Consider the following 55,860-nt stretch of genomic DNA (forward strand, 5'->3'; position numbering starts at 1 on the left):
GAACGCCGCCGGCTCGTGCAGCCGCACGACCGCGCCGTCGATGTCGTAGTCCAGACCGTCGCGGCGGCCGCCGATCTCCTCGATCGCCCCCACCACCTCCTCGGCGGTGGTGCACACGTACTGGGCGACCGGCTCGAATCCCGCGGGGATGTCCAGCGCGACGCCTTCGCGGTCGGCGCCGAACGCGAAGAACCGCAGCAGCCGCTTGGCCTTCGCGGCCGCCTCTGGGTCCTTCAACACCAGCGTCCCGGCGGCGCCCGACCGCGGGTTGGTCAGCGTCTTGTCCGGGTGCGCCTCGTTGTAGGCGGCCCACACCGACCGCAGCATCACCGCCTCGCCACGGACCTCGACGCGTCCGGGCGCCTCGATCTCGGTCGGCAATCCCGGAATCACGTGCCGCACCTTCTCGGTCACCAGCTCGCCGACCGCGCCGGTGCCGCGCGTGGCCACGTAGTCGAGCCTTCCGTCGGTGTAGACGATGCTGAGCGAAAGTCCGTCGAGCTTCTCCGACACGCGGAAGACCTGGCCGCCGAAGCGCTCGCAGAACGTGCGGACCTGCTCCTCGCTCGTCGCCTTCGCCAGCGAGAGCATCGGGCGCGCGTGCCGCACGGTCGGGCCGGTCAGCTCCGCCGGCGCGTTGACCCTGCCGAGCGGGCTGTCGGCCGGTTCGAGCTCGGGATGCTCGGCGACGAGCGCCGCCAGCTCGTCCTTCAGCGCGTCGTAGTCGGCGTCCGGCAGCGGGCTGTCGCCGGTGCCGTAGTACAGGTCGTTCAGCCGCTTGACCTCGGCGGTCAGCTCCGCGATGCGCTCTTCAACGTCCACTCCTCGATTAAAGGCGATGCCACCGACAATGTCCGCCCCGCCCGGCGGCTGGTGGAGGGGGAGGTCGGGAGGGGGAGGTCGGGAGGGGGTGGCCGGTGGAGGAGGCTTGCGTCTCCTTGGGCCGGTTACCGGCGCCAATGCCTTTGCACAGTGCAATGGTTGCCCTATCTTTGGGCCTCATGAGACAGGGCGGCAGGTCACCGTCTGCTCGGCGTGCGGATGCTCGGCGGGTGAGCGCACCGGCACGCTGGACGGCCGCGTGCCGTTCGGCGGCACCGGCACATCGGCGGCCGGGCCGGGCCGGCGCCCGGCCGGCGGCATCTCCACCCCAAGCGAAGGCGCATCGCTCATGAGCCTGTCCATCCGTGAACGCCTCATCCTGCGCAGGATCGAACGGGAGCTGCGGTCCCGCGATCCCGGGCTGGCCGCACTGCTCGAGGGGCATGGAGCCGGGGCACCGGCCGTGGTCGCGTCGCCGCAGGAGCTGCCCGCTTGGTGGCTGATGGGGTTCGCGCTCTGCGTCATCGCGGCGGTCGTGCTGCTCGGCCGCTACTCACCGGTGCCGCCGGGCACCTGGTACCCGCCGTCGGCGCCGGACAGCCCCGCCGCCCCGGTCGGCCCGGCCGGGCAGCGGCAGGCGCCGACGCTGCAGCTCCATCCCGGCTGACACCGGCCCGCAGCGGGACGTCAGCTGACCGCCTGGAGGCAACTGGCGAACACTCCGTGGCAGGGCTCGATGGCGCACAGCAGGAGCCCGAACGCCGGATAGCCCGCGGACGGGCCGCTCGGCCCTTCGAGCGCCCGCTGCGCGTTGAAGAACAGCTGTTCGGGCACCAGCGGCGCCCACGCCACCCGCTCATCCTCGTCCACGTTGGGTTTGCCGATGTAGGCCGGATTGCGGGCGATGTCGTTCACGACGGACCACGACCAGCGGGGGCCGCCGCGGGGCGCCGGCACGCCGCGCCCCTCCAGCTCGCGGATGATCTGCGGGATCGCCTGCCCCTGGGCGACCCGGCTGATGATCTCGCGCACGACGCCGGCCTGCGGTTCCATCGGCAGCTGTGTCACGTACCGCCCCTGCGCATCGCGGATGCGGCGGTACCCGTACGGCACCTGCCGGCCTCTTCTACGCGCCAACGCGTCCCCCCTCGCTGCGTGTAGACGCGGTTGCGTCGCAGCCAGCGTTTCCCAATCCATTGCATAGTGCAACAGAGCACCGCGAAGGCGATCGGCACGGGTCCGGCGCTCCGGCCGTGGCCGGTCTCAGTTCCAGCCGAGCGGGACGGCGTCGGAGACCGGCGGTTCTCCCCCGGCCTCGGCGAACGCGCGCAGGGCCGCGACCAGGGCGCGGCGCTCGCCCGAGGGCATGCGGGAGACGATGCCGGCGATGTCGGAGCGCCGCCGGGCGGTCACCTGGTCGACCACGGCGCGACCGGCGCCGGTGAGCTCGATGCGGATCTCGCGGCCGCTCTCGGCGCTGGCCCGCCGGGCGACGAGGCCCGCGGCGACCAGCCGGTCGACCATGCGCAGGGCGGTCGAGGGATTGACGTCGAGGCGTCCGGCGAGGGTCACCAGCTTCGCCGGCCCCTGCGAGGCCAGCACCACCAGCAGCCGGAACTGCGGCAGCGTCACCTTGTCCTCCACCGCCGCCAGTGACCGCGCCGAGACCGCGACCAGCAGCCGCGAGGCGGTGAGCATCGCCGAGGTCAGCTCGTCGACGTCGCCGGCGCCCGCCCCACTGCCCTCGATCACGACCACTTTCTACCCCGCCTCAAGCGGCCACGCCAAACCCCGCCGATCTCCTGTCTTCGCCCTGCACGCCGGGCATCTCTCCCACCTCGAGGCGCCCTGCTCCGTGCCCCCGCGCGACCGCCGGGAAACCCCGCACCACCGGCCCGGCGGCCCGGTAAAGGGAGGGTGAATCATGCGCGCCCGAGAGGGGAAGGAGTGCTACGCCTCATCCCCTACAAGAGACCCGAGAGATGCAGCTGATCAAGTCCGGTAAGGATCGGACGGTGACCGGCCGCCCCGGGCCGGCCGGCTGGCGCCGCCGGCTCAGGATCCTCCTCAACGCGGTGGTCTTCCTGTTCCTCTGCGGCCTGTCCCTCTGGCTGGCCGTGCTCGTCACCCCCATGCAGACGGTCGACGCGGCCGGGCAGACCGTCCAGGTCGGCGCCGCGTCCCCCCGCCTGTCCGGTTCCGGCCCGGGGGAGGTGGACCTGTTCGGGCAGACGATCTCGACGCGCCCGCAGTTCAGCGGCCCCATCCGGCCCCGGCTCAAACTCACCCACATCACCCTCAACGCGCAGGTCAACCAGTTCGCCCGGGACGGTGACCACGGCACCCTGAAACTCAGCGCCCGCCTGACCGGCGGATGGCGCCGGTACCTGCTCTGGGAGACGCTGATCGCGGCCGGCTTCTCGGCGCTGCTGCTGGCGGCGGCGACGGGCTGGCAGCGCTGGCCGAGCGGGACGAAGGTCAAGGTGCTGGCGGCGGGCGTGGTGTGCGTGCTCGGCGCGAACTCCCTCTGCGTGTACCTGCTGGCGTCCAGCACGCCGAAGGTCCTGAAGAACGTCGACTCGGTCGAGGACCTCGTGGGGCGGGCGCCGTCCTCCCCCGTCCGCCCGGCGCGAGGCCCGGCCCTCGACGACGTGAACGCCGTCGTCATCGGCGACTCCACGGCCGCCGCCATCGGCAACCCCCTCGTGGACGACCCGAACGCGCTCGACCGGGCGTGCAAGCGCAGCCGCGACTCCTACGCCGTCTACCTCGCGCAGACCAACCGGTGGAACGTGCTGAACCTGGCCTGCAGCGGCGCCACCGTCACGGCCGGCGTCCTCGACGTCCAGAACGTCGGCGACCAGGTCGCTCCGCCGCAGCTGGCGGTCGCCCAGCGGGCGATGAAGGCCTCCGTGGTCATCGTCAGCATCGGCGCCAACGATGTGCGCTGGGCCGAGATGACCAAGCTCTGCCTCGCCGCGAAGGCCTGCGACGACCGGGCCTCCACCGCCTACTACCAGCAGCAGCTGGACGCCTTCGCCAAGGACTACTACGACCTGCTCGGGCAGTTGAAGCAGCTGCCGCAGCAACCGACCGTCCTGATCAACCAGTACTACGACCCGTTCGGCCAGGACGTCGGCTGCCTGAAGTCGCAGGGCGTCAACCAGAGGATGGCCGACGCGCTCCGGAGCCGCCTGGCGGACATGAACACCCTGCTGGACAAGGGCGCCCGCGCCTTCGGATACCGCTCGGTACCGCAGCACTTCTCCGGTCACGGCCTCTGCTCGCAGCGCCCGTTCGTCCAGGGCACGGGCGCCGAGGCGCCGCTGCATCCCACGGCCGCCGGGGAGCTGGCCATCGCGCTCGCCGACCAGCAGGCCCTGGCCTCGCCCGCCCCGCAGGCCGCACCGGCCTCGCCCAACCCCTGACCGGCCTGCGCGCGGGCGCGGAGTCAGATGGTGAAGGCCAGGTTGTCCACGACGCGGCGGCCGAGTTCCCGGTCCCCGCCGACGTCGACGGAGCCGGACGGGGCGGGACGGCCGCCGCACAACCGCAGGAACAGCGTCGACGGCAGGCGCAGCGTCGTGGTCGCCGGTTCGGTCGGGGCGGGGACCAGCCGTGCGCGGCCGTCGACCTTGACGGCCACCGTCCGCCGGACGGGTCCGGTGAGGTCGATGACGACGGTGCTGCCGTCGGGGGCCGCGGCGCGCTTGCCGACCACGTACCCCATGACGCGGCCCGCCTCGTCGAGCGCCGCCTCGGCGGCCGGGCCGTCCTCGTTGCCGGGCCTGCCGACGGCGGCGCGGACGTCCTGCTCGTGCATGTAGCAGTCGTAGATCCGGATCTGCATGAACCTGCCGTAGGTCGCCTGGCCGGCGGGAGTCCAGCTCGGCGCGGCGAAGTCCGCGTCGGTCATCCGGGCGAGCTTCCCGGCCCGGCGGGCGGTGACGTCGCGGAACCGCGCCAGCATCGCGGCGGGCTTCTCCTCGCGCAGCGCCGCGACCCACTGCTCGTTGAAGGCCGCGACGTCGTTGCGGACGTGGGGCAGCGCCGCGACGTCGACACCGGGGTCGGGCGTCGGGTCGCCGGCGAGCATCGCCTCGGTCCCGATCAGGTGGGCGACGACGTCGGTCACCCGCCAGCCGGGCAGGCAGGTCGGGCTCTCCCATTCCTCGTCGGACAGGCCGGCCAGCAGCCGGTCGAGGGCCTCCCACTCGCCGACGAGGACATCGGTCACCTGCTTCCTGCCGGGATCCTGCGTCATGCCTGGCCGCCTTTCCGGGGGGTCGTCGGGGAACTCGATCGCTTCGCCGCGGTCATGCCGGCTCCCGGAGATGAGCGGCGATCACCTGGTGGAGCGCCCGGGGGATCTGCGCCGCGTCCGACCGGCCGGTCTTGGCGAGCAGGATCATGCCCTGGAACTGGGCCACGAGGATCTTGGCCAGGAGGTCGGGGTCGGTTCCGTCCCGCAGCGCGCCCTGGCCGGCCGCCGCGCGGCACAGCGCCGCGAGGCGCCGCTCCCATTCGGCGAAGACCGCGGCGAGGTGCCCGCGCAGGACGTCGTCGGTGGTGGCCAGCTCGGCGGCGAGGTTCCCGAACGGGCAGCCGACGACCCGCCCGAACCGGGCCTCGAACCCGGCCTGGATCTCCCCCACCGCGTCGGCCATCGCGTGCAGCCGCGCGGCCACGTTCTCCGCGCCGTCGCGCGCCGTCCCGGCGGCTTCGTCGAGCCGCGCCCACAGGGCGGCGGCGTGCAGGTCGACGACCGCCTTGGCCAGGTCGGACTTGCCGGGGAAGAAGTGGTAGAAGCTGCCCCGTCGCACGTCGGCGGCCGAGCACAGCTCCTCCACTCCCACCGACTGGTAGCTGCGGGTCAGGAACAGCCGCGCGGCGCTCCTGACCAACCGCCCGCGCGCGTCACTCGTCCGGGGCACGGCCTCACGGTCCCCGATAGTTGACCGGTCTGTCAAGTATCCGGGGACGCCGGAGGGTACCGGCCCGGAGGCCCGGCTTGCCGAGTTACATCAAACTTCGATATAAATCGAGGGTGGCGTCGACTCCTCCGCCGGACGGCGGGCTGGACGTCGATGAGCTGGCCTCCGCGATCGTGGACTTCAACGGCCACTTCATCCGGCTTCCGGCCGTCCGCAGGCTCAACTTCTCGGCCCTGTCCGTCCTGCACACGCTGGCGCGGAGCGGTCCGCTGCGGCTGACCGACCTGCTCGCCACCGAGCAGCTCAAGCAGCCCGCGCTCACCAGCCTGGTGGGGAGGCTGGCGGCGGACGGGCTGGTGGCGCGCCGCGCCGATCCGAGCGACGGGCGCGCCGTCCTGCTCTCGCTCACCGAGGAGGGCGAGCGGATCGTCCGGGCGCGGCACGCGGACCGGGTCGCGCGGCTCGCGCGCCTCGTGGCGCACCTGGACGAGCGCGAACGCCGCGCGCTCGCCGACGTCGTGCCGGTGCTGGTGCGGCTGGCCGAGATCGCGGCGAACGAAGACTAGGAGAAACGTGTTCCCTCTCGAACCGACCCCGATCCACGTCCCCGACGACGTGCTCGACGACCTGCGCCGCAGGCTGGAGGCGACCAGGTGGCCGCTGGACGAGGGCAACGACGACGGCCGCTACGGCGTCCGCCGCGCCTATCTCCAGGAACTCGTCGAGTACTGGGCCGGCGGCTACGACTGGCGCGCCGCCGAGCGCGCGATCAACGCCTACGAGCACTACCGCGTCGAGATCGACGGGGTGCCCGTCCACTTCATGCGCAGGCCCGGAGCGGGACCCGACCCGACGCCGCTGATCCTCAGCCACGGCTGGCCGTGGACGTTCTGGCACTGGTCGAAGGTCGTCGACGCGCTCGCCGACCCGGCCGCGCACGGCGGCGACCCGGCCGACGCGTTCGAGGTGATCGTCCCGTCGCTGCCCGGGTTCGGCTTCTCGACCCCGCTGACCCGGCCGGACATGAACTTCTGGAAGATCGCCGAGGTCTGGCACGAGCTGATGACCGGCGTGCTCGGCCACCGCAGGTACGCCGCCGGAGGCTGCGACGTCGGCGCCCTCGTCACCGGCCAGCTCGGCCACAGGTACGCCGGCGAGCTGTACGGGATCCACATCGGCTCCGCGTTAAAGCTCGACTTCTTCGAGGGCGACCGCGCCTGGGACTTCACCGGCGGACGGCCCCTGCCCGACGGCCTGCCGCCCGACGTCCGCGAGCGGGTCCTGGAACTGGAGCGGCGGTTCGCCGTCCACCTCGCGGCGCACGTCCTCGCCCCGTCCACGCTGAGCTACGGCCTGGCCGACTCCCCGGTCGGCATGCTCGCCTGGATCCTGGAGCGCTGGATGAAATGGTCCGACAACGGCGGCGACATCGAGCGGGTCTTCAGCAAGGACGACCTGCTCACCCACGCCACGATCTACTGGGCGGGCGGCGGGATCGACACCTCGATCCGCACCTACGCCAACAACAACCGCTATCCGTGGAAGCCGTCGCACGACCGGTGGCCGGTCGTCGAGGCCCCGACCGGCATCACCTTCGTCGGCTACGAGAACCCGCCCGGCGTCACCACGAGCGAGGAGCGGGTCGCGAACTTCCTCGAAAGCGACCGCGCGGCCTGGTACGAGCACGTGAACATCACCGCCCACGACCACGGCGGCCATTTCATCCCGTGGGAGGTGCCGGACGCGTGGGTCGACGACCTGCGCCGCACCTTCCGCGGCCGCCGCTGACCGCCCGCGTCCGGCGGCGGCTCACGCCCGGCGGACCGGGGGCAGGCCGAGGGCGGGGGCGATCACGTGGTCGACGTAGCCGTGCAGGAAGTCCAGGTCGATGGTGTCGCCGAGGTGGATCTCGCTGCCCAGCGTCCCGATCAGCATGTACTTGACGTAAGGGAGGGCCGGGCAGCCGGCGGCGACCTCGCCTCGGTCGACGGCCCGCGCCAGGAGGGCGTCCAGGGCCGCGAGGCCGGGTTCGACGACGGCCTCGCGGACGGCCTCCATCAGCCGGGGGTCCCGGTGGACGGCATGGGCCACCGCCCGGTTCATCCCGCGGTCCATCGCGGCCATGAGGTGGTACTGGGCGACGTACGCCTTGAGGTCGTCGCGCAGGTTGCCGGTGTCGATGCCGTCGACGTCCAGGGGGCCGAGGGACCGCACCGCCGCGATGACCAGCTCGGGCTTGCCGCCCCACTGCCGGTAGATGGTGGCCTTGCTCATCCGGGCCCGGGCGGCGACCGCCTCGACGCTCAGCGCCTCGTATCCGACCTCCCGCAACCGGTCGAGCACGAGCGCGAACAATTCGGCCGCACGCTCGGGCGAGATACGGCTCCGCCGCGTTACCGGGCGGTTGGCATCCAGGCTCACATTCTCTCCGGCGGATCACTCACTTCGGCCAGTAAACACGGCGCGCTCCGCTCCCTACCATGAGCACACCTTAAGAGAACGGTGGCGTTTCGCTAAGGACCGGCACCGCTCGCACCTCCCCCGGGGCCGGCACGCGGCGACGAGGCCGCCGCCGTCCCGGTCCCCCTTCCGCGGCCGACGACGGAGCGTACGCCACGGGAGGCCGGCCCGTGACCCCCCCCCGCCCCCTCCGCTCGACCGAATGGAGTGACCATGCCCGAGATCAGCCGCCGCTCGCTGCTGGCCGGCGCCGCCGCCACCGTGGGGCTCGCCGCCGCCGGGACGCCCGCGGCCCGGGCCGCCGCGCCCCGCCGCGCCCCGGTGACGCGCGAGGAGCACCGCGCCGTCATCATCGGATCCGGGTTCGGCGGAGGCGTGGCGGCCCTCCGGCTCGCGCGGGCGGGCGTGGAGTGCCTGGTGCTGGAGCGCGGGATCTGGTGGCCGACGGGGCCGAACGCCGAGACGTTCCCGCACCCCTCCTCCCCCGACAAGCGGATGTTCTGGCTCGGCTCCACCCCGACCATCTTCGGCATCCCGGCGGACCCGTTCCCGCACTACACCGGGCTGCTGGAGCAGGTGCCCGGCAACGGCATGGACATGATCGTGGCCGCCGGCGTCGGCGGCGGGTCGCTGGTCTACCAGGGCATGACCCTCCAGCCGGCCGAGCACGTGTTCAACGCCAACCTGCCCGAACAGCTCGACTACGCCAAAATGGACTCGGTCTACTACAAGCGCGTCGCGCAGATGCTGCAGATCGAGACGGCGCCGGACGAGCTGGTCAACAGCACCACCTACAAGCCCGCGCGGGTCTTCGCCGACAACGTCCGCAAGGCCGGCTACGACGTCACGAAGATCCCGATGCCGATCGACTGGACGTACGCGCTGCGCGAGCTGAAGGGCGAGATGAAGCCGTCCTACACCAACGGCGACTGCGCGCTCGGGGTGAACAACGGCGGCAAGCACTCGGTCGACGTCACCTACATCGCCGCCGCGCGGGCCACCGGCCGCGTGACCGTCGCGACGCAGCACAACGTCACCGACGTCGCGATGTCCAAGGACGGCCGATGGCAGGTCATGGTCGACCGGATCGCCACCGACGGGACCGTGCTGGAGAAGAAGATCATCACCACCAGGGCGCTCGTCATGGCGGCCGGGACCGCCGGCACCACCAAGCTGCTGATGCGCGCGTCGGCGAAGGGCCAGATCCCCGACATGCCCGACGGTCTCGGCACCGGCTGGGGGTCCAACGGCGACCGCATCTACCTGTGGACCGACCTCGCGGACGACTTCGGCGCGCCGCAGGGCGGCCCGGTCGTCTACGGCACCTTCGAGTGGGACGACCCGGACAACGCCAACACCAACACCATCATCCAGGCGTCGCTGCCGCCGATCGGCGGCGACATCCGGTCCACGATGATGGTCGGCTACGGCGTCAGCAAGGGGCGTGGCACGTTCGCCTACGACTCCGGCAAGGACGACGCCGTCCTGCAGTGGCCCAAGGGCGCCGACGACACGCTCTACAAGCGCATCAACGACCGCGCCAACAAGATCGCCGGCCAGGGGTCGGTCCTCACCGACACCACCGGCGTCTACCCCTCCACCTGGCACCCGCTGGGCGGCGCGTCCATGGGCACCGTCTGCGACCTCTCCGGCCGCGTCAAGGGCCACCGCGGCCTCTACGTGCTCGACGGCGCGCTGCTGCCCGGCACCGCCGCCGCCTGCAACCCGTCCATGACGATCGCCGCGGTCGCCGAGCGCGCCACCGACGACCTGATCGCCAAGGACGTCGGCACCGTGTTCTGACGCGCGCTCGATCTTTCCCAATCCGTGAACGCCGCTGGAACTGTTGCGGGCCTTCCCCGGGAATCACCCCGCGGTGGCCACACCTATGTACACGACCGACCGGATTCCCGACGACCAGAAGGGCGTCACCACCCTCGCCGTCCGGGCCGGCCGCCCCGGCGCGGATCCGGCCGCCGCGCTGGACAACCTCGAGCGCGCGGCCGCCGAACTGCGCTCGGACGCCGTGCTCGGGGTGCGGCTCCTGGTCGTCCCGGAGGTGACGGGCCGCACCGATTTCACCGCGGAGGACGTCATGCGGGTGAACACCCAGGTCTGCTACGTCGCCTACGGGACGTGCGTCCGGCTCGAAAGCGAGTGAGCCCGTCCGGGCCGCGGCGGCACCGCGCGCCCGGGCGGCGGGACGGTCAGGCCGGGCGGACGTGCAGGACGAGCGGGCTCGCGTCGGGGCCGGTCGGGCGCTCGACGCGCATTCCCGCCGCCGTCAGCGCGGTGACGTAGGAGGCCGCCTCGGCCGCCGGGCTGAGCTTGCGGCGGCGTGCGCGCGAGGCGCAGGCGACCAGGAACGGCCCGCCGTCGAAGCCGCCGTCGACGAAGAAGCCGTCGCCGGGGTGCTGGAACTCCGGGCATCCGGCCTTGCGCAGCACGGCGCGGATGGCCTCGGCCTCGTGGTCGCGTCGGGTGACCGGCTTGCGCCGGCGTCCGCGTCCGGACGCGGGGACGTCACCTGCCTGATCGGTGGGGATGGACAACTCGGACTCTCCTGCGCATGCCAGGGCCGCGGGGGGCGCGCCTTCGGAACCGGGGCCATCGATATGCCCCGCCGAGGGCACTTCAACCGGATTCCCGACCGCTCGCCGGACGGCGCTGCCACGCGGCGCGCCGGCCTCCGCCGACTCGCCGCTAGGACACGATGTCGCCGGCGAGCGGCAGCACCACGGCGGTGATCGCGGCGATGGTCTCCGGCGGGACGCCGGCCGCCGCGAGCGAGGAGACCAGGTGTTCGGCGACCCGGTCGAAGTGGACGCGCTCGATCCCGAGCCCGAGGTGGACGTCCTTCATCGCGCGGCCCTGGTAGACCATCGGCCCGCCGAGGACCTCCCCGAAGAACTCGACTTGGCGGCCCTTCAGCTTGTTGAGGTTGATGCCGGCGAAGAAGGGGTTCAGCAGGTCGTCGGCGATGACCCGCTCGTAGAAATCGTCCACCACCGCCACCAGGGCCTCTTCGCCGCCGATCGTCTCGTAGATGCTCATTCCGTCCTCCCTGGAATCGCGTCAGCCGCCGGGCGAGGGCGACGGCGCGGGCTGCACGGGCGCCGTCTGCTGCTTGCCGTCGGGGTCGGTCATGCTCTCGTTGGCGGCGCCGATCGAGGTGACCTCGGTGACCTTCCAGGCGCCGCGGCTGCGGGTCAGCTTCATGTCGAGGTAGGAGCCGAGAACGCTGCGGGTGCCGGCGGTGCTGTGCACCTCGCTGTCCATCACGACCACGGCGCGGGCGTTGCCGCCGTCGACGTCGCCGACGTAGACGGTGCGGACGGTGGCGGAGGCGTCGGCCTTGAGCTTGGTGATGATGCCTTCGAGCCCGCCGGTGAAGGCCTGGTCGTAGGTCTTGGCGAAGTCGTCGGACGCCAGGGACAGCACCCGGTTCCGCGCGGCCTGCAGCTTCGTGTGGTCGTAGCTGAGCAGCGCCCGCCCGAACCGGCCCGCGCTGTCGCCGACCCGCCGGCGTTCGTCCTCGCGGGCGTCGGCCTTGTCCGCCCGGTGCCATTGCAGGACGGCGGTGACGACGGAGGCGAGCAGGACCGCGACGACGAGGACCTTGGCGGCGGTCTGACCGGTCAGGACCCGGACCGCCCTCCTCCCCCATGGCGGTCTGGTCTCGGTCTCCGTCTGGTCCTTCTCGTCCTTCTCGTCCTTCTCGTCTGCCGACTCGCCGTTCTCCGCAGCGTCCTCAGGCTCTACGGCGTCTTGTTCGGGGACGGTCTCTTCCTTCGCGTTGTCGGTGTCGCCGTCCTCGGCAGGCGAGCGCGTCTTCGATTCGGTCTCGGTCTTCACAGGTCCTCCGTTCATCGGCGCGCGCCGGATCGGCGGCGCACCAGCGTCCTGGCGACGTTCGCGGCGACGGCCAGCACCACCACGACCGCGAGGGCGGGCGGCAGCAGGGGCAGCGAGCGCGACAGGGGTGAGCGGCGCTCGCCTTCCGCGCTGACAGGGCGGGTCGCGACCGGCGCGGGCGTCCGGGCCTGCGCGCCTGCTCGCGAGTCCGCGGCGGCGGAGGCCGTGCTCCCGCCGGACTTGGCGGTGCCCTTCCCCTTGCTGGCGGGGCAGAGCGTGAGGGCGGGCGCGGTCGGTTTGGTCGCCGGGGCGGCGTACTCGGCGGCCTGCGGCGGGCCCGCCACGGTGATCACCGGGGTGACGCGCAGCGCGCTTCCCGTGCCCTCCTTCACCCGCACGTCCGACACCAGGGCCTGGAGGGTCGGGACCATCCGGAGGACGTGCTCGATCCGCGCCCGGTTCGCGGAGTCGAAGACGGGGACGGTCGGTACCGCCGCGGCCGACAGCAGGCAGTCCAGCCCGGGCCTCGCGGTCCGCAGCAGGTCGTTGAGGTCGCCGAGGGTGCCGGGGCCCTGCGCGAGGACGGTGTCGAGGTCGCGGCGCGCCTGCCGCATCGTCGCGGTGAAGGCGGCGAGGTCGTTGACGCCGGACACCAGCTGGTAGCGGTGCTCGGTGAGGGTCGCGGTGAGCCGGGTGAGCTGGGTGGCGAGGGCGTCCAGCGCCGGGGCGTTCGCGGCGAGCGTCGCGGTGAGCCGGTCGGTGTCGCCGATCATGTCGTGCAGGGCGGTGCCGCGGCCCTGGAGCCCGGTCGCCGCCTCGTGGAACAGGGTCCGCGCGTCGCGGGGGTCGACGGCCTTGAGGGTGTTGCTGAGCCCGGTGAACAGCTGCTTGTAGTCGGTGGTGCCGGCGGTCCGGGCGAGGGGGATGCGGTCGCCGGCCGCGAGGTAGCCGCCGCCGGGAGTCTTCGGTGAGGTCAGCTCGATGTAGGGCTCGCCGATCGCGGACTTGCGGAGCACCCGCGCGCCCGCGTCCTTCGGGACGTGCACGCCGCGGTCCATCTCGATGCGGACCTCGACGTGGCCGTCGCGGAGCCGCACGCCGCCGACGCGTCCGACCTTGACGCCGAGGTGCGTCACCTCCAGGTCGCGGTGCAGGCCGGGCGAGGTGGCGAAGTCGGCGGTCACCGGGAACGGGCGCTCGAGGGCGTCGATCGTGATGATGTTGCGGACGGCCCAGACCGCGAGGACGGCGCCGAGCAGCGCGAAGAAGATCAGGTTGATGACGATCCGCGGCTGCTTCACCTGCGGGAACTTCAGCGACGGTGTCTTCATGGGCGCGGTCCGAGGAGTCCGGTCAGCGACCGCGACTGCGGCCGGGCGTCGGCGGGCGCCTTGCCCTGCTGGGGCAGGAAGCCCTTGATCCAGAGGAACAGCAGCGCCTGGCCGCTGTAGGAGACCGACGGGCCGCGCAGGAACGTCAGGACGTTGGCGGCGAGGGCCTTGAGGTCGTCGCGTCCCCGCAGCGCCGCGGCCAGCAGCTGGTCGGCGCGTCCCAGCAGGACGCCCAGGCGCTTGGCGTGCCGCTGCTGCACCTTCGCGTTGACCGAGCGGGCGAGCTGTTCGAGCCGCCGGATGGAGGTCTTGATGCGGTGGCGTTCGTCCTGGAGCCGCTGCGTGGCGAGGGCGATGTCGCCGGGGAGCCGTCCGATGCCGCCCTTGCCCTTCTCCAGGGAGTCGCCGAGTTTCGCCAGGGAGTCGAGGGCGTGGCCGAGGTCGGCGCTGGCGGCGGCGTAGCCGTCGGTGACGTCGGCGGCCCGCTTGATCAGGGTGTTGAGCTTGCGGCCCCGGCCGTCGAGCGCGGTCGCCGACTCGCCGGCGATGGTCGCGAGGTCCTGCCCGCCGAGCGCGGCGATCAGCGGCCCCACCTTCTCGCTGACCTGTTCGAGGTCGGGCTGAACGGACGTCTGGACGATCGCGGCGCCGCCGGGCAGGAACGGCCCGGTGCGCAGGTCGCGGCCGGGCGGCAGGTCGAGGCGGACGTAGTTCTCGCCGAGCAGCGACGACTTGGCGATCGTGGCGGTCGTGCCGACCGGGATGCGCCGGCCGTCCCGCAGCGACATGGTGACCCTGGCGCGGTACCCGGACAGCCCGATCGCGGTCACGGTGCCGACCCGCACGTCCGACACCTGGACGCTGTGGCCGACGACGAGGCTCTGCACGTCGTCGAACGTCGCCGAAAGGGTCGTGCCGCCGCGGGGAGCGCCGATCGTCCGGAGCGAGCAGCCGCTCGCGGTGCCGACGGTCACCGCGACCGCGACAGCGCAGCAGGTGACGGCGGGGCGTCTCATCGGCCCGCCTTTCCGTTCGGCACGCAGTTGCCGAGTGCCGGATTGTCCGGAATGCAGGGCACGGTCCCCCAGCCCATCGCGGTGAACAGCGGCTGGAGCCAGGTGCGGAGGGTGGCGTGGACGAGGACGCGGATGGTGGCGACGTGCTGCTTGCGGTCCCATGCCTTCACCGCGACGTCGGCGAACTGCCCGAGCCCCTGGATCGCCTGGTTGAGCCCCTGGGCGTTGCCCTTGAGGGTCAGGACGATGTTGGACAGGTCGGCGACGGCGCCCGGCAGCGTCTCGCGGTAGCCGGTGATGAGGACGTCGCTCTTGCGGATGGCGGCGGCCAGGCCGGCGACGAAGTCCCGCAGCTTCGTCCGCTCTCCGGCCAGCGTGCTGCTCGTGGTGGAGAACGAGGCGAGCAGCCGGGACAGCTGCTCGTCGCGTCCGTTCAGGCTCGCCGCGACCGACCGCAGGTTCTTCGCCAGCGAGACGATCCGCTGGTCCTGGCCGGCGAGTTCGCTGGTCAGCCGGGACGTGGCGCCCAGCGCGACGTTGACGTCGCCGCCGTGGCCGCGCAGCCCGTCCGCGCCGCGGTGGAAGGCCGACCCGAGCTCCTTCGGGTCGATGGAGCGGTTGAGCTTGGCGAAGGCGGCGAGCGCGTCGTCGATCTCGACGGGCAGCTCGGTGCGCGACTGCGGGACGACGGCGCCGGACGCCGCCCTCGGCATGCCGGGCTTCCACACCGGGTGCAGCAGCACGTACCGCTCGCCGAGCGCGTCGTCGGAGGCGATGGCGGCGTGGACGTCCGCCGGCACCGGGACGGAGCGCTTGACGGCCAGCTCCACGCGCACGCGCGTCTGCTGGTCCTCGATGGAGGTGATCGTGCCGGAGTCGGCGCCCATGACCTTCACGCGGGACCGCTCGTACAGCGACGGCGTCTTGGCGAAGTAGACGGTCAGCTTGTAGGTGCCGCCGCCACTGGTCACCGTGCATCCGCCAGTGGCCGCGGCCAGGGCCAGGGCCGCGGTCACGGCGGCCGTGCGTCGCATCATCGTTCTCCCTTGGGGGCCAGGCGCGCGAGCTGGGCGAGGTCCTGCGGGGACAGCGGGCCGAGGCCGGTCGCGACGACCTCCAGCCACGGCCCGTAGCCGCCGGTTCCGGCGAGGCCGCTGAGGGTGGGGCCCGCCCAGGCGAGCAGGTCGTTGAACGCGCCGGTCTGCGGGCGCAGCGTGCCGAGCGTGCCGCGCAGGTCCGCCATGACCGACAGCAGCTGCGCCTGGTGGTCGTCGATCAGCCTGGTGAGGCTGGAGACGGTGCGGCTGCCGCTGCCCAGGAACGCCGCGAGCTCCTGCTTGCGGCGCTGGAGTTCGTCCAGCATCGCCTGGACGTTGCCGAGCAGCCGGTTCAGCTGCTCGTCCTTGGCGCGGGCGAGGGACAGGATGCGGTCGCCGTCGGCGAGCAACTGCTTGATCCGCGGGCTGGAGTCGTTGACCGTCTCCGCCAGCTCCGACAGGTTGACCAGGGTGCGGGACAGGCGTCCGCGGTGCGCGGCGTCCACGCCCTGCAGCTCGGAGACGATCTTGTTGATCGCCCGGGTGTCCAGCCGCGCGACCGTGCGGGTCGAGGTGTTGAGGACGTCGTTGACCGTGGTCGGCACCTGGGTCCGCTCGATGGGGATGCGCCGCCTGGCGGGCGGCAGGTCGGCCAGGTGCGGGCTGGTGACGGCGCCGGACAGCCGCAGGTAGCGGCCGCCGAGGATGTTCGACACCTCGATCTGCGCGCGGGTCGCCGGGCCGAGGTCGACGCCCGAGTCGACCTTCCAGGTGATCAGCACCCGGCCGTGCCGGAAGTCGGGGTGGACGCCGCCGACCTCGCCGACCCGGACGCCCGCCACCCGGACGTCGTCGCCGGAGCGCAGACCGCCGGTGTCGGCGAAGACGCCGGTGACGGTGTAGCGGTCCTGCAGCAGGCCCTTCGTCCCGACCAGGAACACCGTCACGAGCAGCAGCACCAGGACCGTCGCCGACACGAGCCCGACGACGATCTTGTTGCGGTCGCGGAAGGACTTCAGCGCCACGGGCGGCCTCCGACCATGAGGTTCTGCAGGGCGTCCGGAGAGTCGATCGGCCTGCCGCTCCCGTCCTCGCGGGGGCCGGGGAGCCGCGTCGGGTACGGGCAGGGCGGGGCGGCGAGGCTGAGGCAGGGGATGGCCGTCTCGATGAAGCGGCCGTTGTCCACGGCGGCGAAGATGTGCCGGAGCTTCGGCGTCGCCGACTCCAGCACGTTCGCGACGGTCTCGTCGTTGCGGTGCACTCCGGCGGTGAACGTCGACAGCTTGTCGATGACGTCGGCGAGCCTGTCGGCGTTGCCCGCCAGGACGGCGTCGGACGTGCGCGCCAGAGCGGCGAGCTGCACCAGCGTGTCGTCGATCAGCCTGCGGTTGTCGGCGAACGCGCCGCTGAGGCTGACCAGGTCGTCGGTAGCGGCGCCGATCTGCTTGTCGCGGCGGGCGATGAGCTCGGTGACGGTGGCGTAGTCGGCGAGCATCCGCTTGAGCGTGCCGCGGCGCTCGGCGATCGTGGACGACAGCCGGTCGACGTTTCCGATCAGCCGGTCGATGTCGCCGGCGTTGCCGTCCAGTGCCTGGGCGAGCGACACCAGCACCGTATTCACCTGTTTCGGGTCCAGGCTCTTGGTAAGGGGCGCGAGCTCGTCCAGCAGCGCGCTGCCGTCCACGACGGACCGGGTGCGGGTGATGTGGGCGCCGGGCCGCATCATGGTCGGGCTCGTGCCGGGGATGAGGTAGACGACGCGGCGGCCCATGGCGTCGCGCCAGCGGACGGCGGCCTCGCTGTCGGACGGCACCTCGACCGACTCGCGGACGGTCATGTCGACCCTCGCGCGGCCGTCCACCACCTTCACCCCGTCGACCCGGCCGACCGGCGCGCCGGCGATCTTCACCTGGTCGCCCTCGGACAGGCCGCTCGCGTCGTCGAACGTCGCCGACACGTGCCAGCCGCCGCCGAACCCCACCCGGGCGATCTGCGCGCCGATGACCACGGTGAGGAACCCGGTCACCAGCAGGAACGCGACCAGCCTGACGATGACACCGGCGCGGAACCGCGCCTGGTCGCTCATCCGCGCCGCGCTCGGGACGCGCATGTCACCGGCCTCCCTTCGTTCCGCCGCCCGGGCCGCACAGGCCGAGGATCAGCGCGCACGGGTCGGTCGGCAGGAACGCCTCGGACCGCAGGTAGTGCTTGCCGCCGGGACCCGGCGCCGAGGCCAGTTCCTGGTAGAGCGGCAGGATGCGGTTGCCGGTGCGGACCGCGTCCCCGAGCAGGCCGAGCTGGGAGTAGATGACCGCGGCGGCGCGCTCCCCGCTGCGGAACGCCTCGCCGAGCTGCCCGCCGCGCTTGTCGAAGCCGTGGGCGACCAGCGCCGACAGCGCGGAGATCTGGTCGGCGAAGTCGCCGAGCCGTCCCTTGCGGCCGCTCGCCGCGGCGGTGATGAGCGCGTCGGCGTCCCCACTGATCCCCGCGATCTCGTCGCCCGATCCGGACAGCGCGCCGCTCAGCTTCGCGCCGTCGGAGACGAACCGGCGGGCGTCTCCCCGGTGCTTGTAGGCGACGTTCAGCAGGACGCCGCTCTGGTCGATGACGGCGGCCAGCTTCGCGCCCTGCCCGTCCAGGCCCTGTGCGGCCGTGTGGACGATCGTGTAGACGTCCTCGGGAGCGATCGCGCCCAGCTGCCTGTCGGCGTCGGCGAGCAGATCGGACAGGTCCTGCGGATCGGACGTGCGCGCGATCCTCGCGCCCGAGGCGAGATACGGGCCGGCGCCTTCGTGCGTGCCCGGGATCAGGTCGACGAACTTGGGGCCGAACGCCGAGGCGGGCTCGATGGAGGCGGTCACCGTGTCCGGGACGCGCATGCCGGAGTCGAGCCGCAGCGTCAGCCGCGCCTTGCCGTCCTCGGCCAACCGCACCCGCTGCACCGAGCCGACCTGGACACCGCGGACCTTCACCGGCGCGCCCTTGCCGAGCCCCTGCCCGGCGCGGCCGAACTCGGCGGTCAGCACCGTCCCGCCGTCCTGGAACGGCTTGGCGACCAGCGCCCACAGGACCGCCGCGACCACGGCCAGCGTGAGCGCCGTGATCAGCAGCCGGCGCGGCAGGGAGAGCTCCTCGTTGATCATCCGCTCAGCCTCACCGTCGCGCCGCCGCCCCAGAACACGTACGACAGCAGCAGGTTCAGGGTCACGATCGTCACGATCGACAGCCGGATCGCCCGGCCCGCCGCGCGCCCCACCCCGGCCGGCCCGCCGGTGGCGTAGTAGCCGTAGAAGCAGTGGATGGTGATGACGGCGAAGGCGAACACCGCGACCTTGACCGAGCTGTAGACCAGGTCGATCGTCGGCAGGTACAGCCGGAAGTAGTAGTCGTACACGCCCGGCGCGAGGTCGAAGAACTCCGTGCTGATCAGCCGGGTCGCGAAGAAGCTGGCGAACAGCGCGATCAGGTACAGCGGGACGAGCGCGACCAGCGCGGCCACCACCCGCGTGCACACCAGGTAGGCGAACGACCCGATGCCCATGACCTCCAGCGCGTCGATCTCCTCGGAGATCCGCATCGCGCCCAGCTCGGCGGTGAACGCCGACCCGCACTGCGCCGCCAGCGCGGTCGCCGCGATCACCGGGGTGATCTCCCGGACGTTGGCGAACGAGCCGACCAGCCCCATGAACGACTGCGCGCCGATCGACTCCAGGCCGGTGTAGCCCTGCAGCCCCACCTCGGTGCCGACGAAGAACGCCATCGTGAAGATCACGAAGATCATGCCGCCGCCGACCACGGTCGCCCCCGCGCCCACGACGACGTCGCTGACGTGCCGGGCGACCGTCCGCGCGTACTTGCGGTGCCACACCAGGTCGCGGGCGGAGTACAGCAGCACCCGGTACACGAACACCGGCCACTGCGCGAGGTCGCCGGTCCGCTCGGCGAGCCGCCCCGCCGCCCGCAGCCCGGACCGTCCGGCCCGTCCGGCCGCCATCGGACCCGCCATCAGATCTTCGGCGGGAACGCGACGAAGTACACCGTCGTGATCACGTAGTTGAGGGCGAACACCAGCATGAAGGCGACCACGATCGCCCGGTTCACCGCGCGGCCGACCCCGACCGGGCTCTGCGCGCAGGTCATCCCCATGTGGCAGGCCACGACCGCGGCGACCAGCCCGAACAGCCACGCCTTCAGCAGCGTCACGACCAGGTCGGACACCTGCAGCAGCGAGACCGCGCCGTCGAAGTACGCGCCCGGGGTGACGTCCTGCAGCAGCACGTTGAACACGAACCCGCCGGCGGCGCCGGAGACGATGACCAGCGAGGCCAGCAGCGTCGAGATCAGGCTGGACGCCCACAGCCGCGGGGTGACCAGCCGGTGCACCGGGTTGACCGCCATCGTCTCCATCGCGGCCAGCTCGTCGCGGATCCTGCGTGCGCCCATGTCGGCGGTCATCGCCGAGCCGCCCGCGCCCGCGATGATGAGCGCGGCGGCGATCGGGGCGACCTCGCGCACCAGGCCGACGACGACCGCTCCCCCGGTCGCCGACTGCGCGCCGAGCTGGGCCGCCAGCTGCCCCACCTGCAACGCCACGGTCGCGCCGAGCGGCAGCGACACCAGGATCACCGGCAGGCTCGTCACCCGCGCGAGGAACCACGCCTGCTCGGCGAACTCCCAGAACCACCGGCGCACGTCCCAGGTGCGCCGCAGCCCCTCCAGCGCGATGACGAACAGCTCACCGACCTCGCCGAGCAGCCCGTGGACGCGGCCCGGCAGATGGGCGACGGCCACGATGATCACCTCCCCGGATCCGGACGCCGTCGAGCACGGGACACCCTAGGGCAACTATTGGCGATGCGCCAATAGCAACTGTCGATCCGTCAGCAGGTCGGGCGGTGCTACCCTAACGGACTAGTTCGTCCATAAAGAGGGGACTATCGCGGCATGCGCAGGTCAATCGCGACCGTGTCGCTCAGCGGCTCGCTGGCGGACAAGCTGACGGCGATCGGCGGCGCCGGGTTCGACGGCGTCGAGATCTTCGAGAACGACCTGCTCGCCGCCGACCTGAGCCCCGAGGACGTGCGGCGCCGCGCAGCCGATCTCGGCCTGGCCGTCGAGCTGTACCAGCCGTTCCGCGACTTCGAGGCGGTGCCGCCGGACGTGCTGGCGGCCGGGCTGCGGCGGGCGGAGCACAAGTTCGCGGTGATGGAGCGCCTCGGCGTCACGCGGCTGCTGGTGTGCTCGAGCGTGTCCCCGGCCGCGATCGACGACGACGCGCTCGCCGCCGAGCAGCTCCGGCTGCTCGCCGAGCGCGCGGCCGAGCACGGGATCCGGATCGCCTACGAGGCGCTCGCGTGGGGGCGGCACGTCAGCGACTATTTCCACGCCTGGCGGATCGTGCGCATGGCCGACCATCCCAATCTGGGACTGTGCCTGGACAGCTTCCACATATTGGCGCGGGACGTCGATCCGTACGCGATCCGCACGATTCCCGGCGACAAGATCTTCTTCTTGCAGCTCGCCGACGCTCCGTCCCTGCCGATGGACGTGCTCTATTGGAGCCGCCATTACCGGTGTTTCCCGGGGCAGGGGGATCTGGACGTGGCGGGGCTCGTCGCCCATGTCCTCCACACGGGATATGACGGGCCATTGTCGCTGGAGGTGTTCAACGACATCTTCCGGCAGGCGGCCTCCATGCGCACCGCGCAGGACGCCATGCGCTCGCTCATCGCGCTGGAGGAGCAGGTCCGGCGGCTCACCGGCGACGCGGTCCCGGGGCTGACGGCTCCGCCTCCCCCGGTCGTGCCGACCGGGTTCGCGTTCGCCGAGCTGGCGGCGCCGCCCGCCGGCCCGCTCGGGACCCTCCTGGACGCCCTGGGGTTCGTCCGCACCGGACGGCACGCCGGCAAGCCGGTGGAGCTGTGGGAGCAGGGCGCGGCCCGCGTGCTGGTGAACAGCGGCAGCGCGGAGAGCCCGGACGGTCCCGCGCTCGGCGCGATCGGGCTGGAGTCGCTGGACCCGGCCGCGGCGGTCAAGCGCGCCGAGGCGCTGCTGTCCCCCGTCCTGCCGCGGCTGCGCGGGCCGCACGACGCCCCGCTGGACGCCGTCGCCGCGCCCGACGGGACCGAGGTCTTCTTCTGCCGGACGGCGCGTCCCGACCACCCCGACTGGACCGACGACTTCTCGGCGGACCGGCGGAGCGCCGACCCTGCCGCCGCCGAGATCACGCATATCGATCACGTGGCGCTCACCCAGCCGTGGCATCACTTCGACGAGGCGTCGCTGTTCTACCGGAGCGTTCTCGGGCTCCGCCCGCACGAGAGCCTGGAATTGCCCGATCCCCATGGCCTCATGCGCAGCCGCGCGGTGTCCACCGAGGACGGCCGGGTGCGGGTGGCGCTCAATGTCGCCTATGTCGGCGCGCACGACGGATCGCACAGCACGGCGTGGCAGCACGTCGCACTGGCGAGCAGGGACATCGCCGCGACGGCCCGGAGGGTCCGCGCGTCCGGCGCGGCGATACTCGCCATTCCGGACAACTATTACGACGACCTCGAAGCGCGGTACGACCTCGGCACGGAAAGGCACCGGCTGCTCCGGGAACTGGACCTTCTCTACGACCGGGACGAGCACGGCGAGTTCCTGCATTTCTACACCGAGACGACCGGGCGGGTGTTCTTCGAGATCGTCCAGCGCATCGGCGGATACCGCGGATACGGTGCCGTGAACGCGCCGATCCGGCTGGCCGCGCAGCACGCCCGCCCGCACCGCCGCCGCCCGGGCTGACCCCCGCCGGACGCCGCCCCGGGACCACTCGTGGTCAGCGCGCGGGACCGGCGGCCGGGCCGCCATAGGATGAGTTCCCGTCCGCAACCATGTCGTGGAGTCGCATGTCGTCGCAGTCCGTCACAGCCGCCTCGGGAGACCGCCGGCGTGACGCCGACCGCACCCGCGCGGAGATCCTCGAGGTCGCGCAGCGGGAGTTCGCGCGGCACGGGTACGCCGGCGCCCGGGTGGACGACATGGCCGCGCTCATGCGCACCACCAAGCGGATGATCTACTACTACTTCGGGGGCAAGGAGAAGCTGTACGTCGCCGTGCTGGAGAAGGCCTACGGCGAGGTGCGCAAGCTGGAGTCGACGATCGACGTCCAGCACCTGGCGCCGGTGGAGGCGATCCGCACGCTGGCCGAGCTGACCTTCGACCACCACGAGGCGCATCCGGACTTCATCAAGCTGGTCAGCATCGAGAACATCCACCAGGCCGAGCATCTGCGCAAGTCGGAGGCGCTGCCGAACCTCAGCGGCCCGGTCGCGGAGCTGATCTCGCAGATCCTGGAGGCCGGCCGGGCGAGCGGCGACTTCGTGGCCGGGGCGGACGCCATCGACGTGCACATGATGATCAGTTCGTTCTGCTTCTTCCGGATCGCCAACCAGCACACGTTCGGCGCGCTGTTCGGCCGGGACATGACCGCACCGGAGCACCGGCGGCGGCACCGCGAGATGATCGGCGAGATGGTCGTCGCCTACCTGACGGGCGCGGGACGCGGGCCGCTCGGCCGCACCGGCCCCTGACCGCGCGCGCCGCCGGGCCTGCGGTAGACGAACTCCGGCTCCGCGCCGGGCGCCTGCCCGGCGAGGGCGGCGGGGTCGCTCACCAGATGGTGGTCGGGTGACAGGGCGCAGGCCGGGTCCGTGCGGGAGGCGTCGCCGGTCAGCGCGTGCGCCTGGCACCGGCATCCGCCGAAGTCGATCTCGCGGCGCGGGCAGTCGCCGCACGGCCCGCTCATCCACGCGGTGCCGCGGTAGGCGTTGAAGGCCTCGGACCGCTGCCAGATCCACGCGAGCGAATGATCGCGCACGTTCGGCGGGTGCAGTTCCGTCATCGCGTAGGCGGCGGGGCACGGCAGCGCGGTCCCGTCGGGCGCCACGGTGATGGAACGGGCGCCCCAGCCGCCCATGCATGGTTTCGGCACCCCCTCGTAGTAGTCGGGAAGGACCCACACGAGTTCCGGGCCGCCCGGCCTCTCCCGGTGCTCGGCCACCGTCTGCTTGGCGCGATCGAACTGCTCCCGGGTAGGCAGCAGGACGTCCCGGTTGCGGAGGGCCCAGCCGTAGAACTGCGCGTTGGCCAGTTCGATGCGGTCGGCTCCCCAGCTTTCGCCGAGTTCGATGATCTCGGGCAGGCGGTCCAGGTTGTGCCGGTGCAGGACGACGTTGAGCCCGAATGGCAGCCCGGTGGCGCGGATGACGGCCGCGGCGCGTTCCTTCGCCGCGAAGGACGTGCGCCCGGCGATGAGGTCGGAGTTCTTCCGGTCGGCGTCCTGCACCGAGAGCTGCACGCTGTTGATCCCGGCGCCGGCGAGCGCGTCCAGCCGCTCGGCGGTCAGCGCGAGGCCGCTGGTGACGAGCTGGGTGTAGACGCCCGCCCGGTGCGCCGCCGCCACGATCTCCTCCAGGTCGGGACGCAGGAGCGGTTCACCGCCCGAGAGGTGCGCCTGGACGATGCCGAGGTCGGCGGCCTCGGTGAAGACCCGCGCCCACTCCTCCGCCGCCAGTTCGGTGCTGCGCCGGACCAGTTCCAGCGGGTTGGAGCAGTAGGGGCAGTGCAGCGGGCACGCGTGGGTCAGTTCGGCGAGCAGCGCCCATGGCGCGGCGGGTTCGGTCATTGCAGCCATCCCTCGGCGCGGATCCTCGCGACGAATTCGGGGACGTCCCGTTCGAGCGGGGCGTCCGGGTGCTCGGCGGCGAGCGCGGCGATGATGCCGGCGACGGTGCGGTGCCCGTCGCAGAGCCGCAGGATGCGCCCGGCCTCCGGGCTGAGCACGACGGCCCGCTCCGGCATCAGCAGCAGCTCGGCCCCGCGGACGCGGTCATAGCGGAGCAGGACGGAGCGGGCGAGCGCGGGCCGCTCGTCCCCCGCGACCGTCGTCGTCCGGGCGCGTTCAGCCGGCATCCGCGGTCCCGGGGTTCACGGTTCCGGTCTTCGGGGCGCCCGCGTGCTCGACCGCGTCCAGCAGGGACCAGAGCACATCGCATTTGAAGGTGAACGCCGCCAGCACCCGCTCCTGGTCGGCACGGGTCTCGGCCCATCGATGCACCAGGGCGAGAGCTTCATCGGCGTCGCGGCGGCCCTGCTGCACGCGAACCTGGAAATAGCGCAGCCCTTCCGGCTCGATCCAGGGGTAGTGGCGTTCCCAGGCTCCGATCCTCGTGACCATCAGGTCGGGCGCGAAGAGCTCGGTCAGGGACGAGGCGATCGCCTCCAGGGGCGTGGCGAGGCGGCAGAAGTTCACGTAGCCCTCGACGGCGAACCGGACGCCGGGCAGGACGCCTTCCCCCGAGAGCAGCAGCACGCGGTCCAGGCCGACGGCCTCGCCGAGACGCAGCCACCGCTCGATGCCGCCCGCGTCCGCGGAATCGCCGCCGCCGCCGTCCCGGCCGTCGTGGTCGTGGATGCGCCGGATCCAGCTGCGGCGCAGTTCCCGGTCGTCGAGCTTGGCCAGGATGAGGGCGTCCTTGATCGGGATGTGCCGCTGGTAGTGGAACCGGTTCAGCACCCAGCAGCGCAGCTCCTCCGGCGCCAGCAGCCCGTCGTGCATGCGCAGGTTGAACGGGTGCCGGTGGTGGTAGCGCTCGGCGGCGATCTCGCGGAGCCGGTCCTCCAGTTCGCCGGGCGTCCAGGGCAGGGGGCCGGCGGCGCGGGGCGGGGCGTCCGTCGTCGGGTTCACAGTTCGATCACCTGGCCTTCCGATGCGACCTCGATCCCCATCCCGGCGAGGGTGCGGTGGCCGTCGTGGCCGGGGTCGACGAGGGGGTTGGTGTTGTTCAGGTGGGTGTAGAGGCGGCGTGCCGCGGGCAGTGCCGCGAGCCGTTCCGCTGTCCCGTCCGGGCCGCTGATCGGCAGGTGGCCCATCTCGGTGGCGGTCCGCTGGGTGAAGCCGGAACGGCGTGGTTCGTCGTCGTCCCAGAACGTCCCGTCGACGATGACGCAGGCCGCCTCTGCGAGCGCGCGGTCGAGTGCGGGCGGCCAGCCGGCGAGCGCCGGTGCGTAGACGAGGCCCGCGCCGCTGCGCCGGTCGGTGACGTGCAGCGCCACGGACCACGCCCCGTCCGGCACGTCGAGGTCGGCTGCGTAGCGGGGGCGCTTGCCCGAGACGCGGACGGCCCGGACCTCCAGGCCGTCCGTGCCTCCGAGCGGAGCGGTCCCGTCCTCGGGGAGGTCCGACCAGGTCAGCGCGGTGTACGGGGCGAGGACGCGGTCCAGCCGCAGCCCGCGCGCCAGCGCGTCGCGGACGGTGCCGGTCGCGAGGACGTGCAGGCCGGACGCCTCGCGCAGGCGCGGCAGCCCGAGCGTGTGGTCGAGTTCGGCGTCGGTGAGGACCACTCCCGCGACCGGGGTCCGGCGCCGCTCCGGACCGGGATGCAGGTCCGGGTTCGCCTCGATCTGCTCGGCGATGTCCGGGGTCGCGTTGACCACGTACCAGCGTCCCTCGGACGCCTCGAGCGCGATCGAGGCGTGCAGGCGGCGCCACGACGGGTGCGCGCGGGCGGCGGCGCACCCGTGGCACGCGCAGTTCCACTGGGGGACGCCGCCGCCCGCGGCGGTGCCGAGTATCCGCACCCTCATCGGGGTGGAATCAGATCTCGACGCCGAAGTAGGCCGTGACCTCCAGAGAGGTCTCCACCACCTGGTAGTCGGGCGTGGCCCAGGAGGCGGCCCGCTGGGCGGCGGCGTCCTGCGCCTGTGTGTCGGGGAGGTCGACGTGCGCGGTCTGGGCGTCGGGGATGTGGAGGGTCATCTCTGGTGCTTCCCTTCCGTGGGGGATCTGTGCGGCCCGGGGCTCACCGCCCCGGGGGTCACTGGACGACGATCTTCCCGGTGCTCTGCGGGAAGACCGGGTCGTTGTAGAAGTACTCGCCGCGCTTGGTGAACGTGTGCTTGGAGGACTCGCCGGGCTTGAGCCTCCCGGTGTTGAACACGTGCTCGAAGAACGACGCGGCGCCGTGCGAGTGCTCGTTGCCGGACGGGTTCACGAACGTGACCTCGGTGCCGACCGGAACGGTCATGTTCTGCGGGGACATCGCGTTCTGCGCGACGGTGTTCTCCTCGCCGCCGGGCGCGCCCGCGGCGGAGTTCCAGATCCGGCCGAGGGTGACGGTGTTGTTCGCGTCCGCGCCGGCGACGGGCGCGGTGCGGATCTGGTTGCGCTTGGACGGCGGGGTCGGCGCGGGCGCCGGGCCGATCTGGCCGTTCAGCTTGAACGCCCACAGGTGGTCGCCCTTGGGGATGTCGGGGTAGGGCAGTCCGCTGCCGCCGGCGAAGACCGCGATGTACTGCTCGCCGTCGATCTCGTAGGTGACCGGGCTGGTGTGGACGCCGGCGCCGCACTGCCAGCTCCACAGGTCGCGGCCGGTGGCGTCGTCCATCGCGTGCAGCACGCCGTCCGGGCCGCCCTGGAACATGATGCGTCCGGCGGTGGTGAGGATCCCGTTGCCGTGGGCGAGCGACCACTCGCCCTCCTTGCGCCACACGGGCTTGTTGGTGCGCGGGTCCACGGCGACGATGCCGCCGGAGAAGTACTCGCCGAGCGGCCGCGCGGTGTTGACGCGTCCGCCGTTGGTGTTGGAGTAGGAGGAGTTGATGAGCCCGTACCCGACGTAGACGAACCCGGTGTACGGGCTGAACGACATGTACGACCAGTCCGCGCCGCCGCCGGCGCCGGGGAACAGGATGGTCGCGTCGTCCCAGAACGGCGTGAAGATCTCGCCGGTCGGGTAGTACGGGACGGGCCGGGTGGTGTCGTGGTAGCTCGGCGCCTGGTGCACGAACGGCTCGCCGCCCGGGAACGGCTGCGTCGGCCAGGTCTTCTGCCGCGGCTCCTGCGGGACGGGGCGCTCGGTGATGCCGTGCACGCCCTTGCCGGTCTCGCGGTCCAGGATGTAGAACATCCCGACCTTGCTGCCGTACACGACGACCTTGCGCTTGCGGTGGCCGATCCTCAGGTCGATCAGGACCGGCGCCATGACGTTGTCGAAGTCCCAGATGTCGTGGTGGACGGACTGGAAGTGCCAGCGCCGCTTGCCGGTCTTGGCGTCGATGGCGACCAGGCAGTTGGCGAACAGGTTCGTCCCGCCGCGGGTGGAGCCGTTGGTGCGCGGATAGGGGTTGCCGAACGTCCAGTAGACGAGGCCGAGCTCGGGGTCGATCGCCGGGTGGATCCAGCAGACGGCGCCGCCGGTCTTCCAGGTGTCGCCCTCCCAGGTGTCGTTGCCGAACTCGCCGGGTCCGGGCGGGCCCCAGAACGTCCAGGCGATCTCGCCTGTGCGGGCGTTGAGGGCGTAGGCGCGGCCGCGGGCGCCGGCGGTGCTGCCCTCGGTGCCGACGTAGATGAGGCCGTCGAAGTAGACGATGGCGCCGGCGAGGCCGCCGCGGTTGCCGCCGCACTGGCCTTCCTGCGGGTCGCAGTTCGGGTCGCCCTCACCGGCGACGAGCAGTTCGCGCTGCCACACGACGGCGCCGGTCTTCTGGTCGAGCGCGTAGACGATGTTGGAGCCGGACGTGGTGAAGACCAGCCCCTCCCCCAGCCCGACGCCGCGCATGTTGGTCTGCTGCGAGCCGACGCTGGTCTTCCACTTGATCTCGCCGGTGCGGCCGTCGACGGCGAAGACGTTCTGCTGGGCGCTCTGGACGTAGAGCACGCCGTCCTGGGCGACGATCGTGCTCTGCTGCGCGCGCCCGGACGTGCTGCCGCCCTCGAGGTTGGTGTGCCAGGCGCCGCCGAGGTGCCGGACGTTCCCGCGGTTGATCCTCCGCAGGGCGGAGTGGTTCTGGTTCCCGAGGTCGCCGCAGACCTTGGGGAAGTCGCGGCCGGTGGTCCCGAAGGCGGTCGGCTGCGGCGGGACGGGCAGCGCGAGGCCGGAGGCGCCGGTGTCGGCGCCGGCCGCCGGAGTGCGGAGCGGCGTGAAGGCCACGGTGCCGCCGACGACCGCGGCCGCCCCGGTCAGGAAGTTCCGTCGATCCATGCTCTCTCCCATCCCGTGGTCCGCTAGGCGGACTTAATGATCCGATCGACGGACGACACGGTAAGCCGCTCCGGCGGCCCTGGCAATAGCCTGCACCTCGAACGGCTCCCGCACATCGGTAATTTCACCAGTCATGACGGCGAGATTCGCGAAACTCGGCGACGGCGGGCGGCGTCCGGGTATTGCCGACGGCAGTTCGAAGTGAGATCGTCCTAGAACCTCTAGACGGTTCAATTGGTCCGCTAGATGGATCAGCGAATGCCGGAAAGGAACCCACCCCATGAGGAGACCCTCGTCCCCCCTGCTGACGGCGTTCGGCGCGGCGCTCGGCACGGCCGCCGTGCTGGCCGCGGCGACGCTGACCGGCGGCGCGCCCGCCGCGGCCGGCCCGCTCGCCAAGACGAAGAACGCCGGCGCCCAGGAGCTCGGCGACCCGGTCTACGGCGTCTGCCGCGGCACGAACCCCCGCTGCTACCACGACTGGGGCAACTTCGACCCCGCCAAGGGCTACCGGATCCTCGTCTACAGCCGCACCGCCGGCCCCCGGCACGCCAACCTCGGCCCGGCGCTCGGCGCGGGCCTGAACCCGCCGCTCAGCGACGCCAACGTGGCCCAGAAGGCCCTGGTGAAGATGGGGCAGGACAACGGGTTCGGCGTCGACTGGACCGAGGACGTGACGCAGCTCGCCTCGCCGTCGACGCTGCTGCGCTACAACGCCGTCGTCTTCATGAGCACCACCCGCGACACCCTCGACGACGCGGCCCAGACCTCGCTGCGGCAGTACATCCGCGGCGGCGGCGGGTTCGTCGGCATCCACAACGCCTTCGGCACCGAGTACAACTGGCCCTGGTACGAGGGGCTCCTCGGCGGCGCCAACTTCTACGACCACGGGCGCGCGCAGCCCGGAACCGTCCAGACCGTCGACCGCAAGGACGCCTCCACCGCGGGGCTGCCGGGCCGGTGGAACTTCAGCGACGAGTGGTACAACCTCATCCCGTTCCCGAGCGAGGTGCGGTTCCTCGCCACCGTGGACGAGAAGACCCTCACCCAGGGCGTCGCGGGCAACATGAACCACCCGGGGCACGGCTCGTTCCATCCCGTCGCCTGGTGCCAGTACTACGACGGCGGCCGCGCCTGGCTGACCACGCTCGGGCACGACGCCAAGGCGTTCACCGACGACGGCACGACCTTCCCCGGCGCCAAGGAGTTCCAGAGCCTGGTGCTGAACGGCATCGAGTCCGCGATGGGCATGAAGCCGTTCTGCCGCTGACCCGCGCGGCGCGCTCGTCCTCCGCCCGCCGGCGGCCCGGGAGACCCCCGGCCGCCGGCGGGCGCTCGCATGTCCGGTCGTCCCGGATCTGTCCCTCATGCCGCCTCCGGCAGGGCGAGGGGCCGCGCCGCGTCGGCGCGCGGCACGGCCCCTGGACTCCGCAGCCGCCTAGAGGCCCAGGTAGATGCGGCGGACCTGGACGTCGTCGCGCAGGTCGCGGGAGGTGCCGACCATCGCGACCTCGCCGTTCTCCATGACGACGCAGTCGCTGGTCGCCTCGAACGTCAGCTTGGCGTTCTGCTCGACCAGCAGCAGGCTGAGGCCCTCCTCGCGCAGCCGCAGCAGGACCGCGAGGATGTCCTCGACGAGCTTGGGCGACAGGCCCATGGACGGCTCGTCCAGCAGGATCAGCCGGGGCCGGGCCATCAGCGCGCGCCCCACGGCCAGCATCTGCTGCTGGCCGCCGGACAGCGCGCCCGCCAGGCGCGACCGCATCTCCCCCAGCACCGGGAACAGCTCGTAGACCTCGGTGAGCGACCCTTTCGTCTCCGCGCCGCGCCACGGGCGGGCGTACGCGCCGAGCATCAGGTTCTTCTCCACGGTGAGGCCGGGGAAGACGTGCCGGCCCTCGGGGACGTAGCCGATCCCGTGCCGGACGACGTCGCGCGCCTTGACCTTGGTGAGGTCCGTGTCGCCGAAGGTGACGCGCCCGCCGCTGCGCGGCACCAGCCCCATCAGCGCCTTGAGCGTCGAGGTCTTGCCCGCGCCGTTCGCGCCGATGATCCCGAGCGACTGGCCGGGCTCGACCGTGAACCCGATCGAGCTGACGGCGCAGACGCCCCCGTAGTGGACCGAGAGGTCCTCCACGGTGAGCGTCGCCGGTTCCGGTCGCGCGGCGGCCTCGGTCCGCTCGCCGTCCTCGGTCGTGGTGTCGGCGTTCATGAGCTCACCTCGCTCGGGTTCGGCAGCGGCATCTCGGCCATGGCGGAGTCCCCGAGGTACGCCTCGATCACCGCGTGGTCGGCGACGACCTCGGCGGGCGTCCCCTCGGCGATGATCGACCCGCCGGCGAGGACCGTCACCCGCTCGCACAGCGACATCACCAGGCCCATGTTGTGCTCGATGAGCACGACGGTGACGCCGCTGTCCCGGATGGACCGGACGATCTCGGCGAGCTGGCGCACCTCCTCGCCGTTCAGCCCGGCGGCGGGCTCGTCGAGCAGCAGCAGGCGCGGCGACCCGGCCATCGCGCGGGCGATCTCGATCCGGCGCTGGATGCCGTAGGGCAGCGAGCCGGGCGCCGCCGAGGCGAACTCGGCCAGCCCGAACCGGCGGAGCAGCGCGTCGGCCTGCCGGTGCAGGCGGCGCTCCTGCCGCCAGATCCCGATGGGCCACAGCGCGTACTTCCAGATCGCGTACGTGCGGGACCGGTCCAGCGCGACCAGCAGGTTGTCCCGGACGGTCAGCTCCCCGAACAGCCGGAGGTTCTGGAACGTGCGGGCCAGGCCGAGCCGCGAGAGCCGGTACGGGCGCGAGCCGGAGACGACGTTCCCCTCCATCAGCACCCGTCCGCCGGACGGTCTGTAGAAGCCGCTGATGACGTTGAAGAGCGTGGTCTTCCCCGAGCCGTTCGGCCCCACGATGCCGCGGATCTCACCGCGCTTCACCGTGAGCGACACTTCTTTCAGTGCTTTCAGCCCGCGGAATTGCTTGGAGATTTCGTTGATTTCGAGCATCGGCCGCGATTCACCGGCCGTTTCTCTTTCCGCCACCGCCTCGTACGGCTCGAACGACCGCAGGACGGCCCGTTCCGAGGTCCGGCCGAGTCGGCGGTCCAGAAGGGCCTTCAACCGGGTGGGCACCCCCGCGAGCCCGGTCGGCGCGAAGACCACCATGAGGACCACGACGACGCCGAAACCGAGCTGGGCGTAGGTGGGGTAGTCCACCAGCTGCTCGCGGATCAGCGTCAGGCCGACCGCGCCGACGACGCAGCCGACAAGGCTCTGCCGGCCGCCGATCACGACCATCGCCAGCAGCAGGAACATGTTGGCGATGTTGAAGGTGTCGGGCGCGATGTAGCGGATGAGCCCCGCGTACAGCACGCCCGCGAGGCCGCCGAACAGGCTCGACAGCATGAACGCCGTCATCCGCAGCAGCGGGATCTCCGCGCCGACCGCGCCCGCGGCGAGCGGGTCGTCGCGCATGGCCATCATCCGGCGGCCGAGCCCGGTGCGGACCACGAACAGACCGAACGCCAGCGCGAGCGCGAACACGATCACTTCGAGGTAGTAGTAGAGGTATTCGCTGGACAGGTCGACGCCGAACATCGGCGGGACGGGGATCGCCGAGATGCCCTCGGCGCCGCCCGCGATCTCGGCGTTGGTCGTCCAGTTGATGAACCCGAGCGCGAGCCCGAGCGTGACGATCCCGAGGTAGTGCGACTGCATCCGCAGCGCCGGGATGCCGACCAGCAGCCCGATCAGCGCGGACGCCACCAGCGCCAGCGCGGCGGCGGGCCAGAACCCGAAGCCGTTGTGGGTGGTGAGGATCGCGGTCGCGTACGCGCTGACCCCGAAGAACGCGATCTGCGCCAGGTTGATCTGCCCGGCGATGCCCATGGCCAGGCCCATGCCGATCGCCAGCAGCGCGAACACCAGCGCGATGTCGACGACGTGGATCGCGTAGCCGCCGACCGTGTACGGCAGCAGCCAGGCGGCGAGGGCCAGCAGCACCACCGTCCCGAGTTTGGGCATGTTTCGATGCCTGAGGAGTGCGTTCATGCGCGGCTCACCGTCGTCTCGCCGAACAGCCCGGTCGGGCGGATCATGATGGCCACGGTGAAGACCAGGAACACCACCAGTTCGGAGTAGCCCTGGAAGTGGCCGGCGGCGAAGGAGTCCAGGACCCCGATCGCGAACCCGCCGGCGATGGCGCCGGGGATGTTGCCGCAGCCGCCGAGCATGGCGGCCGCGAACCCCTTGATCCCGATGGTGCCGCCCATCGTCGGGTTCACGTACAGCAGCGGGCCGACCAGCCCGCCGGCCAGCGCGGCGAGCCCGGCGCCGATCGCGAACGCGATCGCGTTGCTGCGGCCGACGTGGATGCCGACCGCCGTGGCCGCCTCGTGGTCCATCGCGACCGCCTGCATCGCGGCGCCCATCTTGGTGCGCTGGAGGAACGCGACGAGCAGGAACACCGCCACCGCCGCGATGGCCAGCACGACGAGGTCGTAGGTGCGGACGCGGAGCCCGAAGAACTCCAGCGGGGCGCCGCCGACCGGCGTGCGGACGGCGCGTCCGGTCGCCCCCCAGATCAGGACGGCCACGGCCTGCAGGACCATCCCGAAGCCGATCGTGCCGATCAGCATCAGGGTGAAGTCCTTGTTCTCCAGCGGCCGCAGCACCCGCTCGATGAACAGGCCGATGAGGCCGGTCACCGCGATGGCCAGCACCATGGCCAGGGCGAAGGGCAGCTTGGTCGACATGTAGAACGTGGACGCGGCGTAGGCGCCGATCATGAGCACGTCGGCGTGCGCGAAGTTGACCAGGCCCATCGTGCGGTAGACGAGGGAGAACCCCATCGCCACCAGGGCGTAGATCGCACCGAGGCTCAGCCCGCCGATCAGTGTCTGAAGGAAGACCTGCATGTCAGCCGCCGGCCTTGACGACGGTCCCGTTCTTCATGATCCCGATGGAGGTCGCCTTGATGCCGACCCCCGTCTCGTCGTACTGGAAGTCGCCGAGCAGCCCCTGGTACCGCACGGCCCGGATGGCGTCCGCCAGCTTCTTGCCGGTCGCGACCTTGCTGTTCTTGAGCGCGGTGAGCAGGATCGAGGTCCCGTCGTAGGCCTTGGCGCCGTGCAGTTCGGCGGCCTCGCCGTAGGCGGCCTTGTAGGCGGCGGCGAACTTCTTGGACGCTTCGCTGACGTCGTTGCTGAGGTAGGGCGAGCTGACGATGGTGCCCTCGACGTTCTTCACGCCCGCGGTGTCGCGGTAGACGGGCGTGCCCTGCGGGGCGGCGCCGGCGAACGGCGCGGTGATGCCGAGGTCGCGGGCCTGCTTGACGATCAGGCCGGACTCGACCTCCTCCGAGCCGATGAAGATGGCCTCGGGCGACCGCTGCCGGATCTTGGTGAGCTGGGCGCTGAAGTCCTTCTGGTCGGTGGTGACGACCTCGTCGGCGACGGGCTTGATCCCGCGGTCGCCGAGCGCCTTGAGGAAGGCGTCGTGCTCCCCCTTCCCGTAGGAGCCGTTGTTGCTGATCATCGCGATCTTCTTCATCTTCCGGGTGTCCACCACGTACTTGGCGAGCGTCTCGTCGTAGGTGGTGGACGTGGGCCCGTTGAGGAACAGGAACGGGCTCTTCAGCGCCACCATCCCGTTGGACTGGCCGGAGGCGATGTTCGGGATCTCCTGCTGGCGCAGGGTGGGCGCCATGGCGATGGTGACGGCGCTCTCGGCGGTGCCGATCATCGCGATGTAGTGCTGGCTGCCGATCTTGCGGGCGAGGTTGGTGCCGACGGTCGGGTCGCCCTGGTCGTCGAAGACGTCCAGCTTGATGGTGCGGCCGTCGATGCCGCCGGCCTTGTTCCACTCGTCGACGGCGAGCTTGGCTCCCTTGTACTCCCACTTGCCGAGCGAGCTGAGCTGGCCGCTCTGCGCGTCGACCACGGCGATCTTGATGGGGCCGTCGCCGCCGGAGCCGGAGTCCTTCGACTCACCGGGGGCGCCGCAGGCCGCGGTCAGGCCCGCGGCGAGGACTCCGGCGGCCAGGGCGGAGACACGGAGTCGGGGGATGGTGCGCATGGGATTCACCTCGGTGGGTGGAGACGTCGGGGGTGGGTGCGGGGATGGGCTCAGGGGGTGGACGGCGAGGGGTGGCCGCTGTCGTCGGGGAAGACACCCTGGTAGATGTCGTTGATGTTCCAGTGCCCGGGTGTGGGCACAGGCTCGTTGACCATCGGCACGTCCAGGACGGCCGGGCGGCGTGCGGTGACGGCCGCGCGGAGCGCCGGCAGCAGGGTGTCCGCCGCGGTGATCCGGTGTCCGTCGGCTCCGCACGCCTCGGCGTAGGCGGCGAAGTCGGGGCTGTAGGGACGGCCTTCGGGGTCGCGGAACTCGCAGCCGTAGCTGGCGCCGAAGTTGGCGGCCTGCAGGTCGGCGATCGTGCCGTGGGCGCGGTTGTTCATCACCACGAAGATCACCGGCAGGCCCTGCTCCACGGCCATCGGGACGGCCGGCAGCTGCGCGCTCATCCCGCCGTCGCCGACGAGCGCGACCACGACGCGGTCCTGGGCGCCGATCTGCACGCCGGCGGCGGCGGCCGGGCCGAAGCCCATCGTGGACGCGCCGCCGGGGGTGATGAAGCGGCCTTCGGCGGGCAGCTCGTAGCACTGGGCGACGCCGTTCTTGTTCCAGCCGACGTCGGTGACCAGCACCGCGTCGGCGGGCAGCGCCTCGCGCAGGTCGGCGAGGATGCGCTCGGGCCGCAGCGGGAAGTCGGCGCTGCGGCCGCGCTCGCGGCTGCGCTCGAACAGCTCGGTGCGGGCGACGCGGATCCGCTCGCGCAGGCCGGGACGCTCCACCGGCTCGGGGCGGACGTCCCGCACCGCCCTGCCGATGGCCTGGAGGGCGAGGGTCACGTCGGCGACGGCGCCGATCTCGACCGGGTAGTTGCGGCCGATCTCGGCGGCGTCGATGTCGATCTGGATGAGCCGCCCCGCGGAGTCCGGGCCGCCGAGGTTCCAGGTGTAGCGGTCGTCCCACGAGCTGGCGTCGGTCTCGGCGAACCTGGTCGCCAGGGCGAGGACGACGTCGGCGTTGCGCGCGTAGTCGTTGGTGGTCTCCAGCCCCCAGAAGCCCGGCATGCCGAGCAGCAGGGGGTGGTCGTCGGGGACGGCGCCCTTGCCCATCAGCGAATGGACGATCGGGACGTCGAGGTGCTCGGCGAGCGAGAGCAGCGCGCCGCGGCCCGTCTCCCCGCGCAGCCCGCCGCCGAGGTAGATCAGCGGACGCTCGGCCCCGGCGAGCCGCGCCGCGATCCGCTCGGCGGTCGGGGCCGGCAGGTCCGGGCCCGACTCGTCGGCCGGAAGCGGGTGCTCCGCGGGGGCGACCGGGCGGGAGAACAGGTCCATCGGGACGTTCAGCAGCACCGCGCCGGGGCGTCCCGACGTCGCGGTCCAGAACGCGCGCTCGGTGAACCGTCCGAGGTCCTCGGCGCGGTGGACGTGCCAGGCGCGCTTGACGAACGGGCGGTAGATCGCGGTCTGGTCCGCGTCGTTGTGGAGGTTGACCTCCTGGTGCGGGTGCCGCCCCCGGTAGTAGGACGGGACGTCCCCGGCGATGGCGACCAGCGGGACGGAGTCGAGCGCGGCGGTCGCGACCCCGGTGACGGCGTTCATCATCCCCGGGCCGACGTGCACCAGCAGCACGCCGGGCCGTCCCGACGCGCGGGCGTAGCCGTCGGCGGCGTGCGCGGCGGCCTGCTCGTGCCGCGCGATGACGAACTCGATCGGGCTGCGGCCCAGCGCGTCGAGCAGGGCGATGTTGGTGTGGCCGCAGGTCCCGAAGACGTACTCGACGCCGTAGCCTTCGAGTTGCCGGACGAGCGCCTCCGCCGCGGGGACCGACACCGCGCGGTCGCTCTCGGGTTGGACGTCCACGGTCATCGGTGCGTCTCCTCGGTTCGGGGGAGCCCGACTCCGACGGAGTCGGCTCGGGGGGTGTGGGGGGTCGTCCCCCCTCGGGGGAGGCTGATCCAGGTCTTGCCGGCGATCTCGGCGGCGCGGGCGAACGCCTTCGGCGCCTCGGCGAGGTCGAAGCACTCGCGCAGCACCCGGCCGGGGTGCAGGCCGTGCTCGCCGAGCGTCGCGATGGTGCGGGGGAAGTCCGCCGGGTGGTCGTAGATGAGGCAGCCGCGCACGGTCAGGCGCCGCTGCACGAGGGAGAAGGTGGAGAGCCGGGCGGGCCGGGCGCTCTGCCCGACCGCGATGAGGGTGCCGCCGGGCGCGGTGCGCTCCAGCGCCTCCTCGAACGCCTCGGGCGCGCCGGACGTCTCGATCACCACGGGGAAGGCCGATGCGGGGGCGCTCTCGGCGGCGTCCCGCGCGCCGAGTTCGAGGGCCAGCGCGCGGCGTCCCTCGTGGGGCTCGACGATGAAGGGCGCTCCCCCGGCGTGCGCCACTGCCATCGAGACGAGCAGGCCCTGCGAGCCGGCGCCCACGACGAGGCACTCGTCCCCTGCGCGCAGCCCGCTCATGCGGACCGTGTTCAGCGCCACCGTGAACGGCTCGACGCACACCGCGTCGGCGTCGTCCCAGGTGTCGGGGACCGGCCAGGTGAAGCGCGCGGGGACGGCGACGCGCTCGGCGAGCAGGCCGGAGTCGGTGATGCCGGCGGCGCGGCGGCGCCGGCAGCCCGCCGTCGCGCCGGCGTGGCACGACGGGCACGCCAGGCACGGGTAGTTCGGCTCGATGACGACGCGCTGCCCGGGGAACCGGTCGGCGACCTCGTCGCCCGTGGCGGCGACGACGCCGAACGCCTCGTGCCCGAGCACCCACGGCAGCGCGGGCACCGGCCGGTGGCCGGAGACGACGGCCAGGTCGGAGCCGCAGAGCCCGACCCCGTGGACGGCGACGACGACGTCCCGCGGGCCGCAGGACGGCTCGGGCCGGTCGTCCACCACGGCCACGTCGTCCGGTGCGAGCAGGACCGCCGCTCTCACGCGGCACCCCACAGCGAGGTCCCGCGCAGCATCAGCGTCTTGACGACGGTGTAGTCGTCGATCATGCAGCGGGGCGACTCGCGTCCGAAGCCGGAGTCCTTCACGCCGCCGAACGGCACGTGGTCCAGCCGGAAGTTGGACGACCCGTTGACGACCAGCCCGCCGACCTCCAGGTCGCGCCACGCGGTGATGATGCGGTCCATGTCGCGGGTGAACAGGCCGGCCTGCAGCCCGAACCGGCTCTCGTTGCACTGCTCGACGACCTGGTCCAGGTCGTCGAACGGCATGACGGCGACGAGCGCGCCGAAGACCTCCTCCCGGACGACCGAGCAGCCGGCGGGCGGGTCGGCCACGACCGTGGGCAGCGCGGTCGCGCCGTCGCGCTTGCCGCCGAGCAGCACGCGCGCGCCGGCCTCGGCGGCCTCGGCGCTCCACCGCACCACGCGTTCGGCCGCGTCCTCGTCGACCATCGAGCCGACGTCGGTGTCCGGATCCAGCGGGTCGCCGACCTTCAGCGTCTCGACCTGGCCGGTGAACAGGCCGAGGAACTCCTCGAAACGGGACCGCTGCACGTAGACCCGCTGCACGGAGATGCAGCTCTGGCCGGAGTTGCTGTACCCGGTCCGCGCGCAGATCCGGGCGGCCTCGGCGATGTCGGCGTCCTCGCACACGATCGTGGCGGCGTTGCCGCCCAACTCCAGCACCAGGCGTTTGGCTCCGGCGGCCTTGGCGACGGCGTTCCCGGTCGCGGCGCTGCCGGTGAAGCTGATGACGGCCACCTCGTCGGCCGCGCACAGGGAGGCTCCTACCGAGGCGTCGCCGTGCAGCAGTTGGACGGCCTCGTACGGCATCCCCGCCTCGACCAGCAGCGCCACGATCGCGGTGGAGATGGCGGGCGCCTGGGGAGGCGCCTTCACGATCGTGGTGTTGCCGGCCGCGAACGAGGCGCCGAGCTTGTGCGCGAGCAGGTTGGCGGGCGCGTTGAACGGCGTGATGGCCAGGGCCACGCCCGCCGGGGCCCGGTGGGTGAAGGCGGTGTTGCCGACGCCGCGGGCCCATCCCGCGACCGGGAGCGTCTCGCCGCCGATCTGCCGCGCCTCGGCGGCGCAGACCGCGAAGGTGTCGGCGACCCGGTCGATCTCGCCCCGCCCGTCCTTGAGCGGTTTGCCCAGCTCCAGGGCGAGGAGCCGGGCGAGGCCCTCGCGGTTCGCGGTGGCGGCGCGCGACGCCCGCTCCAGCACGTCCGCCCGGGAGGCCGGGGCGAGCCGTGCCACCGTGCGGGCCGAGGCGCGCGCGTAGGCCCGGACGGCCTCGACGTCGCCGGGGGCGGCGGCCGGGGCCCGGCTGACCGGTCTGCGCAGGTACGGGCCGACGCGTTCGCTCTGCGGACCCGTCGCGCTCCAGCGGCCGCCGACCAGCGCCGCCGCCTGCACCCGCTCGCCCTCGGCCGCAGCCGCGAGCACCGCTTCCAGCATCCGTTCCTCCCGATCCGCTAAGCGGACTTCAAGTGCCATCGTGCGGACTTCGAGTCAACGTACGGGCCACCGCCGGGCGCTGACAAGGGGCGGCGGCGAGAAAGTTGGCGCCGCGAGCGCGGCCCGGATGCCCGCCATCCGCCTCGTCACCTCGCCGCCACCGTTCCTAATGTTCGAACCAGTGAGTTAGTTATAGGTGACGTGGCCCACCGAGGGAAGAGCCGGACCGGAATATGTCCGGCATTTACCTAAACCGACTGACGGTCCAACTAGACCGCTGTATGGACTGCGTGTAACGTACGGACCGCCGGGCCGCGGCGGGCACGGCTCCGCACCGGCTCCCGTTCTCCCTTCGCGGCCGGGCGAAGTACGCCAAGCTTTCCGGACATTACTGTCGATAGCGGGGAGATCGAGGACCACGTGAGCCCAGCGAAGAAGCCCGGCGCCGAACCGGCCGGCGACGCCCAGGGCGTCCGCAGCGTCCAGCGCGCCGTCGAGATCATGTCCCTGCTCGGCGAGGAGCGCCCGGTGATCTCGATCCGCGAGATCGTCGAGGCGACCGGCCTGGCCAAGACGACCGTGATCCGGCTGGTCCAGACGCTGGAGCAGAACGGCCTGCTGTGGGCGGCGCCCAACGGCTACCTCCCCGGGCCCGGCCTCTGGCGGTGGGCCCACCTGGCCCGCAGCAGCTGGGAGCTGCCGCCGGAGACCCGCAGGTTCATGCGCGACCTCGGGGCGCGGCGCCGGGAGACGGTCAACCTCTACATGCTCCGCGACATCTACCGCGTCTGCGTCGCCCAGCAGGAGAGCCCGCAGCCGCTGCGCCACGTCGTCCACGTCGGCGACGAGCTCCCGCTCTGGGCCGGCGCCTCGTCCAAGGCCCTGCTGCGCGACGCGCCGGACAGCCTCCTCAAGCGCATCGCGGTCAGCTCCCCGTACGGGGAGGGCCACGTCAAGCGGCTGCGCGAATGGATCGACGAGGCGGCCCACCGCGGCTGGGCCGCCAGCCACGGCGAGCGCGAGGACGGCCTGTCCGCCGTGGCCGTGCCGGTCATCGGCCGGTCCGGGACGGTCGTCGCGGCCCTGTCGCTGAGCGGCCCCACCGTCCGCTTCCCCGACGACGTCGTCGAGCAGTACGCCGCGGACCTGCAGAAGGTGGCCGCGGAGATGTCGGAACGCGGCTTCGACCACCCGCTCAGCCCCGCGCGCTGACCCGCGCGCGGCCCGGCGCACGGCCCGGCACACGGCTCTCGGCGCACGACGACGACCTGAAGGAGCAATGCGCATGTCACAGCGACCGCTCAGCGGTGTCCGGGTCCTCGACCTGACCAACGTGCTGGCCGGCCCCTACTGCAGCTACCAGCTGATGCTGCTCGGGGCCGAGGTCGTCAAGATCGAGGTGCCGGGGCAGGGCGACCTCGCCCGGCACCTCGGCCCGGACGCCGAGCTGAACCGGTCCGGCCTCGGCGCCTCGTTCCTGGCGCAGAACGCGGGCAAGAAGTCCATCGAGGTCGACCTCAAGGACGCCGCCGACCGCGCCGACTTCGAGGACATGGTCCGCGGCGCCGACGTGCTCCTGGAGAACTTCCGCGCCGGCGTCCTCGCCCGGCTCGGCTTCGGCTGGCCGCGCCTGCGGGAGCTGAACCCCGGGCTCGTCTACTGCGCGATCTCCGGCTTCGGGCAGACCGGGCCGATGAGCCAGGCGCCCGCCTACGACCAGATCATCCAGGGGCTCTCGGGGATGATGAGCATCACCGGCACCAAGGAGACCGCGCCGCTGCGCATCGGCTTCCCCGTCTGCGACACCGTGGGCGGGCTCACCGCCGCGCTGCACATCGCCGCCGCGCTCGCGGGCCGCGCCCGCACCGGGCAGGGCACGTTCCTCGACGTCTCGATGCTGGAGTCGGCGGTGTCGTCGATGGGGTGGGCGGTCTCCAACTACCTGGTCAGCGGCGTCCCGCCCGAGCCGATGGGCACCCAGAACGCCACCGCCGCGCCGTCGGGGACGTTCGAGGCCGCCGACGGCCCGCTCAACATCGCCGCCAACCGGCAGCAGCAGTTCGAGACGCTCTGCGCCCTGATCGACCGGCCCGACCTGCCCGGCGACCCCCGCTTCACCGACCGGGAACTGCGCAAGCTGCACCGCGAGGAGCTGACCGAGGAGCTCAACCGGGCGCTGCGCCGCCGCACCGCCGAGGAATGGGAGCGGATCCTCGGCCCGGCCGGCGTGCCCGCCGCCCGCGTCGCGACCGTCCCGCAGGCCGTCGAGCTGGAGCAGCTCGCGCACCGCGGCTTCTTCACCGAGCTGCCGTTCCCCGACGGCTCCGGGCGCGTGCTCAAGGTCGCGGGCGGCGGCGTCCTGCACGACGGCGAGCCGCTGCGCCCCACCGCCGCCCCGCCCCTGCTCGGCGAGCAGAACTCCGAACGCGGCGCCCTCAGGAACCGCTGGAGCGGCTCGGAAGACAACGCCGTCACCTCATGAACGACCGTCCAGCGCAGGAGGCTCCCGTGAACGACATCGACCCGACGGGCACCGTCGCGCAGTGGTGGGCGACCGCCATCTCGCGCATGGAACCCGGCGTCATCGAACTGCGCGGCCGCCCGGTCCAGGACCTCATCGGCACCACCGGCCTCAGCTCCATGATCTGGCTGATGCTGCGCGGAGACCTGCCCACCGCCCGCCAGGCCGCCCTGCTCGAGGCGGCCCTGGTCGCCGCCGTCGACCACGGCCCGCAGGCGCCGTCCATCGCCATCGCCCGCATGGCCGCCACCTGCGGCGTCGGCCTCAACAACGCCGTCGCCAGCGCCGTCAACACGCTCGGCGACGCCCACGGCGGGGCCGGCGAGCAGTGCGTCCAACTCCTGGACGATGTCCTGCGGCGCGAGGCCGGGGGCCTCGACCTGCGGACGGCGACCGAACAGACGATCGCGGACTGGCCCCGCTACCTGCCGGGCTTCGGCCACCGCTTCCACCCCCGCGACCCCCGCCGCGACCCGCTGCTCGCGCTCGTCGAGGACGCCGTCCGCGACGGGGTCGTGCCCGGCGACCACCTGCGCGCCGGGAAATCCGTGGAGGCCCTGCTCGCCGAGGGCCGGGACAAACCGGTCCCGATGAACATCGACGGCGCTACCGCCATCATCTACGCCGAACTGGGCTTTCCCGCCCCGCTGGCGCGCGGGCTGTTCGTCCTGAGCCGCAGCATCGGCATCCTGGCCCACGCCTGGGAGGAGACCCAGAGCGGGCAGCGCAACAAGGGCCCCATCCCCCGCGCCGTCCTCCCGGCCTACCGGCCCTGAACGGCGGACGGCTCGTAGCCGCAGTGCGCCGCTGCTACGGGGTGGCCTCGTCGGTGGCCCTCCGCGCGCCCTTCTCCTCGATGCGGCGCCGCTGGCGCTCGACGTTCTCGGGCGTCGGGTCCTGCCCCTCGGCCATGGCCAGATCCTCCGGATCGACCGGCGTCTCCGAACCGGTCCGCAGCGTCGGGCGTTCCGGCCGCCGTCGCTCCGACCGCCCCTCGTTGCTGTCGGTCATCGGACCCACCCCCTCGTTCGGTCTTCGGTCGCGATCGATGCCGCCCTACCCGCCGGGCCCCGGCCGACACACCCGCCGGCCGCCGGCGGGTGACCCGCGCGGCGGCGGGCTGAAAGCGGGCGCTTACAATGGCCGGCTTCGGGCTCCGGCCCGCCGGACCGCGAGGAGGCACCCGTGACCCGTCCGTTCGACCAGGCGACCGTTTCGGAGTACCGGGCCGCCGGCTGGTGGGGGACGGAGACCGTCGCGGACCACGTCCGGCGGCAGGCGGTGCGGCGTCCCGCCGGCGCCGCCCACATCACCGTGGCCGGGACGCTGTCGTGGTCGGGTTACGAGGAGCACTCGACGCGGCTGGCGCGCCATCTCGCGGGTCTGGGCCTGGCGCCGGGCGAGCGGGTGGCGGCGCTGCTTCCGGACGGGCCCGCCTGGCACGTGACCGCCGTCGCCGCGGAGAAGGCCGGGCTCGTGCTGGTCGGCGCGGGCGCGCGGGCGGGCCGCCGCGAGCTGCGGTTCCTCCTGGAGCGGACCGGCTCGAAGGCCATGGTGACGCTGCACGCCCATCGCGGCGAGCCGTCCGCGGACCTGGTGGCGGCGCTGCGCGCGGACGGCGTCGACCTCGTCCACCACGTCGTCGTGGACCGGCTCGGGCTTCCCGACGACCCGCGCGACGGCGACCTCACCGCCCGCGCGCTCGGCCCGGACGACCTGGCCATCATCAACTCGACCTCGGGCACGACCGGGCTGCCCAAGTGCGTGTCCCACACCCAGAACCGCTGGTTCTACTTCCACGAGCTGGCGCGGCGGGCGGGAGCGCTGACGCCGGAGGACGTGTTCCTCGGCGCCGTCCCGTCGCCCTTCGGGTTCGGGCTGTGGTCGGCGCACTTCTCCCCCGCGGTCCTGGGCGTCCCGACCGTGCTGATGGAGCGGTTCGACGCGCACGCCGCGCTCGACCTGATCGAGCGGCACCGGGTCACCGTCCTGCACTGCGTGACCACGCAGTTCATCATGCTGCTCAACGCCCAGGAGGAGAAGGGGCGCGACCTCGGCTCGCTGCGCTGCATGTTCACCGGCGGCGAGGCCGTCCCCTACGAGCGCGCGGCGCGGTTCGAGGAGGCGACGGGCGCGAAGGTCCTGCAGTTCTACGGCTCGAACGAGACCGGTGCCCTCAGCCGCACCACCCTGGACGACCCGCGCGAGGTCCGGCTCCGCACGGCCGGGCACGTCATCCCGGAGATGCGGGTGCGGCTGTTCGACCCCGCGGACGGGTCCGACATCACCGGCTCCGGACGGCCCGGGCAGCCCGGCTGCAAGGGACCCGCGGCCTCCCCCGGCTACTACGACGATCCGGAGGCCGACCGCGCGCTGTTCACCCCCGACGGCTGGATGCTGATGGCCGACATCGTGGAGATCGACGCGGCCGGCCGCCTGCGCGTGGTGGGCCGGCAGAGCGACCTGATCATCCGGGGCGGCAAGAACATCAGCGCCGCGGCCGTCGAGGCGGAGGTCGGCACCCATCCCGCGGTCGCGCTCGCCGCCGCCGTCGCGATGCCGGACCAGGTGTTCGGCGAACGCGTGTGCGTGTACGCCGAGCTGCGCCCGGGGGCCGCGCTCGACCTGGACGGGCTCACCGGCCACCTGACCGAGCGGGGCGTCTCGCGCGAATGGCATCCCGAACGGCTCGTCGTCCTGAACCGGCTGCCCCGCTCGTCCGGCGGCAAGGTGGCCAAGAGCGAGCTGCGCGCCGACATCCGCCGCCGCCTCGGCGGCTGAGCGCACGGGGAACGATCATTCGCCGTCCACTTCCGCGTCACCGGTCGCGACGATCATGACGGCATGAGACGTCCCCTTCTCGCCTCCCTGTCCCTGGCCGCGCTGTCCGCGTCCGTGCTCGCCGTGGTGGCCGTCCCCGCCACGGCTTCCACCCGTTCGCACGCCCTGCCCCTCGGGCCGTCCTCCCTGCGCGAGCAGCGTGAGACGCGGCAGCTCGCGCCGGGCGTCACGCTCACCTCGATCGTCCGCGGCGAGAAGTCGCCCGAGGACGTGTGGACGCTGCACGTCCGCCTGTCCGTGCCCGGCAACGCGTCCGCCGTCATCGCCCCCAAGGCGACCGCCGACGACGCCGCGCACCGACTGGAGGCGGCCGGTCTCCACCCGCGCGTCGAGGCCGTCGACGGCCCGCGCTTCGCCGACGTGCGCCCCGGACGGGTCGGCTATGTCGTCCGGGTCGGCCGGTACGCGACGGAGGCCGACGCCAAGAAGGACCTCCCGGCCCTCACCGCCGCCGGATTCTCCGCCGGCACGTCCTACACGGCGCAGGACGGCGCGGAGGCGACCGGGCCGTGGCGCCTCCACGTGATCACCGTCGACCCGCGCCGGTTCTCCGGCCGCGTGGTCTCCTCCGTCGGCGGCACGCTCACCGCCACGGACAAGGTGTCTGACCTCGTGCGCACCAGCGGCGCCGTCGCCGGCGTCAACGGCACCTACTTCACCTCGGCCGGCAAGGGCGGCTCGGCCGGGCTGCACGTGCTGGACGGCGAGCTGACCAGCGAGGCGAACAACGGCCGCACCGCGATGATCCTGCCGCGCAGCGGCCGCGGCGTGCGGTTCGCGCAGCTGAGCACCGAGCTGCGCGTCCGCGCGCAGGACCGGGCGACGCGCGAGCTCGACGGCGTCGACCGGCTGCCGGGGCTGGTGGACAACTGCGGCGGCGTGGGCGGCGACCAGCCGACCGAGCGCCCGCAGCACGACGTGACCTGCACCGATCCCGACGAACTCGTCGCGTTCACGCCCGTGTACGGGGCGTCGAGCCCGGCCGGGGCGGGCGTCGAGGCCGTCCTGGACGGTTCCGGGCGCGTGACGGACCTGCGGGAGTCGCGGGGCACCGCCATTCCCGCCGGGGGCCGCACCGTCCAGGCGATCGGGACCGCCGCGGACTGGCTGCGCTCCCACGCCCGCCCCGGCACGAGGCTCGCGATCTCCGAGCGGGTGCTCGACCGCGGGCGCCCCGTCCGGCTCGCCCCCGGGACGTCGATCCTCGGGGCCGGCCCGCAGCTGGTGCGGGACGGCCGGGTCTGGGTCGACGCCTACGCCGACGGGCTCGTCCACACCGGGGACGACCAGTCGTTCTACTACAACTGGGTGCTGCGCCGTAACCCGCGCACCATGGTCGGCGTCGACCGGCTCGGGCGGCTGCTGATGGTCGCGGCGGACGGCCGCGCGCCCGGCTACAGCGAGGGCCTGTCGATCGAGGAGGCCGCGAAGGTCATGAGGTCGCTCGGGGCCGTGCAGGCCATGAACTTCGACGGCGGCGGCTCCACGACCATGGCCGCGGCGGGCGGCGCCCTCGTCAACCGCCCGTCCGACGCCACGGGCGAGCGCAGCGTCGGCGACGGGATCCTGCTCCTGCCCGGACGCGGCTGACCCGCTCCCCGGCGGCACCGCCGGCCGGGCCCTTTTCCGACGGCCCCGATTCCCTTCCGGGAGTCGGGGCCGTTGCCGCGACCGGCAGGATTTTTCGTTCCCGATCGGAACGGCGGGACCGTCGGTAACGTTGTCAGCGGCCTCAGCAGAAAATGCAGTGCCATGCGTTCACGCAGGTCGCTTCAGCCGACCGGCTTTCCCCGGGCGTTCACGGTAAGCCAGATGTTCCTTGCGTCCGGTGACCGATCGATTAACCATGACGTGAACCGCATGGAAGGGGACGAATCGAGCGGCGGGCAATGGTCTCCCGCCGCGCAGGGAAAGCGGACGGCGGCGTGTACCCGGCCGCCGGAACGAGGACTTCCGAGCACCGACCGACCCATGAGAGCCGACGCCATGATGAATGATCTCCTGTCCATGTCGACGAACGCGTTCATCGCCGGCATCGAGGAGGTCGCCCGACGGTTCGACACGGCGACCTACCCGCAGCAGAACCTCCCCGCCGACGACTGGACCCTGCTGACCAGGGCGGGCGTGCTGCTTCCGACGCTGCCCAAGGAATACGGCGGCCGCGACGACCATCTCGAGATGTGCCGGGTCGTCGAGACCATTTCCGAATGGAACCTGCCGCTCGGCATGTACGTCACGGTCATCACCGCGGTGGCCTTACGCCCCATCGTGCTGTGGGCGGGCGAGGAGGCCAGGCAGGAGGTGCTGCCGCTGTACGCCGGCGGCGACCCCGCCATCTGCGGGTTCGCCTCCACCGAGCCGGGCTGCGGCTCGGCCATGTCCGGCATGGCCACCACCTTCGAGGAGGTCGAGGGCGGCTACCGGATCCGCGGCCGCAAGCACTGGCAGGCGTTCAGCATCAGCGCCCACTGGTGGCTGGTCAGCGCGAAGAACGACGAGAACGGCCGCACGTACGGCTATTTCATCGTCAAACGCAGCGAAGGATTCCGCACGCTGCGGCCCTACGAGCCGCTGGGCCTGAAAGTGATCGATTATGGGCTCAACGAGATCGACGCGGTCGTCCCCCGGCACCGGCGCATCCCCGCCGACGGGCGGAACCTGCGTCCGATGGTGGAAATGCTCATGGCGTCGCGGGCGATGATGGCGGCGATGGGCTGCGGATTCCTGCGCCGTATCAGCCGCGAGGCGCACGCTTACGCCGACGCCCGCATCGTCGGCCCGGGACCGCTTTCGGGGATCCGGTTCGTCCGTTACCGGCTGGCGGCGATCGACACCTCCTACACCGTGTGCGCGGCGCTCAACCATTACCTGCGGACCGCGCTGGACATGAAGGACGCCATGATCGGCGCATTTCCCGCCGTCCAGGCCATCAAGACGGTCGCGACGGAGCGGATGCTGAGTGCGGCGCACCATTACCAGCAGCTCGCCGGCGGCGAGGGATACCGCTGCGGGTCGCCCACCAACATCTCCGCCCAGGCGTTCCTGGACGCCCGCGTCTACACCATTTTCGACGGCACCAACGATCTGCTCAGCCAGCAGCTCACCGAGTACTGCCTCGCCAGGACGGCCGGCCGGACGCTCAGCCGGTTCCTGGCCGAGTGGCCGCTGACGGCGTCCGCGGTCCGCGCGCAGCGGCTCGACCTCGGCTTCCTCGACGGGGAGCTGCGGCAGGAGCAGCTGGTGCTGGCCGGCCGCGCGATCGCCTACGCGTTCGCGATCGGCCAGGTCATGCGGTGGGCCGCCGAGACGGGCGCCGCCCCGGCCCGGGCCCGCGCGGCGATCGAGTTCCTCAGGGCCGACATCGCCGGCGTCGCCACGGAGTTCAACCTGCTCGCCACCGGCGTGCTCGGCCCCGACGCGCCCGCGCCGCAGGCGCCGCTGTCGCGTTCCGTCCCCGTCCCGCAGGCGGCCTGGCGGGGTGCTAGCCCTGGCGTTCCTCACGGCGGCGGATCAGCTGCATCAGGTCCGCCGCCCGCTCCTTGATGAGCGCCAGCCCCGGATGACCCCAGGGGCGCGGCTCGCGGTCGATGACGCAGATCGTGCCGAGCACCGTCCCCGTGCGGTCGATGAGCGGGGCCCCGACGTAGGTGCGGATGCCGAGCTTGTCGACGACCGGGTTGCCGGCGAAGCGCGGATAGTCGCACACGTCGTCCAGGACCAGGGCCTTGCGCCGCACGACCACGTGCGGGCAGTAGCCGTGGTCGAGCGGCACCTCCCGGCCGAGCTCGACGGCGCCCGCCGCGTCGGCGCCCGGCGCCTGCGGGGCGTACAGGCCGCCGAGGTACTGGTGGTCGGTCACGAAGTTCACCATCGCGAACGGGGGCTGCTCGGTGCCGGCGAGGTGCCGGGCGGCCTCGGCGAGGTCGCGGGCGAACGCGTCGAACTCGGCGTCCGGGGCCTGCCCGAGACGCAGCTCCCGCAGCCGCGCGGCCCGCTGGGGCACCTCGGGGTCGACGGGCGTCAGCAGGTGTCCGGGCGGCTCGTACAGCGGGTCGTGGATCACGGGGGCTCCTGTTCGGCTGGTCTTCGTCAGGCGGAGGCGGTCGGGACGGCGTCGAGCAGATGGCCGATCAGCGCCCTCAGCACCGCCGCCGCGGAGCCGCCGTGCCGCGCGTCGCACAGGACGACGGGCACCCGCCGGTCGAGGCCGAGGGCGATGCGCACCTCGTCCGGCGCGTAGCGGAACGCGCCGTCGAACTCGTTGACCGCGACGAGGAACCGGGTGCCGCGGTTCTCGAAGAAGTCGACGGCGTCGAAGCAGTCCTCGAGGCGGCGGGTGTCGGCGAGCACGACGGCGCCGAGCGCCCCGGCCGACAGCTCGTCCCACATGAACCAGAAGCGCTGCTGGCCGGGCGTGCCGAACAGGTACAGCACGATGCCGTGCTGCTCGATCGTGATCCGGCCGAAGTCGAGCGCCACGGTGGTGGTGGACTTGCGCTCCACCCCGCCGAGGTCGTCGAGGCCGGCGCTGGCCGTGGTGATGAGCTCCTCGGTGCTCAGCGGTTCGATCTCGCTGACGGCGCCGACGAACGTGGTCTTGCCGACGCCGAACCCGCCCGCCACGAGGATCTTGACCTGGGTCGGGGGCGGCGCGTCAGGCGCGTTGCAGGCCATCGAGCAGTTTCTCCAGAAGGGCTCGGTCGGTGGGGTCGGCCGCGGTGCGCCGCGCCCGGGTGGCGAGGGCGCGACAGGCCACCAGGTCGGCGAGGACGACCTTGGCGATGGTGACGGGCAGCCGCAGGTGCGCGGCGACCTCGGCGACCGGCGTCGGCGCGCGGCACCACTCCAGGGCCTCGGCGTGCTCGGGGTCCATGCCGCGCGGGCGCCGGCCGGTCGCCACCACCAGCGACAGCAGGTCGAGCTCGACGGCCGGGCGGGTGCGGCCGGCGGTCACCGTGTACAGCCGCACGAGCGGCCCGGCGGCGGCGTCGACCCAGACCTCGTCGTCGCCGGCGGTCATGTCGACGCGGCCCGGTCGCCCGCCGTGGGCGCCGGGCGCGCGGCGGTGTGCAGGAACGGCCGGACCGCCCTGATCAGCCGGGCCATTTCGAAGCCGACGAGGGCCGGGTCGGCCTGCCCGTCGGCGAGCACCGCGAGCACCGAGTTGAAACCGGCCCACGAGATGAACAGCTGGCTGGACTTCAGCTCGGCGACGACCTGCCGGACCTCGTTGCTGCCGTCGAAGCGGGTCCCGGCGCTGCGGGTGATGGAGAACAGGCCGGAGGCGAGCGCCGCCATCTGCTCCGCACCGGCGCGGTCGAGGCCGTGCGCGGCCTTCATCATGCCGTCGGAGGACAGCAGCACGCTGCCGCGAATGGCCGGGACCTCGTCGCTCAGCCCCCGCAGCAGCCAAGCAAGGTCCTGCGCCTCGTTCGGGGACGCCGCAGTCAATGGGAGCTCCTCGTCATTTCCGGTGCCTCGTCATTTCCCGTTGTCCGGGCCGTCCGCGGCGCCGTCGTTCTCCAGGGCGCTGCGCATGCCTCTCTGGAATGCCGCCATCAATCCGGGATTGTGCTCGGCCTCGTCGTCGATTTCCTGGCGCACGGGGACATTGGCCAATTCCGGCGACAGATGTGTCTGCGCCCGGCGCCGCGGCAATTGCGGGCGTTCTCCGGCGAGCGGCGCGAAGGCGGAGCCGCCGTCGCCCTGGTCGGGCACCGCCGGCTGCGGGCCCGTCTCCCACGTGGGCGCCGCGGGCCGCCGGGCCGGCCCGCTCGGATAGGGCTCCTGGACGGCCGGCGGGGCGATGCGATCGTCGTCGATCCGCGCCACGTCCAGCGGGTCGCCGGCGCCCTGCCGGGGACCCGCGGCGGGCCCGGGCGGCGGAGCGGGGACCTGCGAGAAGGCGAGGGTCTGCGCGGCAGCCTGCGCCTGCGCGGCAGCCTGCGCCCGCGCGGAGGCCGGAGGCTGCGCGGGCGGGGCCTGCGAAGCCGGGACCTGCGGGGCCGGGGCGGAAGGGGCCTGCGGGGACGGGGCCTGCGGGGCGGGGGCCTGCGGGGCCGGGGCCTGCCCCGCGTCCGCGGGGCGCGGGGTCGCGGTCTCCTCCCCCGGGCGGCCCGACAGTTCCGTGGGGACCACGACGACGGCCTGCGTCCCGCCGTAGACGTTGCTCTGCAGCTGGACGCGGACCTTGTGCCGGGCGGCCAGCGCGGAGACGACCAGGAGCCCGATGCGCCCCTCGCTCAGCAGCTCCCCGGCGCGGGCCCGCTCGTGGTCGGCGAGCAGGTCGTTGAGCCGCTGCCGGTCCTCGCGGGGGATGCCGAGCCCGCGGTCCTCGACCTCGATGGCCAGGCCGGCGGCGACGCCCTCGACGCGGATCAGGACCTGGGTCTGCGGCGGCGAGTACTTCGTGGCGTTCTCGATGAGCTCGGCGAGCAGGTGGATCACGTCGGCGACCGCGGTCCCGTGCACGCTCCCCTCGACGGGCGGCACCACCTTGACCCGCTTGTAGTGCTCCACCTCGGCGATGGCCGAGCGCAGCACCTCGTAGACGTTCACCGGCCGGGTCCACTGGCGGCGGGACGGGGCGCCGCCGATGACGGCGAGGCTCTCGGCCTGCCGGCGGGTGCGGGTGGCGAGGTGGTCGACCTTGAACAGGCCCTTGAGCAGGTCGGGGTCCTCGACCTGGGCCTCCAGCTCGTCCAGCCCCAGGATGGCGCGGTGCGACAGCGACTGCATCCGCCGGGCGAGGCTGACGAAGACGCCGACGCGCTGGTCGCGGCCCTGCGCTCCGCGGCGCGCGGCCTCGACGACGGCGTTCCACGCCTCGCTCTGCGCCCGCCGCAGCTCCCACGCGAGCTGCCCGACGGGGTCGCCGGAGTCGGCGGCCGGGCGGTCCTCGGTCCAGGGGGCGACGGCCTCGCCGGCGGCCAGCCGCTGCACCAGTTCGGCCAGCTCGCGCCGCCCGCGGGCGATCAGGAACCCGAACTCGCCCAGCCGGCGGTTCAGGTTCTCCTGGTCGCGGGCGGCGCAGCGGGCGCGGTGCCGGTCGACCCGGCGGGTCGCCGCGTCGGCGCCCCAGGCGGCCGCCACCAGCACGACGGCGGCGGTCACGGCGGCGGCGGTCAGCACGAGGCGCGTCTGCCGGGGCAGGGCCGCGCCGTCGTAGAGCACCGCCACGGCGACGACGCCCAGGACGGCGACGACGGCCGCGGGGAGGAGGGAGATGGACAGGTGGACGACGCGCATGCTGCTCTGGCGATGCCTGCCGCACGCGGCCGGGGCCCTGTCGTAGCGCCGGCCGTCCTGGTCGTAGCGCCGGCCGTCCTGGTCGTAGCGCCGGCCGTCCTGGTCGTACCGCCGGCCGTCCTGGCGACCGGCGCCGGCGGCGGGTTCGGGGAAGTCGGGCATCGGCGTCCTCGGCGTGTCGGACAGCAAGATCGAAAAAACTGAGCAATACGGACTCGTATGCCTACAGCCGTATCTAGGCTGACACAACGCCTCGCCAAGGAAGCGCGGAATGCCGAGATTCCAGGGATCCACGGCCACTATGCCATTATTAGTCCACTATGTCCGCATCACCGAATGCGCAAAGATCATTATTCTGGAAGGCGGCATTTCGCCGTATAAAGCCTTACAAAAGGCGCAGAACGGGCGGCCTTGAAACGATCATTCGGAGCGGGTCCACGGCCAGGTGATCAGCGCCCAGCCGAGCAGGATGATCACGACCTCGGCCAGCACGTACCAGGGCCAGGGACCGAGCAGGTCCAGCACCGAGCCGGTGGCGGGCTTGTCGTTGAGGTACCCGTAGTTGGTCCCGGCGATCTCGTTGAAGGCGAACGTGGCGGCGGCCCACACCACCGTGACGGCGACCGCGAACCCGTAGCACCGCCAGTCCGGGCGCATCCCCAGCCCCCAGGTCAGGTAGACGGCGGCCCACACGATCATCAGGTGCATCCCCCAGAACGCCAGATAATCGATGTCGGGGTAGTCGCCGCCGTTGAGCGCGGGGGTGAGGAGGCCCTGCACCGACAGGGTGAGCCCCCAGTAGTACGTCAGCGCGTACCAGCGCCGGCCGAGCGTCCACAGCGCGCCCGCCGCGGTCAGCCACGCCACGTCGCACAGTTGCAGCGGCAGCGAGCCGCCGATGTGCCACTCCCCGGGCAGCAGGGTGTGCGCCTGCGTGCCGATCATCACGAACAGGATCGCCAGCGCGTACGCCCGGCCGAAGCCCTTCGCCTGCTCCCCGGCGCCCGGGCCCGGGTCCGGCGTCCGCTGCGCGCGGCCGAGCGGCACCAGCACGGCGCATCCGATCGCGAACATCCCGAGAGCCGCCCAGTGGGACGGCCCGTAGGCGGCGAAGCGACCGGCGGCGGTCAGGAGCACTCGGTGATCGTAACCTCCGCGCCCGGTGTCCGATCGGCGCGCATCGCGAGGTGACCGAAGTGTCGGCGGCCGCGGTTAGGTTGCGGTGCCATGGTCGAGACGGTGGACATTCCGGTCGAGTGGCGCGAGCACGTTCATCCCCGGCGCGGTGGCATCGCCGGGCCGAAGGTCGTCCTGGACGAGAAGGCCGCGCGGCGGGCACGCGGATGGGACAGCGCCGCGCGTCCGATCGCCGGGGAGATGGCGGAGCACGAGCGCACCGTCCCCGGACTCGGGAAGGCCGTGCGCGCCTGGCTGGACGGCGAGGCCGACCCGGTCGGAGCGGCAGCGGTCGCCGCCGTCGCGGTGAAGTACCTGGACGACGTCGACGGCGCGGCCTTCGTGGATGCCTGGGCGCTGGACCACGGGCTCGCGTTCGCGGCCTGCGCGGTCACCGAGGCGTCCTCCCTGGAGCTCGGCCCGCTGCCGAAACCGGCGACGCCCGGCCCCGACGGCGTGTTGCGGATCCAGCTCGTCGCGTACACCGATCCGCCGAGGGGATGGCGCGGCGAGATCCGGCGCGCGACGTCCGAGGACCACTCCTTTTTCGGCACCGCCCAGTGGATCGCCGAGGACGCCGTGGTGAAGCGGCTCCGCGCGCTGCTGGCGGCGGCGCCCGAGGCCGAGTACCGCGACGCCGTCGCGCGGCTGGCGGCGCACCGCGGCGACGACGCGAGGCGCCGCACCGCCTCCTACCTCGTCCCGACCGAGACCGCCTGGGTGGACGAGTCCCTCAGTGACACCGGCGGCCCGAACGTTCTGGGCAATGACCACGTGCTCTGCTCGCTGTCCACCGAGGCGCAGGCCGGACGGGTCCGGTGGATCTCGGAGACGCCCGCAGTGGTCGGATCGCTGCTCGACGGGCTGGGTACGGGCGCATTCCCCCTCCTCGAAGCCGCGTTGAGGGGCGCCCGCTTCGGGGCCGCCCACGAACGGCGCGCGATCATGCTGAGGGCCCTCCAGGAGATCGGCGACGAGCGGACGTTCCGCCTCCTGCTGAACCACATGGGCGACCAGGGCGTGCCCGCCGCCCTGGCGGAGGCGGCCGTGCGGCACCCGGCACAGGCCGTCCGAGCGCTCGCACCGCTGGCCGACGACGGGACGGTCCGCGGCCTGCAGGCGGCCGGGCTGGTGCGGAGCCTGCTGTACGCGGTTCCGGAACTGGCGCGGGCGCTGCCGCCCGGGACCGGTGCGGAACTGCTGCCGCGTCCGGCCGTCGCCGACTGCGATGACGTGCCCTCCGTCCTGAGCGGCAGGCCCTCCCGCAGCGCGAAGACAGATTGGGCCGACCCGGCGCTGCTCCCGCAGATCCTCGCCCGTGGCCGCGACCGCGCGCTCCCCGTGGACGCGACCAAGTGCCTGCTGGGCCTGCTCGCCAGGAAGGCGCCCGAGGCCGCGGACGTCCGCGAGTCGTGCGACCGGCATTCGCTGGCGGAGTTCTCCTGGGCGGTGTTCCAGCGCTGGTACGGGCTCGGGTCGCCGTCCAAGCACAACTGGGCGCTGGCGCAGCTCGGCCTGATCGGCGACGACACGACGGTGCGGCGGCTCGCTCCGCTGATCAAGCAGTGGCCGGGCGAGGGCGGCACCGGCCGGGCCGTCGCCGGGCTGGACGTCCTGGCCCGGATCGGCTCCGACGTCGCCCTCACCCACCTGTTCGAGCTGACCCGCCGCGGCAAGTACAAGGGCCTCAAGGCGAGGGCCGCGCAGAAGATCGACGAGATCGCCGCCGCGCGCGGGATCACGCCGGACGACCTCGCCGACCGCGCCGTCCCCGACTTCGGCCTGGACGGCGAGGGCACCCTCGTCCTGGACTACGGCCCGCGCCGGTTCACCGTGGCCTTCGACCAGCAGCTCGCCCCGCTGGTCGTGGAGGCGAACGGCAAGGTCCGCAAGAGCGCGCCCAAGCCCGGCCCGAAGGACGATCCGGCGCTCGCCCCCGCCACGCACGCGCTGTTCACCGGCCTGAAGAAGGACCTGCGGACGATCGCCGACCAGGAGATCAAGCGCCTGGAGAAGGCCATGACCACCCGGCGGGCCTGGACGCCGGGCGACTTCCGCGGCCTGTTCGCCGACCATCCGCTGCTGGGGCACATCGTCCGCCGCCTCGTGTGGATCACCGACGGCGGCACGGCGTTCCGCGTCGCGGAGGACCGCACCTACGCCGACATCAACGACGACTCGTTCGCGCCGCCATCGGACGCCCGGATCAGCGTCGCGCATCCGCTGCTGCTGGGCGACGACCTCGACGCCTGGGCGGAGCTGTTCGCCGACTACGAGATCCTTCAGCCTTTCGAGCAGCTCGGACGCCCCGTCCACCGGCTCACCGGCGACGAGCGCGCCGCGCACAGGCTCGCCCGTGTGGAGGGCCTCGTCCTGTCCTACGGGAAGGCGAAGGGCCACTCGCAGGGGCGGTGGGAGTCCGTGGACGCCGACGGGAACTTCGCGGGCGGGTGGCTCGCCCGGCGCGACCCGGCCGGCCTGTACGTCGTGGCGAGCCTGAGCCCCGGCCTCGGCCACTACATGTACGGCGAGGGCGAGGACCAGAAGATCACCGCTCTGTGGGCGGGCCCCGTCCCGGGGCGTGCGCCGAAGGACGCGGTGCCGCTCGGCGAGGTCGACCCGGTCACGATGAGCGAGGCCGTCCACGACCTGACCCGCAGCGCGACCATGTGACGTTGGCGACCCATGTGAGACAATGATGTCTCAAATGGGTTAGCATGGTGTCATGTCGTTCGATCGTGACCGTGTCCTGGCCGACGCGGCGGAGCTGCTGTCGCGCAAGGCGACCGCCACCCAGGACGAGATCGCGCAGGCGGCCGGGATCAGCCGCGCCACCCTCCACCGGTACTTCGCCGGGCGGGACGGGCTCGTCCGCGCGCTCGAGGAGCTCGGGCTGCGCCGGCTCCAGGCGGTCATGGACGGGGCCCGGCTCGAGGAGGGCACCGCGACCGAGGCGCTGCTGCGGCTGATCGAGGCCAGCCGTCCCGTCGCGGCGTTCCTCGCCTTCCTCGCGACCGAGAACCAGCTGTTCGAGGGCGCGGAGGTCAACGCGGGCTGGGAGCGGGTCGACGCCCGGGTGACCGCGCTGTTCCGGCGCGGCCAGGAGGCCGGGGAGTTCCGCATCGAC

55 protein-coding genes (2 of these 55 running past the window's edge) are annotated in these 55,860 nt (G+C 72.6%); 17 read left to right on the plus strand and 38 right to left on the minus strand.

All coding sequences use genetic code 11. The features are described from left to right. Together ligA and QP089_RS08430 are read right to left on the minus strand one after the other, a co-directional pair. Positions 1–822 carry the 5' portion of an NAD-dependent DNA ligase LigA gene (gene ligA / locus QP089_RS08425; RefSeq protein ID WP_285910812.1) on the minus strand. Its footprint begins 1,170 nt before the window's first position, so only the first 822 of its 1,992 coding nucleotides appear in the window; its start codon is at positions 820–822; its stop codon lies beyond the left edge, outside the window. Positions 823–999: 177 nt separating this feature from the next. Next, positions 1,000–1,173 carry a hypothetical protein gene (locus QP089_RS08430; protein WP_285910813.1) on the minus strand — a complete coding sequence of 58 codons (174 nt, stop codon included), beginning with the start codon at positions 1,171–1,173 and terminating at the stop codon, positions 1,000–1,002. Between QP089_RS08430 and QP089_RS08435 the strand changes: the two genes are divergently transcribed. Beyond that, complete coding sequence (locus tag QP089_RS08435; RefSeq protein ID WP_285910814.1) at positions 1,172–1,489, plus strand: DUF3040 domain-containing protein; 318 nt, start codon at positions 1,172–1,174, stop codon at positions 1,487–1,489. The genes QP089_RS08430 and QP089_RS08435 overlap by 2 nt on opposite strands. Before the next feature lie 20 nt (positions 1,490–1,509). Here the strand turns inward: QP089_RS08435 and QP089_RS08440 are convergent, their stop codons facing one another. Beyond that, positions 1,510–1,890, minus strand: a complete 381-nt coding sequence (locus QP089_RS08440; RefSeq protein WP_285910815.1) for a recombinase family protein — start codon at positions 1,888–1,890, stop codon at positions 1,510–1,512. A gap of 195 nt (positions 1,891–2,085) precedes the next feature. After that, on the minus strand, positions 2,086–2,574 hold the full coding sequence (locus QP089_RS08445; protein ID WP_285910816.1) for a MarR family winged helix-turn-helix transcriptional regulator: 489 nt from the start codon (positions 2,572–2,574) through the stop codon (positions 2,086–2,088). A gap of 263 nt (positions 2,575–2,837) precedes the next feature. Here QP089_RS08445 and QP089_RS08450 point away from each other — a divergent pair, with 263 nt between their 5' ends. Then, positions 2,838–4,250, plus strand: a complete 1,413-nt coding sequence (locus QP089_RS08450; RefSeq protein ID WP_285910817.1) for a GDSL-type esterase/lipase family protein — start codon at positions 2,838–2,840, stop codon at positions 4,248–4,250. Between the two features lie 23 nt (positions 4,251–4,273). Here the strand turns inward: QP089_RS08450 and QP089_RS08455 are convergent, their stop codons facing one another. Next, entirely contained in the window at positions 4,274–5,086 is an 813-nt protein-coding gene (locus QP089_RS08455; RefSeq protein ID WP_285910819.1) for a maleylpyruvate isomerase family mycothiol-dependent enzyme, read from the minus strand. Positions 5,087–5,138: 52 nt separating this feature from the next. Continuing rightward, the gene (locus QP089_RS08460) at positions 5,139–5,756 is read right to left on the minus strand and encodes a TetR/AcrR family transcriptional regulator (RefSeq protein WP_285910820.1); all 618 of its coding nucleotides are present in this window, start codon (positions 5,754–5,756) and stop codon (positions 5,139–5,141) included. 113 nt (positions 5,757–5,869) lie between these two features. Between QP089_RS08460 and QP089_RS08465 the strand changes: the two genes are divergently transcribed. Continuing rightward, positions 5,870–6,322 (plus strand): MarR family winged helix-turn-helix transcriptional regulator, encoded by a 453-nt coding sequence (locus QP089_RS08465; RefSeq protein ID WP_285910821.1) that lies wholly within the window; start codon positions 5,870–5,872, stop codon positions 6,320–6,322. Between the two features lie 7 nt (positions 6,323–6,329). Next, positions 6,330–7,544: an epoxide hydrolase family protein gene (locus QP089_RS08470; protein ID WP_285910822.1), complete on the plus strand. Its 1,215-nt coding sequence runs from the start codon at positions 6,330–6,332 to the stop codon at positions 7,542–7,544. A gap of 21 nt (positions 7,545–7,565) precedes the next feature. On the opposite strand, the gene QP089_RS08475 is transcribed toward QP089_RS08470, so the two are convergent. Continuing rightward, the gene (locus tag QP089_RS08475; RefSeq protein ID WP_285910823.1) at positions 7,566–8,111 is read right to left on the minus strand and encodes a TetR/AcrR family transcriptional regulator; all 546 of its coding nucleotides are present in this window, start codon (positions 8,109–8,111) and stop codon (positions 7,566–7,568) included. Between the two features lie 318 nt (positions 8,112–8,429). On the opposite strand from QP089_RS08475, the gene QP089_RS08480 reads away from it, so the two are divergent. Together QP089_RS08480 and QP089_RS08485 are read left to right on the plus strand one after the other, a co-directional pair. Then, positions 8,430–10,019: a GMC oxidoreductase gene (locus QP089_RS08480; RefSeq protein WP_285910825.1), complete on the plus strand. Its 1,590-nt coding sequence runs from the start codon at positions 8,430–8,432 to the stop codon at positions 10,017–10,019. Positions 10,020–10,092: 73 nt separating this feature from the next. Next, positions 10,093–10,377 carry a Clp protease/crotonase-like domain-containing protein gene (locus tag QP089_RS08485; protein WP_285910826.1) on the plus strand — a complete coding sequence of 95 codons (285 nt, stop codon included), beginning with the start codon at positions 10,093–10,095 and terminating at the stop codon, positions 10,375–10,377. Between the two features lie 46 nt (positions 10,378–10,423). Here the strand turns inward: QP089_RS08485 and QP089_RS08490 are convergent, their stop codons facing one another. The 11 genes from QP089_RS08490 to QP089_RS08540 form a co-directional block, all read right to left on the minus strand. After that, positions 10,424–10,768, minus strand: a complete 345-nt coding sequence (locus QP089_RS08490; protein WP_285910827.1) for a hypothetical protein — start codon at positions 10,766–10,768, stop codon at positions 10,424–10,426. Between the two features lie 151 nt (positions 10,769–10,919). Further along, positions 10,920–11,270 carry a group I truncated hemoglobin gene (locus QP089_RS08495; protein ID WP_285910828.1) on the minus strand — a complete coding sequence of 117 codons (351 nt, stop codon included), beginning with the start codon at positions 11,268–11,270 and terminating at the stop codon, positions 10,920–10,922. 21 nt (positions 11,271–11,291) lie between these two features. Further along, entirely contained in the window at positions 11,292–12,071 is a 780-nt protein-coding gene (locus QP089_RS08500) for a hypothetical protein (RefSeq protein ID WP_285910829.1), read from the minus strand. An 11-nt stretch (positions 12,072–12,082) separates the two neighbouring features. Then, a complete protein-coding gene (locus QP089_RS08505; RefSeq protein WP_285910830.1) occupies positions 12,083–13,402 on the minus strand; it encodes an MCE family protein in 1,320 nt (439 codons plus the stop codon). After that, positions 13,399–14,418 carry an MlaD family protein gene (locus QP089_RS08510; protein WP_285910831.1) on the minus strand — a complete coding sequence of 340 codons (1,020 nt, stop codon included), beginning with the start codon at positions 14,416–14,418 and terminating at the stop codon, positions 13,399–13,401. The genes QP089_RS08505 and QP089_RS08510 overlap by 4 nt, the downstream gene beginning before the upstream one ends. Beyond that, positions 14,415–15,455, minus strand: coding sequence for an MCE family protein (locus QP089_RS08515; RefSeq protein ID WP_285910832.1), 1,041 nt, complete (start codon positions 15,453–15,455; stop codon positions 14,415–14,417). Before QP089_RS08515 ends, QP089_RS08510 begins: the two co-directional genes overlap by 4 nt. Beyond that, a complete protein-coding gene (locus QP089_RS08520; protein WP_285910833.1) occupies positions 15,452–16,480 on the minus strand; it encodes an MCE family protein in 1,029 nt (342 codons plus the stop codon). Before QP089_RS08520 ends, QP089_RS08515 begins: the two co-directional genes overlap by 4 nt. Then, the gene (locus QP089_RS08525) at positions 16,471–17,565 is read right to left on the minus strand and encodes an MCE family protein (RefSeq protein WP_285910834.1); all 1,095 of its coding nucleotides are present in this window, start codon (positions 17,563–17,565) and stop codon (positions 16,471–16,473) included. Before QP089_RS08525 ends, QP089_RS08520 begins: the two co-directional genes overlap by 10 nt. A 1-nt stretch (position 17,566) precedes the next feature. Then, positions 17,567–18,598, minus strand: coding sequence for an MlaD family protein (locus QP089_RS08530; protein WP_285910835.1), 1,032 nt, complete (start codon positions 18,596–18,598; stop codon positions 17,567–17,569). Further along, on the minus strand, positions 18,595–19,461 hold the full coding sequence (locus QP089_RS08535; RefSeq protein ID WP_285910836.1) for an ABC transporter permease: 867 nt from the start codon (positions 19,459–19,461) through the stop codon (positions 18,595–18,597). Before QP089_RS08535 ends, QP089_RS08530 begins: the two co-directional genes overlap by 4 nt. Further along, entirely contained in the window at positions 19,461–20,252 is a 792-nt protein-coding gene (locus tag QP089_RS08540; RefSeq protein ID WP_446474016.1) for an MlaE family ABC transporter permease, read from the minus strand. Before QP089_RS08540 ends, QP089_RS08535 begins: the two co-directional genes overlap by 1 nt. A gap of 147 nt (positions 20,253–20,399) precedes the next feature. Between QP089_RS08540 and QP089_RS08545 the strand changes: the two genes are divergently transcribed. Further along, on the plus strand, positions 20,400–22,241 hold the full coding sequence (locus tag QP089_RS08545) for a bifunctional sugar phosphate isomerase/epimerase/4-hydroxyphenylpyruvate dioxygenase family protein (protein WP_285910838.1): 1,842 nt from the start codon (positions 20,400–20,402) through the stop codon (positions 22,239–22,241). Between the two features lie 104 nt (positions 22,242–22,345). Then, the gene (locus QP089_RS08550; protein ID WP_285910839.1) at positions 22,346–23,029 is read left to right on the plus strand and encodes a TetR/AcrR family transcriptional regulator; all 684 of its coding nucleotides are present in this window, start codon (positions 22,346–22,348) and stop codon (positions 23,027–23,029) included. Here the strand turns inward: QP089_RS08550 and pqqE are convergent. From pqqE to QP089_RS08580, 6 genes are read right to left on the minus strand one after another with little or no spacing between them, the layout of a single operon-like run. Beyond that, positions 22,981–24,123 (minus strand): pyrroloquinoline quinone biosynthesis protein PqqE, encoded by a 1,143-nt coding sequence (gene pqqE, locus QP089_RS08555; RefSeq protein WP_285910840.1) that lies wholly within the window; start codon positions 24,121–24,123, stop codon positions 22,981–22,983. The genes QP089_RS08550 and pqqE overlap by 49 nt on opposite strands. Beyond that, positions 24,120–24,410, minus strand: coding sequence for a pyrroloquinoline quinone biosynthesis peptide chaperone PqqD (pqqD, locus tag QP089_RS08560; protein WP_285910841.1), 291 nt, complete (start codon positions 24,408–24,410; stop codon positions 24,120–24,122). The genes pqqE and pqqD overlap by 4 nt, the downstream gene beginning before the upstream one ends. After that, the gene (gene pqqC, locus QP089_RS08565) at positions 24,400–25,185 is read right to left on the minus strand and encodes a pyrroloquinoline-quinone synthase PqqC (RefSeq protein ID WP_285910842.1); all 786 of its coding nucleotides are present in this window, start codon (positions 25,183–25,185) and stop codon (positions 24,400–24,402) included. The genes pqqD and pqqC overlap by 11 nt, the downstream gene beginning before the upstream one ends. Further along, positions 25,182–26,084 carry a pyrroloquinoline quinone biosynthesis protein PqqB gene (gene pqqB, locus QP089_RS08570; RefSeq protein ID WP_285910843.1) on the minus strand — a complete coding sequence of 301 codons (903 nt, stop codon included), beginning with the start codon at positions 26,082–26,084 and terminating at the stop codon, positions 25,182–25,184. The genes pqqC and pqqB overlap by 4 nt, the downstream gene beginning before the upstream one ends. A 10-nt stretch (positions 26,085–26,094) precedes the next feature. Next, positions 26,095–26,256 carry a pyrroloquinoline quinone precursor peptide PqqA gene (gene pqqA, locus QP089_RS08575; RefSeq protein WP_285910844.1) on the minus strand — a complete coding sequence of 54 codons (162 nt, stop codon included), beginning with the start codon at positions 26,254–26,256 and terminating at the stop codon, positions 26,095–26,097. Positions 26,257–26,314: 58 nt separating this feature from the next. Beyond that, positions 26,315–28,480 (minus strand): outer membrane protein assembly factor BamB family protein, encoded by a 2,166-nt coding sequence (locus tag QP089_RS08580; RefSeq protein ID WP_285910845.1) that lies wholly within the window; start codon positions 28,478–28,480, stop codon positions 26,315–26,317. A gap of 280 nt (positions 28,481–28,760) precedes the next feature. Here QP089_RS08580 and QP089_RS08585 point away from each other — a divergent pair, with 280 nt between their 5' ends. Then, positions 28,761–29,750, plus strand: coding sequence for a ThuA domain-containing protein (locus tag QP089_RS08585; RefSeq protein ID WP_285910846.1), 990 nt, complete (start codon positions 28,761–28,763; stop codon positions 29,748–29,750). A gap of 168 nt (positions 29,751–29,918) precedes the next feature. Here QP089_RS08585 and QP089_RS08590 read toward each other — a convergent pair whose 3' ends face one another. Genes QP089_RS08590 through QP089_RS08620 form a run of 7 tightly spaced genes read right to left on the minus strand, consistent with a single transcriptional unit; the run spans position 29,919 to position 38,947 of the window. Next, positions 29,919–30,692 carry an ABC transporter ATP-binding protein gene (locus QP089_RS08590; RefSeq protein WP_285910847.1) on the minus strand — a complete coding sequence of 258 codons (774 nt, stop codon included), beginning with the start codon at positions 30,690–30,692 and terminating at the stop codon, positions 29,919–29,921. Continuing rightward, complete coding sequence (locus tag QP089_RS08595) at positions 30,689–32,503, minus strand: branched-chain amino acid ABC transporter ATP-binding protein/permease (RefSeq protein ID WP_285910848.1); 1,815 nt, start codon at positions 32,501–32,503, stop codon at positions 30,689–30,691. The genes QP089_RS08590 and QP089_RS08595 overlap by 4 nt, the downstream gene beginning before the upstream one ends. A gap of 23 nt (positions 32,504–32,526) precedes the next feature. Further along, positions 32,527–33,396, minus strand: coding sequence for a branched-chain amino acid ABC transporter permease (locus QP089_RS08600; RefSeq protein ID WP_151539931.1), 870 nt, complete (start codon positions 33,394–33,396; stop codon positions 32,527–32,529). A 1-nt stretch (position 33,397) separates the two neighbouring features. Continuing rightward, positions 33,398–34,555 carry an ABC transporter substrate-binding protein gene (locus QP089_RS08605; RefSeq protein WP_285910849.1) on the minus strand — a complete coding sequence of 386 codons (1,158 nt, stop codon included), beginning with the start codon at positions 34,553–34,555 and terminating at the stop codon, positions 33,398–33,400. A gap of 50 nt (positions 34,556–34,605) precedes the next feature. After that, positions 34,606–36,417: a thiamine pyrophosphate-binding protein gene (locus tag QP089_RS08610; protein WP_285910850.1), complete on the minus strand. Its 1,812-nt coding sequence runs from the start codon at positions 36,415–36,417 to the stop codon at positions 34,606–34,608. After that, positions 36,414–37,472 carry a zinc-dependent alcohol dehydrogenase gene (locus QP089_RS08615; RefSeq protein ID WP_285910851.1) on the minus strand — a complete coding sequence of 353 codons (1,059 nt, stop codon included), beginning with the start codon at positions 37,470–37,472 and terminating at the stop codon, positions 36,414–36,416. Before QP089_RS08615 ends, QP089_RS08610 begins: the two co-directional genes overlap by 4 nt. After that, entirely contained in the window at positions 37,469–38,947 is a 1,479-nt protein-coding gene (locus tag QP089_RS08620; protein ID WP_285910852.1) for an aldehyde dehydrogenase family protein, read from the minus strand. Before QP089_RS08620 ends, QP089_RS08615 begins: the two co-directional genes overlap by 4 nt. A 420-nt stretch (positions 38,948–39,367) precedes the next feature. Between QP089_RS08620 and QP089_RS08625 the strand changes: the two genes are divergently transcribed. The 3 genes from QP089_RS08625 (at position 39,368) to QP089_RS08635 (ending at position 42,244) form a co-directional block, all read left to right on the plus strand. Then, complete coding sequence (locus QP089_RS08625) at positions 39,368–40,159, plus strand: IclR family transcriptional regulator (RefSeq protein ID WP_285910853.1); 792 nt, start codon at positions 39,368–39,370, stop codon at positions 40,157–40,159. Positions 40,160–40,232: 73 nt separating this feature from the next. After that, on the plus strand, positions 40,233–41,429 hold the full coding sequence (locus tag QP089_RS08630) for a CaiB/BaiF CoA transferase family protein (protein WP_285910854.1): 1,197 nt from the start codon (positions 40,233–40,235) through the stop codon (positions 41,427–41,429). Positions 41,430–41,455: 26 nt separating this feature from the next. Then, positions 41,456–42,244 carry a citryl-CoA lyase gene (locus tag QP089_RS08635; RefSeq protein WP_285910856.1) on the plus strand — a complete coding sequence of 263 codons (789 nt, stop codon included), beginning with the start codon at positions 41,456–41,458 and terminating at the stop codon, positions 42,242–42,244. 34 nt (positions 42,245–42,278) lie between these two features. Here QP089_RS08635 and QP089_RS08640 read toward each other — a convergent pair whose 3' ends face one another. Beyond that, complete coding sequence (locus QP089_RS08640; RefSeq protein ID WP_285910857.1) at positions 42,279–42,479, minus strand: hypothetical protein; 201 nt, start codon at positions 42,477–42,479, stop codon at positions 42,279–42,281. 174 nt (positions 42,480–42,653) lie between these two features. Here QP089_RS08640 and QP089_RS08645 point away from each other — a divergent pair, with 174 nt between their 5' ends. The 3 genes from QP089_RS08645 (at position 42,654) to QP089_RS08655 (ending at position 47,852) form a co-directional block, all read left to right on the plus strand. After that, a complete protein-coding gene (locus tag QP089_RS08645; protein ID WP_285910858.1) occupies positions 42,654–44,249 on the plus strand; it encodes a class I adenylate-forming enzyme family protein in 1,596 nt (531 codons plus the stop codon). 63 nt (positions 44,250–44,312) lie between these two features. Next, positions 44,313–45,899 carry a phosphodiester glycosidase family protein gene (locus QP089_RS08650; RefSeq protein ID WP_285910859.1) on the plus strand — a complete coding sequence of 529 codons (1,587 nt, stop codon included), beginning with the start codon at positions 44,313–44,315 and terminating at the stop codon, positions 45,897–45,899. 396 nt (positions 45,900–46,295) lie between these two features. After that, positions 46,296–47,852, plus strand: coding sequence for an acyl-CoA dehydrogenase family protein (locus QP089_RS08655; protein WP_285910860.1), 1,557 nt, complete (start codon positions 46,296–46,298; stop codon positions 47,850–47,852). Here QP089_RS08655 and QP089_RS08660 read toward each other — a convergent pair. The 6 genes from QP089_RS08660 to QP089_RS08685 form a co-directional block, all read right to left on the minus strand. Continuing rightward, positions 47,791–48,372: a GAF domain-containing protein gene (locus QP089_RS08660; RefSeq protein ID WP_285910861.1), complete on the minus strand. Its 582-nt coding sequence runs from the start codon at positions 48,370–48,372 to the stop codon at positions 47,791–47,793. The two genes, QP089_RS08655 and QP089_RS08660, sit on opposite strands and share 62 nt — an antisense overlap. A 26-nt stretch (positions 48,373–48,398) precedes the next feature. Further along, the gene (locus QP089_RS08665; protein ID WP_285910862.1) at positions 48,399–48,983 is read right to left on the minus strand and encodes a GTP-binding protein; all 585 of its coding nucleotides are present in this window, start codon (positions 48,981–48,983) and stop codon (positions 48,399–48,401) included. Next, positions 48,964–49,329 (minus strand): DUF742 domain-containing protein, encoded by a 366-nt coding sequence (locus QP089_RS08670; RefSeq protein WP_285910863.1) that lies wholly within the window; start codon positions 49,327–49,329, stop codon positions 48,964–48,966. The genes QP089_RS08665 and QP089_RS08670 overlap by 20 nt, the downstream gene beginning before the upstream one ends. Further along, positions 49,326–49,760: a roadblock/LC7 domain-containing protein gene (locus QP089_RS08675; RefSeq protein ID WP_285910864.1), complete on the minus strand. Its 435-nt coding sequence runs from the start codon at positions 49,758–49,760 to the stop codon at positions 49,326–49,328. The genes QP089_RS08670 and QP089_RS08675 overlap by 4 nt, the downstream gene beginning before the upstream one ends. Positions 49,761–49,790: 30 nt before the next feature. Then, positions 49,791–51,719 (minus strand): sensor histidine kinase, encoded by a 1,929-nt coding sequence (locus tag QP089_RS08680; RefSeq protein ID WP_285910865.1) that lies wholly within the window; start codon positions 51,717–51,719, stop codon positions 49,791–49,793. A 258-nt stretch (positions 51,720–51,977) separates the two neighbouring features. Next, a complete protein-coding gene (locus QP089_RS08685; protein WP_285910866.1) occupies positions 51,978–52,694 on the minus strand; it encodes a YwaF family protein in 717 nt (238 codons plus the stop codon). A gap of 90 nt (positions 52,695–52,784) precedes the next feature. Between QP089_RS08685 and QP089_RS08690 the strand changes: the two genes are divergently transcribed. Both QP089_RS08690 and QP089_RS08695 read left to right on the plus strand, forming a co-directional pair. Continuing rightward, positions 52,785–55,406 (plus strand): DUF4132 domain-containing protein, encoded by a 2,622-nt coding sequence (locus tag QP089_RS08690; RefSeq protein WP_285910867.1) that lies wholly within the window; start codon positions 52,785–52,787, stop codon positions 55,404–55,406. Between the two features lie 52 nt (positions 55,407–55,458). Next, positions 55,459–55,860, plus strand: partial view of a TetR/AcrR family transcriptional regulator gene (locus QP089_RS08695; protein ID WP_285910868.1) — the 5' portion only. The gene runs 153 nt beyond the window's last position; 402 of the gene's 555 nt are visible here — the first part of the coding sequence; its start codon is at positions 55,459–55,461; the stop codon falls past the right edge of the window.

The sequence above is a fragment of the Actinomadura opuntiae genome, assembly GCF_030283205.1.
GTDB lineage: Bacteria > Actinomycetota > Actinomycetes > Streptosporangiales > Streptosporangiaceae > Spirillospora.

What these genes read in the sequence shown, in the direction of transcription:
- QP089_RS08505 (WP_285910830.1), bottom strand. Translation starts at nt 13,402, where the DNA reads ATGAAGACACCGTCGCTGAAGTTCCCGCAGGTGAAGCAGCCGCGGATC.
- QP089_RS08590 (WP_285910847.1), bottom strand. Translation starts at nt 30,692, where the DNA reads ATGAACGCCGACACCACGACCGAGGACGGCGAGCGGACCGAGGCCGCC.
- QP089_RS08480 (WP_285910825.1), top strand. Translation starts at nt 8,430, where the DNA reads ATGCCCGAGATCAGCCGCCGCTCGCTGCTGGCCGGCGCCGCCGCCACC.
- QP089_RS08495 (WP_285910828.1), bottom strand. Translation starts at nt 11,270, where the DNA reads ATGAGCATCTACGAGACGATCGGCGGCGAAGAGGCCCTGGTGGCGGTG.
- QP089_RS08525 (WP_285910834.1), bottom strand. Translation starts at nt 17,565, where the DNA reads ATGCGCGTCCCGAGCGCGGCGCGGATGAGCGACCAGGCGCGGTTCCGC.
- pqqD (WP_285910841.1), bottom strand. Translation starts at nt 24,410, where the DNA reads ATGCCGGCTGAACGCGCCCGGACGACGACGGTCGCGGGGGACGAGCGG.
- QP089_RS08435 (WP_285910814.1), top strand. Translation starts at nt 1,172, where the DNA reads ATGAGCCTGTCCATCCGTGAACGCCTCATCCTGCGCAGGATCGAACGG.
- pqqB (WP_285910843.1), bottom strand. Translation starts at nt 26,084, where the DNA reads ATGAGGGTGCGGATACTCGGCACCGCCGCGGGCGGCGGCGTCCCCCAG.
- QP089_RS08605 (WP_285910849.1), bottom strand. Translation starts at nt 34,555, where the DNA reads ATGCGCACCATCCCCCGACTCCGTGTCTCCGCCCTGGCCGCCGGAGTC.
- QP089_RS08665 (WP_285910862.1), bottom strand. Translation starts at nt 48,983, where the DNA reads ATGGCCTGCAACGCGCCTGACGCGCCGCCCCCGACCCAGGTCAAGATC.
- pqqA (WP_285910844.1), bottom strand. Translation starts at nt 26,256, where the DNA reads ATGACCCTCCACATCCCCGACGCCCAGACCGCGCACGTCGACCTCCCC.
- QP089_RS08550 (WP_285910839.1), top strand. Translation starts at nt 22,346, where the DNA reads ATGTCGTCGCAGTCCGTCACAGCCGCCTCGGGAGACCGCCGGCGTGAC.
- QP089_RS08670 (WP_285910863.1), bottom strand. Translation starts at nt 49,329, where the DNA reads ATGACCGCCGGCGACGACGAGGTCTGGGTCGACGCCGCCGCCGGGCCG.
- QP089_RS08530 (WP_285910835.1), bottom strand. Translation starts at nt 18,598, where the DNA reads ATGATCAACGAGGAGCTCTCCCTGCCGCGCCGGCTGCTGATCACGGCG.
- QP089_RS08595 (WP_285910848.1), bottom strand. Translation starts at nt 32,503, where the DNA reads ATGCCCAAACTCGGGACGGTGGTGCTGCTGGCCCTCGCCGCCTGGCTG.
- QP089_RS08655 (WP_285910860.1), top strand. Translation starts at nt 46,296, where the DNA reads ATGATGAATGATCTCCTGTCCATGTCGACGAACGCGTTCATCGCCGGC.
- QP089_RS08430 (WP_285910813.1), bottom strand. Translation starts at nt 1,173, where the DNA reads ATGAGCGATGCGCCTTCGCTTGGGGTGGAGATGCCGCCGGCCGGGCGC.
- QP089_RS08515 (WP_285910832.1), bottom strand. Translation starts at nt 15,455, where the DNA reads ATGATGCGACGCACGGCCGCCGTGACCGCGGCCCTGGCCCTGGCCGCG.
- QP089_RS08620 (WP_285910852.1), bottom strand. Translation starts at nt 38,947, where the DNA reads ATGCTGGAAGCGGTGCTCGCGGCTGCGGCCGAGGGCGAGCGGGTGCAG.
- QP089_RS08545 (WP_285910838.1), top strand. Translation starts at nt 20,400, where the DNA reads ATGCGCAGGTCAATCGCGACCGTGTCGCTCAGCGGCTCGCTGGCGGAC.
- QP089_RS08580 (WP_285910845.1), bottom strand. Translation starts at nt 28,480, where the DNA reads ATGGATCGACGGAACTTCCTGACCGGGGCGGCCGCGGTCGTCGGCGGC.
- QP089_RS08510 (WP_285910831.1), bottom strand. Translation starts at nt 14,418, where the DNA reads ATGAGACGCCCCGCCGTCACCTGCTGCGCTGTCGCGGTCGCGGTGACC.
- QP089_RS08630 (WP_285910854.1), top strand. Translation starts at nt 40,233, where the DNA reads ATGTCACAGCGACCGCTCAGCGGTGTCCGGGTCCTCGACCTGACCAAC.
- QP089_RS08600 (WP_151539931.1), bottom strand. Translation starts at nt 33,396, where the DNA reads ATGCAGGTCTTCCTTCAGACACTGATCGGCGGGCTGAGCCTCGGTGCG.
- QP089_RS08610 (WP_285910850.1), bottom strand. Translation starts at nt 36,417, where the DNA reads ATGACCGTGGACGTCCAACCCGAGAGCGACCGCGCGGTGTCGGTCCCC.
- QP089_RS08455 (WP_285910819.1), bottom strand. Translation starts at nt 5,086, where the DNA reads ATGACGCAGGATCCCGGCAGGAAGCAGGTGACCGATGTCCTCGTCGGC.
- QP089_RS08690 (WP_285910867.1), top strand. Translation starts at nt 52,785, where the DNA reads ATGGTCGAGACGGTGGACATTCCGGTCGAGTGGCGCGAGCACGTTCAT.
- QP089_RS08650 (WP_285910859.1), top strand. Translation starts at nt 44,313, where the DNA reads ATGAGACGTCCCCTTCTCGCCTCCCTGTCCCTGGCCGCGCTGTCCGCG.
- QP089_RS08585 (WP_285910846.1), top strand. Translation starts at nt 28,761, where the DNA reads ATGAGGAGACCCTCGTCCCCCCTGCTGACGGCGTTCGGCGCGGCGCTC.
- QP089_RS08680 (WP_285910865.1), bottom strand. Translation starts at nt 51,719, where the DNA reads ATGCCCGACTTCCCCGAACCCGCCGCCGGCGCCGGTCGCCAGGACGGC.
- QP089_RS08640 (WP_285910857.1), bottom strand. Translation starts at nt 42,479, where the DNA reads ATGACCGACAGCAACGAGGGGCGGTCGGAGCGACGGCGGCCGGAACGC.
- QP089_RS08535 (WP_285910836.1), bottom strand. Translation starts at nt 19,461, where the DNA reads ATGGCGGGTCCGATGGCGGCCGGACGGGCCGGACGGTCCGGGCTGCGG.
- pqqE (WP_285910840.1), bottom strand. Translation starts at nt 24,123, where the DNA reads ATGACCGAACCCGCCGCGCCATGGGCGCTGCTCGCCGAACTGACCCAC.